Consider the following 57,671-nt stretch of genomic DNA (forward strand, 5'->3'; position numbering starts at 1 on the left):
CACTGTATGCCATCATATATTATGTATCGAACAGGTTAAACCGTAGTACACAGCGCAAACTGATGGAGAAGAGCGCAGATCTGGAAAATCAGCTGGTAGAATCAGTAAACTCAGTGAGTACCATCAAAAGATTCGGGCTGGAAAACTTTGCTAATCTCAAAACAGAGATCCGTTTTATTGAGTTGCTGAAAACCGTTTACACTTCAGGGACCAACTCATTGCTGGTGGGCAATGCCAGTAGTTTTGTATCCAGTATTTTTGCTGTCATTTTGTTGTGGGCAGGTGCCAGCTTTGTGCTGCAAAATTTGATTACTCCAGGTGAACTCCTTTCATTTTACGCCATTATTGGCTATTTTACAGGCCCTGTAATTGGCCTTATCGGCATGAATAAAGTTTTCCAGGATGCCCGGATTGCCGCCGACCGCCTCTTTGAAATCATGGATCTGGAGAGAGAGAAAACTGAGAACCGTACGGAGCTCACCTCTGATATGATTGGCGACATTGAATTCAGGAATGTAAATTTCAGATATGGTACACGCGTTACTGTATTTGAAGATTTCAGTTTAAAGGTTCCTAAAGGTAAAATCACAGCCGTTGTTGGAGAAAGTGGTTCCGGAAAAACCACGCTGCTTTCGCTACTGCAAAATATCTATCCATTGCAATCGGGTCACATCATGATCGGGGAATATGATATCAATTACCTCACTAACGTTAGCCTTAGGAAACTGGTAGCAGTAGTGCCGCAAGATGTGCACCTTTTTGCCGGAAATGTAATCGAAAACATCGCCATCGGCGATATGGAACCTGATATGAAAAAAATCATCCGCATCTGCGGACAGCTGCATATTCTCGATTTCATTGAACATCTGCCGCAGGGGTTTGAAACATATCTGGGAGAAAATGCCACAAACCTTTCTGGTGGACAACGTCAGCGCTTGGCTATTGCCAGGGCATTGTACAGGGAACCTGAAATATTAATCCTGGATGAAGCAACATCCTCTCTCGATTCGACTTCCGAAGAATACATTCATCACGCTGTGGCGCTACTTCGCGAAGCGGGCAAAACCATTATCTTAATTGCCCATCGGTTAAGTACGGTGGTGAATGCCGATAAAATTGCAGTACTTAAGCGCGGTGAACTTCTTGAGGAAGGTACTCATCAGGCACTGCTTAAAAAGAAAGGTGCATATATGGAAATGTGGAAAAAGCAATTTCCACTGCTGGAACAGGCTTAGTAATCAAGCTGTTATAGCTTGTTAATGTTTATCCCGTTCTAAAATGCGGGTAAAACCGAAAGCGGTTGCAAACCTATAAATCATTGGCTGCAACCGCTTTATTTTTTAAGGTCTGCGCTAATCCGCCGTATAGGCCGAAACCCCTCCACCATTGCAGTGGAATGTTCCCCAGCCATCCTCATTGATAACCACTTCCTGTTCTATATTACCTAGCCTGTCACGAAATACCCGCCCTGCGAATTCTTTTCCCATTTCCATATCTTTAAATCCGGCATCACCGTTGGAGATGATCACCGCAATACCTGAACCCGGTCTGTCAGCATCACCATCTACAGTCCAGCCAATACAATTAGGATGGTCAAAATAATCACGTTGTGTGCCATAAACATTGTTTTTTCTAAGCCCCAGCAGCGTTTGAATTTGTGGAATCGCTTCCAGCGTTACTTCATGTTTTTCACCATCATTCCCCTCATCACTGTATTTTGCCCCATAAAGATCAGGATAAAAAATGCATGGATATCCTGTAGCCCTCAATAGGATCATGGCGTAGGCCAGAGGACGAAACCATAGGTCGACCGTCTGCTCCAGGGATTGTAAAGGTTGTGTGTCGTGATTTTCTACGAGTGTAACCGCAAGTTCAGGTCTGGCCTCAACCAGCGTCCCTGAAAAGATTGTTGCAAGATCAAATTCATTTCCCTGCTTGGAAGCATTCGAGAAGTTCGCCTGAAGGCAGGCATCAAACAAAGACATCCGGCCTTCTGTGGCGTCAATATAACGCAACATATCATCAAGTTTTCCCGGCGACCAATATTCACCAACGGTAAAAAGTTCCTTTCCGGTTACTGATCTCATATGATCAAGCCATTCATTATAAAATGTTGCCGGCATATGTTTAATGGCATCAAGCCTGAAGCCATCGAAACCCACTGTTTCATGAAACCACTCTCCCCAACGTTTAAGCTCTTCCACTACACTGGGGTTCCTGAAGTCTATATCCGATAGCATCAGGTAATCGTAATTTCCGTTTTCCGTATCCAGAACATCCTGCCAGCCTTCACCATACTGATTCTGTATGCTGTATATTGCTGATTCTCCAGTTTTTTCGTCGTAATCAACACCGGTAAAGCACTGAAAATCCCACTGAAAAGGTGAATATTTTCCCTCGCGGCCAGGGAAAGTAAATTTCGTGTAAGCTTCTATCTCAAAGGGTTCGGAGGTAAATTCGTTACGGTTTTCCGGGTTCACCTTTCTTACCGTGATGGTTTCGGTTTCATCACCACCGCCGAGGTGGTTCAGTACAATATCCATATAAACCTGCAAGCCTGCAGCTTGTCCGGCTTTTACTGCGCGCAGCAATTCTTCCCTAGTGCCGTATTTCGTCGCTACACTCCCTTTCTGGTCAAACTCACCAAGGTCGTAATGATCATACACATCATAACCGGTTGATACGCCGCCATCCATACCTTTGTGTGCTGGAGGTAACCAAAGTGTATCGATTCCAAAAGTCTTAAGTTCTTCAGCCTCCCGTTCCATTTTCTTCCAAAGGCTCCCGTCTGCGGGGTAATACCATTGAAAATATTGAAGCATAGTAAAGTTTTCCATTATTGTGTTTTAAGCCATGTTTAACAGACCATACAACCACAACAGCCAGAAATAGTTTTCGCGTTTCAAAGATGAACAACGATAGTGGTACTTTTTTGCGGTAAAAATTGTTAAAAACGTAAAGGTGTCAGATTTTCTGAACAAATCAGCGTTTAGTGCTGTTGAAATCATACGGGGTAATTTAACCCTGATGTACGGATTGATCACCACGGCCAGGTGATCAGTAGCCGACCTTTGTGGCCATAATTTTATACCTATGATTGAACAACAGCGAAAAACATTAGAAAATCCAAACAAGAAGTATCCCGTTCCCCCTTTTCCACGTCAGCCTCAGAATGTGCCCGGACTGGCTTCTAAAATGGAACCAATCCCCGACCATGGGGAGCAGAGTTATATCGGTTCAGGCCGTTTACTCGGTAGAAAAGCATTAATAACCGGAGGGGACTCCGGAATAGGAAGAGCTGCAGCAATAGCTTATGCAAGGGAAGGTGCAGACGTGGTAATCAACTATCTGCCCCAGGAACAATCAGACGCCGACGAAGTGCTGGCCTTAATTGAGGCTGCAGGAAGAAAAGGATATGGCATTCCCGGCGACATTACCATCGAATCATTTTGTACATTGCTGGTAGAACAGGCGGCCGAAAAACTTGGCGGTATTGACATTCTGGTCAACAATGCCGGCCATCAGCAGGCGGTTGAATCCCTGCTGGATATCACTACTGAAGATTTTGATACGACATTAAAAACCAATGTCTATGCACCGTTCTGGATTACCAAAGCTGCCTTGCCTTTACTACCTGAAGGTGCGGTAATCATTGCAACCAGCTCAGTACAGGCTTATGATCCGTCTGAAAATTTATTTGATTACGCCCAAACCAAGGCGGCAAATGTGGCTTTCGTGAAGTCGCTGGCTAAACAGCTCGGACCTAAAGGTATCAGAGTGAATGGGGTAGCCCCAGGGCCAGTGTGGACGCCTCTGCAAACCAGTGGCGGACAACCTCAGGATGCCATAGAGAAGTTTGGTGCACAAACGCCGCTTGGTCGCCCGGGGCAGCCCGCAGAGCTCGCGTCTATATATGTGCAGCTGGCCGACAGCAATGCCAGTTATGCCACCGGACAGATTTATGGTTCGGCCGGAGGTAGCGGACATCCATAATCGCCAGCTATAAAAACGCCCCTTCATTTGAAGGGGCGTTTTTTATTTACGGGTAAACGGATGGGTAGTCTGAAATCATTTATACCATACTTTTAAAGCCGCTTAATGCTTGTTTATAGCCATTTGACGCGCAAATGAAAGACGAATGCACAAAGGTCTGCGGAAAATTGCCCAGTAGTTGTGTAGTGTTCAAATCAGCTTCTTCCGCAAAGAAGCCCAGGTCATTGCTGAAACTAAGTACGGCATCTAAAATATGCTTTGACTTTTCCAGATTTCCTGCCAGAGCATAATGGTGTGCCATCCAGCAACTGCCCGCCAGAAAGGCACCTTCCTTTGATGAATCGAATTCCAGAAGGTGGCGGCGATAAAGGTTGCGCTCACAGTAATCACGTTCTATGCGTGTGATAGTGGCCGCCATAGCGACACTTTGTGCCTCATAGATTCCAAAAGGCGCAAATAAGGCGGCTGTAACGTCAACATCTTCTGACCCGGCATGTACGGCATATGCCCCGTCTGCTGTTTTGCAGTGTTCTTCTATAAAGGTGCGGATCAAAGCTGCATTATGGAGCCATTCGGCAGCTTTAACCGGATCGGTTTGGTAGGGTGCAATCAGTTCAAGTCCGCGTGCGGCAAAGGCCTTACTTGAGGTATAATGTTGTACCTGTTCCTCTTCCCATATACCATTATCTTTCCGTTGCCAGTTTTTGCAGATGAAGTCAGCAATTTTGCTTACAGTGTCCCAGTGCGTCACCTGGTTAAATTTTTTGTAAATCAGTCCACAGGCAATCAGCACGTTTGCCTCGGCATCTAACTGGTATTGTGTGGCTGCACTATTGCCAATCTGTACCGGACGGCTGTCGAAGTAGCCTTTTAGCGGAAGTTTTATGATTTCAGCAGATAGTTTATTCTGGTCAATGCTGTAAAAACAGGAAATATGATCTTCCTCATTTTTTTCCATCGCTCCCGATATGAAACTGATGAATTTCTCTTCCAGCTCGCCCGTAGTGATAATCTGCGTAAGCGATGAGGTAATTAATGCCGCATCCCGCATCCATACGTAACGGTAATCATAATTCCGGGCGCCACCAATTACCTCTGGAAGAGCAGTTGTTGCTGCGGCAACTATTCCGCCGCTGGGTTCGTAAACCATTTGTTGTAAAGCCCGGAGTGAATAACGCACCTCATTTTCATAAGGTCCGTGGTAGTTGACCAATGCCTCAACCTTTTCCCAGTTTTTTAATGTTTCATCAAGGTAAACTGACATATCCTCACCAGTAAAAAATTCGGCAGCACCAAGGTAAGCCCAGCCAGACTCCCCTTTGCAGATCACGAACGAAATTCTGTCATCGACGATGCTTAGCGGATGACTGCAATGTAAATAGAGCCCACTATCGGGAATATGCACTACGTTTTGTCCTGCCGCTTTATATGTAGTTGTTTTGGTTCCGTAATGGGGCGCTATCATGAGTGTGCTTTCGATATCAAAAGGTGCTATTGAAAAACTGCGGCATATTCCGCTGGTTTTCGTATTCAATGGCATGAAATCGGTAAGGGTAAAGCCTTTTCCGTTTATGGAATAGTGGTTTTTTAATACACTGCTCCGGTCCTGATACTGCCGGTCGAGAAAGTTCTTACCTTCGGCACTCACTGTCCAGTAACCTCCTTTTTCAATATCCAGGAGAGTTGACATTACCGCAGCGGCATCGAAGCGATCGGGACAATACCAGCAAATTGTACCGTCCTTATCCAGCAAGGCACAACTATGCCGGTCGCTGATTACCGCCAGATCTTTGATTACGTGTTGTTTTAACATGGACGGTAATCTCCTTTCTTCACATCGGATAGGAAAGTATGGATATGGTTTGTGTGAACGATGTTTTTATATTCACATCTCGGATGTTCAGTTGTAATTTTTATCGGTTTTAATTTCATAGGGAATTTCTGGCGTTTCAAGGTTAACGGCTACTTTTATCTGAACAAGCCTGAAGTCAGTTTGTTCTCATGGGAGTGACAGACATTAAACCTAATTCCTCTAAAGGGTTTGTTTAAAGCTCCATATAAAAATCTCAGGCACTTCCGGAGGGATGGATTCCGGAGAAAATAGATGTAAAAAAACAAAACTTATCCGCACAACAGACGGTTGTACAATTGATAATCTACAAAACATAAAATGGCAAAAAAAACTGCTCAGAAAAATACAGGCCCTGCACAGCAGGAAAATGATAAAACTACAAAACTAAAAAGTTTCGTAGCCGACTCCAGTGGTCAGTCCATGACCACCAACCATGGTGTAAAGATAAACGACGACCAGAATTCACTCAAAGCAGGGGAGCGTGGTGCAACATTACTCGAAGATTTTATCCTGCGGGAGAAAATCACACATTTCGATCATGAACGCATTCCTGAGCGTATTGTACACGCCCGTGGTTCTGCTGCACATGGTATTTTTAAAGTCTATGAGGATTTATCAAAATTAACCCGGGCTGCTTTTCTTTGCGATCCGGGAGCAGAAACACCTGTATTTGTACGTTTCTCAACGGTTGCCGGATCCAGAGGCTCTACCGACCTTGCCCGTGATGTAAGGGGTTTTGCCGTGAAGTTTTATACCCAGGAGGGTAATTTTGATCTGGTAGGAAATAATATGCCTGTGTTTTTTATACAGGATGCAATAAAATTCCCTGATCTGATTCATGCCGTTAAACCCGAGCCCGATAATGAAATGCCGCAGGCAGCCTCGGCTCACGATACCTTTTGGGATTTTATCTCTCAGTTGCCCGAATCGGCACATATGATTATGTGGGCCATGAGCGACCGCGCCCTACCCAGAAGTTACCGCATGATGGAAGGGTTTGGAGTACATACCTTTCGTTTCGTAAATGCTGAGGGCGTATCAAACTTTGTCAAATTTCACTGGAAGCCGCTTTTGGGTGTGCATGCAGTGGCATGGGATGAGGCACAAAATATTTCAGGGAAAGATCCTGATTTTCACCGTCGCGACTTATGGGATGCGATTGAGGCCGGTGCATTTCCCGAGTGGGAGCTTGGTGTTCAGATTATCCCTGAAGCGGATGAGTACAAATATGATTTCGATATCCTTGATCCAACCAAACTGATTCCTGAAGAGCTTGTGCCTGTACAGCGTATAGGCAAAATGACCCTTAACCGCAATCCGGATAACTTTTTTGCCGAAACGGAGCAGGTAGCTTTTCATGTGGGACATGTGGTACCGGGAATTGATTTTACCAACGACCCACTTTTACAGGGAAGGTTATTTTCTTATACCGATACACAGCTGATCCGTTTGGGAGGGCCTAATTTTCATGAAATTCCGATCAACCGCCCGGTAGTTCCGGTTCATAATAACCAGCGCGACGGGTACATGCGCCAAACCATCAACAGAGGCAAAACAAGCTACGGTCCAAATGCAATTGCTGCGAACGATCCTCAGCAGGTAAGCGCTGCAGACGGTGGATTTGTGAGTTATAATGAACGCATCGATGCCCGTAAAATCAGGGCACGGAGCAGAAGTTTTTTCGACCATTTTTCTCAGGCACGCTTGTTTTTCAATTCACAGAGCGATCCGGAAAAAAATCACATCATCGATGCGCTGAGTTTCGAACTTGGTAAAGTAAAAACCGTTGCTATCCGGGAGCGTATGTTAGCGGTATTGGTACAGATAGACAAAGGCCTTGCAGGTGAAGTTGCTGTAGCCCTTGGACTGCATATCCCCAAGATCGCTCTTGAAGATCTGAATAACAGCATTCCGGCAGATGGGGATCGGACGGACTATGCTTCGGCTAATCCTCAGGGTAGTTTAGCAAAATCGGAGGCATTAAGTATGACTGGAACAGTTAAAGACACGATTGCCACGCGAAAAATTGCAATCCTTGCCGCTGATGGTGTTGACGAGGTTTCTCTTTCAAAGGTTAAAGATTCTCTGGTTAAAGAAGGTGCTATAGTGCATGTCATTGCACCGAAACTTGGACAGATCATATCAAAAGGAGATCAGGTGATCGTTCCTGATGAAAGCTTCTTAACAGCAGCATCCGTATTATATGATGCGGTTTATGTACCCGGTGGAACGAATTCGGTAGCTACTCTGGAAGCAGAAGCCAATGCAGTACATTTTCTGAATGAGGCATTTAAACATTGTAAGGCCATTGCTGCTGATGAAGATGCCATTCAGGTACTGGAAGCTACTTATTTTCATAAAAAACTCCCTGCTGAATATTCGCAGGAAACTGTTATGAGTGAAGGTATTATCGTTTCGGGCGATACTGCTAAGATGGCCCGTACTTTCAAAGATATGATTGCAAATCACCGTTTTTGGGATCGGGAGAACCCAAGAAAAATCCCTGCATAATACCTATGGAAAAGGGGGACAAATCGTCCCCCTTTTTTTATATTTTATTTAAAAAACTGATAGGTTTTTTAAATAATCGATTGCCTGCCTGCCGCTTCAAGTCGCGCTAAACCGGCCTCGTTACCTTGCATGGCGGCATAATCTAACGCAGTTTGCCCGCGCTGATCCTGCAGGTTGATCTCGGCACCTTTCGCCAATAACAATTCAAGCACCTCATTACGCCCGAACATCGCTGCGAACATCAATGCAGTACCACCATTACCATGTTTTAAATTCAGGTTCGCACCACTTTCAATCAGTAAAGCAGCAATATCTGTATACCCTTTAAAGGCTACACCCATCAATGCAGTATTTCCGCCATAGTCGGCCGCATCGATATCGGCACCTGCCTTAATGAGAAGCCTTGCAGCTTCAATATGATTATTGTAGCAGGCAATGATGAGTGGCGTGTAACCTTTCTCATCTCTAAAATTCAAGTCTGCATTTCTGCGGATAAGTTCTTGTAATACCGCTGTCTCCCCTTTACGGGCCGCAGGAATGATGAGTAAGTTGATGTTTTCCATGCCTATTTAAACCGTCCTTTTCTTTAAAAGTTTTAATAATTCTTTCGCGCTTGCTCTAACTTGAAGGGATATAGTTTATGCCGGCTTGGTCACCAGCCTGTTCACTACAGCATTGAGGCTTAAACCCTGCACCACAATAGAAAATACCACAATACAGAAACAACCGGTCAAAATCAAATCTCTGTACGGAGAGGCGGGGAGGGATAAAGCCATCGCCACAGAGATACCGCCCCTTAAGCCACCCCAGGTGAGTATGGTAATGCTGTTATAATCAAGTTTTAGTGAGCGTCGTACAGTAATTACCGGGAAAACGATGCTCAATGCCCTGGCAAGCATAAGAATAACAATGGCAGCAAGACCTATCCACAGGAAAATCAGGTCGAACTTCATGATGACCATTTGAAGGCCGATCATCACAAACAAAATCGTATTCAGCAATTCATCCATTAGGCTCCATATTTTCTCAAGATAAACGTTATAATCCGTGGTGCCATGCTTTTCGAGCGAACTGCTACTGAGAAATAACCCGGCAGCAACCACCGCCAGTGGAATAGATACGTGTAAGATACCCGCCACTACTGATATTACCATCACCAGGGTGATGGTAATCAGCAATACGGTTTGAAAGTCGGCTATGCGGCGCATCATTTGAAATGCCAACCAACCCAACACCAAACCCAACGCAAGGCCGCCGAATACTTCCTGAGCAAATAGCACTGCGGCCTCCGAAAATTCGAAATTTTTATCGGGAGTTGATCCAACCTCCAGGAAACTCACAAAAAGCACCAGTCCGATGCCGTCATTAAACAGCGATTCTCCTGAAATAATGGTTTCCAGCCTTGGCGGCATTTTTGACTTTTTAAGCAGAGCTGCCACGGCTACAGCATCGGTAGGGGCAATCAAGGCTCCAAAAACCAGGCAATAAATAAAAGGTATTTCTATCTTGAAAAGTTCAAGTAAATAAAAGAGTCCCCCGGCAAAGAGGAGGGTAGATATGATTACGCCCACAGTACTGATGACGAGTATACCCCTGATGTTTTCCCGCAATTTTTTGATGTCAAAATGCAATGCACTGGCAAACAACAGAAAGCCAAGCATGATATCAAGCAGTGTTTTAGAAAAATCCATGGAATGCGTAAGGTCTTTTACAAACACCGTGATGCCCGGAAAAAGCCGTCCGGTAAAAATGGTAATCAATGCGGCTGCAATTGCCATGATCATTACGCCAATTACTCCGGGAAGTTTGATGAAACGTGCATTAACAAAACTGAAAATAGCAGATATGGTAAAAAGGGAAGTAATGATAACAAATAAGTCCATGCTCCAATTAGTTTAATGCCAGCTCATCAAGCTTATTGAGCTCTTCAACCAGCTTACGTTTCCCTACCTGCTGACGCCACATCGCATAATACAACCCTTTTTGATCGAGCAACATCTCATGGGAACCGCTTTCTACAATTTGTCCGTTTTCCATTACGTAAATTCTGTCGGCATGCATAATCGTTGATAAGCGATGTGCGATAATGAGCGTGATGTGATCTTTTAACTGTGCCAGTTTGGTTACGGTTTTGCTGATTTCCTCTTCTGTCAATGAATCCAATGCAGATGTGGCTTCATCAAAAAGCAAAATATTAGGGTTTCTAAGCAGCGCCCTGGCTATCGATAAACGTTGTTTCTCTCCACCGGAAACTTTAACTCCACTTTCTCCAATGAGTGTATCAAGTCCGTCTTCAGCCCGGGCAAGCAAGGTTTGGCAAGCCGCTTTGTTGAGTGCTTCCATACATTCTTCATCCGTGGCATGCGGTCTAACAAACCTCAGATTGTCGCGTATATTCCCTGAAAACAGTTGCGTATCCTGGGTTACAAATCCTATTTTCCTGCGCAATTCATCAAGCTCAATCTCATCAGTATGGGTTCGGTTGTAAAATACATCCCCCTCAAAAGGCTTATATAAACCCACAAGCAATTTAATCAGCGTAGTTTTTCCGGACCCTGACGGACCAACAAATGCAACAGTTTCTCCTTCTTCAGCATGAAAAGAGATACCATCAAGGGCATTGTTGCTACTGTTTTTATACTTAAAAAATACATTTTTAAATTCAATATGATTAATGCGTTCCACCGGGGTTGGAACCTCCGGCGAAGCTTCCACAGGCATGTCCATAATGCGTTTAAAATTTCCGAATGAAATTTGTGCCTCGCGCCAGGTCAGTGCCATGTGTCCGAATTCCTGCAGCGGCCCGAAAAGAAAATAAGAATAAAGCAGAAAGCTGAAATACTGCCCGGCAGAAAGCTCCCTGTCGAAAATTAACATCAGCATCACAACGATCATTAAACTTCGTACAAAATTTACCGTTGTGCCCTGAACGAAGCTCAGCATCCTGAGGATTTTTGTTTTTACGATCTCTAAATTCAGAATTTTATAAGTAGCGGTGTTCAGTCTTTCAATCTCCTGCTCTCCTAATCCATGGCTTTTAACCAGTTCAATATTCCGGAGCGACTCTGTGGAACGTCCGGCCAATACTGAGGTTTTCGAAATGATTGCCCGGTGTACTACCTTTACCCGTTCGGATAGCTTCCAGCTCAGAAATGTTATTATTGGAACTGATGCGATGAAAACAAGTGTTACCTTATAGCTAATCATGATCGAGTATACTGAGACAAAAATAATCCCGAAAAAAGCCATAAAACTCACATTGATGGACGATTTGATAAAGTTCTCAGAATCACTTCTTACTCGTCCGAGCATATCCAGTTTGGCGCCGCTTCTTTGGTCTTCAAATACGTAAAAAGGCATAGCGAGTGAACGTTTCATACCGTCTGCATACATTTCGGCGCCAGTGCGCTGTGCAACGTTGATGGTAAAGAAATCCTGAAAGTTATTGGCGATGCGGGAGATAAGAGCCGCCCCAACACCGATACCGGCCAGGGTGAGTATTCCGGAAAAGTATTCTGATCTCGAAAGAAGTTCACGTTTGTTAATGAAATCGTCGACAAGCTTACCCGCTATCAGTGGTTCTACCAAAGAAAAACCCTGATTGATGGCTGTCATCAGCAAAGCCAGCATCACCATATAGCGGTGTTTCTTTAAATAACTTAAGAGTATTTTCATGGATTTCCGTTAAAAAATAAATAGCGGCTCAAAAACGATCAAAATACCTGGTTACTTTGTAAACAAATGGGTTGTGGAGCTAAAAATTTAAGTCCACAACCAATTTAACAACATAAAAGTAATTTCTTTGTTTTATGAAATTGAAAATGAAAATTCTGCTGAATGAAATCCGCTATTCTCCTTTAAGTGTCGACATATCGATTACGTACCGGAATCTCACTTCTTCATCCTTCACTTTTTCAAACGCATCGTTAATTTCAGCAATATCAATGAGTTGCACATCAGGTGAAATACCGTGAGCAGCACAGAAATCAAGTACTTCCTGTGTTTCAACTGTACCACCAATAAGCGATCCGCCAACGGTGGTGGAAAGTTTAGCAACTTCCATATTATTAGTAGGTGCTTTATATGGACCTAATAAACCAACAGTTACAATCGCACCTCTTCTTCTTAGCAAAGGGATATAGTCATTAACATCGAAAGGGTAGGGAATGGTTGCCAGCAGAAAATCGAATGTCGCAGCAGCAGTTTCCATTTCATCTTTATTTTCTGATATGATTACCTGATCCGCGCCGAGCTCGAGCGCAGCGTTTCTTTTTTCTTCTTTAGTGGTAATCGCGGTTACGGATGCACCCATGGCTTTGGCAATTTTGATTGCCATATGGCCTAGTCCGCCGATTCCAATCACACCTACCTGATGTCCTGCTTTCACTCCGAAATGTTTTAGAGGTGAATATGTAGTCACGCCTGCGCACAGGATAGGAGCTGCGGATTTAATATCCAGGCTTTCGGGGATGCGCATCACGAACTTTTCCTGCGCCACTATATTATTCGAATAACCACCAAAGGTATTAAATTCTGGATCTGGCTTCCAATAGCCATTATAGGTCATCGTTTGACCGTGGGGTCCCTCGCAAAACTGTTCTTCACCGTCGTTGCAAGCAGCACAGGTTTTGCATGAATCGATCATACAGCCAACGCCTACAATGTCGCCAACTTTAAAATTAGATACTGCAGCACCCGTGCTACTGATTTTACCAATAATTTCATGGCCGGGTACACAGGGATATATCGTGTTTTTCCAGTCATTATTCACCTGATGAAGATCAGAATGACACACGCCACAGTAAAGCACTTCAATCAGTACTTCGTCTGGCTTAGGCTCATTCCTTTCAAACTGCATTAACTCCAATGTTTTTCCTCCAATCAGGGAACCGCTGGCACCATAGCCTTTCGATAGTATTTTTTCCATAGTAGATTTTTGTTGTTAAATAAGCAACATGGCTGGTCGATAATAGTTTTATGGATTGACACTACTTTATGGAATGAGGATTGGTTGTTACGCATACAAGATTTAATAGCCGTTATTTACGCGTGTTTTTCCGGAATAGCCTGAATTTACAAACTTATCGCGGGTTTTCGATGTATTAATAGTAACCTATAAGCAAATTTCACCTATGAAAACACAGGAATTTAGTGCACTCATTTACAATAATACTGATGCCCTGCATCGCCATGCCATGCGTTTTACGGCAGATAGTGACGATGCAAACGACCTCATTCAGGATACCCTGATTAAAGCATTACGCTTTTCCCATCAGTTCGAAAAGGGTTCTGACCTAAAGGCATGGCTTTTTGTGATCATGAAAAATACCTTTATTAATGATTACCGCAAAAAAACCAAAAGGGCAAGTATCATTACGAGTGAAGATAACATTAGTTCAAGCCACCTGATGCAAAGTGCAACCAGAAATGCGGGTGAACACCAGTTTTTGATGCGCGATATTCAACTGGCTTTATCGAAACTTCCGGAAGCTTACCGAATACCTTTTATCCGGTATTTTGAAGGTTTTAAATATGAAGAAATCGCTACAGAATTAAATATACCACTGGGAACTGTAAAAACACATATTCACCAGGCCAGACATTTATTAAAAAAGCAATTAAAGAATTACAAGGATGATGCTTTTCGCAGCAAGTAAAAACCTGCCTCCTGCATCCACAGCTATATAGTGATGCGTAAAACCTTAAAAAACTACTATTCAGGAACCAGTGGCTTAATGCTGCCGGTTCCCAACAAAAGTCACTTCCCGCAGACGTATCAGGACAAATCCCGGCTTACATATTACGCCTCGTTAAGCAACAGCATAGAAATCAACAGCAGCTTCTATAAGATCCCGAGAGCCGTTACCCTACAAAAATGGGCATCGGAAGTTCCTGATGATTTTGCATTTACATTTAAGTTGTTCAAAGGCATCACCCACAACGCTAATCTATCTTTTAGCCACAATGAGTTAGAATTGTTTCTTGAAAATATCAATGCAGTAGGGGCTAAAAAGGCTTGTTTGCTGATCCAGCTACCGCCCAGTATTACTATCAATAGACTCCATGCTATTGCGCATTTACTGTCAACCATCAAATCCAGCGAACAATCTTTGGGGTGGGAGCTGGCTTTAGAGTGCCGGCATGCTTCACTTTATGATGATGAACTTAAAGAATTACTGGAGGATTTAAAGGTAACCATGGTTGTACACGACCGCACAGGCCTGAACAGTCCGTTGGATTGGGATACCAGAACAGCGGCTTACCTTCGTTTTCACGGGCCTCAGGGCAACTATCGTGATAGTTACACTGAGGATTTTTTAGCCGAATATGCCAGCTATATCAACGAATGGCTCGGTGAGGGAAAAAAAGTATATGTTTATTTCAATAACACCATGGGCAATGCCCATGGCAATATGACGACATTAATGAGGATGGTTGAAGAAGCTGCTGTTACTGGCCTTTAAGTTTCAATGAATCTTTAGCTCTTTTTTTGAAGAAACCACGGAGTAAAAAGTTGCTTTGCAAAGCTTCCAGATCCTCATCCAGTTTCTTGCTGCTTTTATCGAGGTTGAGCATAATGGAACGAACCTGTTTAGCCGTGGCCTCATCATTCAGTAGTAAACCAGCCGCATTGTCGCTGGTTTTGAGTTTTGCAGATGCAGCTTCCAGGTTTGCGGCCATAGCGCTAGCTGATTGTGTAGTCTGCTGTAAACTGCCAACCGAACGCTCTAGTCGTGCAAACACAGCCGTATCGGTAAGCAACTTATCCATCAGTCCGTTTTTGGTATTAACCGTTTTACTAAAGGTCCCTAACTGCACAGCAGCCTGTGAGGTAATGGCTGAAGTTTTATTCAGGTTGGCTACCATAGATTTAAAATTCTGGGCCAGTTGCTCATCACTCAACAAAGCTCCTGCAGCGCCTTTACCATCGATCAGGTTGCGTGAAAGAACTTTGAAGTCGGAAGTCACATCCACCAGGTTTTTATTATTAACCTGCAATGTTTTCATGATATCATCGGTGGAAAGTGATGTATTAACTTTCAGCATATCGCCGTCTTCAACGAAGGGAAATTTAGGAGTTCCCCCTGTAAGTACAACAATTTTGTTTCCAATCAAACCGTCGGCACCGATACTCGCTCCGGCATCTTTGTGGATGTATTTATGTACATCTTCCTCAATGCTCAGTAATACTTTTACCTGCGAAGTGCCATAAAAATCGATTTTTTTGATCGTTCCGATCTTCACGCCTGAAAACCAAACATTATTTCCCTTTTTCAGACCCTGTATATCATTGAAAACCACACTGAGGTTGAAACTTTTGACAAAGGTTTTTTTCTGGCCACCCAGGGTAAATATGGCTACCAGGAAGATGAGTATACCTATGGCAATAAATATGCCTACTGTAATTTTTTTTCTGTTATCGTTCATGGTTATCGTATAAAATTGTAATCATAAAATGGTTGAGCCTGCTGATCACCGGCGTTAAAAATATCATCGAAACTACCTTGCCTGTCGAAACGCCTTTCTACCAGCATGGCTACGCGGTTTCCAACTTCCTTGGCGCAGGTTAAATCATGGGTAATGATGATGGCACTGGTATGATAGCGTTCCTGTACATCGTTAATGAGTTTATTAATTTCTTTAGAGGTAATCGGATCGAGACCAGCAGTAGGCTCGTCGTAAAGCATAATTTCGGGCTTCAGGATTAATGTACGGGCAATACCAATTCTTTTACGCTGTCCACCGGAAAGCTCTGAAGGCATCTGGTTAATGGTTTGCGATAACCCAACGGCGTCGAGCATTTCCTCTACCAGGTCGTTTACTGCAGCCCTGGTCATGTTGCGCTGGTTTCGCACTAAAGGAAATTCCAGATTTTCCCTCACAGTCATACTGTCGTAAAGCGCACTATTCTGAAAAGAAAAACCGATGCGCAACCTGAGATCAAGCAATTCCTGGTAAGAGATTTCATCAATATGGTGGCCAAGTACGCTTACAGTACCGCTATCAGGTAGCAGCAATCCGACAATAATTTTGATGAGTACTGATTTACCGGTACCGCTTTTGCCCAGTACGACAAGGTTTTCACCTTTGTACAAATCAAGAGAAGCATTTTCCAGTACCTTATAATCTCCAAACGCTTTGCACAGGTTATTGATCTCAATCACTTTTTCAGTTTGCAGATCAGTTAATGGTTTTGATATCATGCTGATTAAGTGTTAAATAAACTGAAAAACTGAACGCAAACAACTTCTTCTACAAAAATAAGGAACATGGCCGTAACCACGGCCGAATTAGCCGCTTTACCTACTCCTTCAGTTCCTTTCGAAGAATGGTAGCCCTGATAACAGCCCACAATGGCAATTGTAAAGCCAAATATAATGGCCTTGATGGTTGATGCGATAATATCAAGAAAGGTGATGTTTTCCAGTGCGCTTTGAAAAAAGGTGGTTGCACTTGTTCCTTCATTCACTGAAACATTTAACAAGGCGCCAAGCATACCAATCATGGCGGTATAAAAGGTAAGTATAGGCATGGTTATGGTTGCCGCCAATACACGCGTAACCACCAGAAATTTAAAAGGGTTGGTTGCACTCACCTCCATGGCGTCAATCTGTTCACTTACCTTCATTGATCCCAGTTCAGCACCAATACTGGAGCCTACCTTACCAGCGGCGATAAGACCAGTTAATAAAGGAGCAAGGGTACGAAGCAAAGCAATGCCCACCAAAGAGGGCAGCCAGGATGTAGCACCGAATTCAGATAGGGATGGACGTGACTGTTTGGTAAAAACCAAACCTGTAATGAAACCAGTGGTGGATATGAGTAAGGCGGAACGATATCCAATTTCATAGCACTGACGCATGAGCTCCTTGAACTCATACGGTGGAATAAAAACCTCTTTAAAAAACCGGCCAATAAAACCAAATACCTCATATAATGTGATAAACGAGCGGCCAAATGCCCCTATGGGTTTAGGTTCATTGTTATTGTTCTCTTTTTCTATGGCCATATTACCGCATTTTTTTTCTCATGTTAACTATACACAAGAATCAGGAAATTGTTTGCGGCCAGGTCAGTTATTGGATGAACTGTTTAGCTGTAGATATGGCGAAGCGTTAGGACTTAGTAAAGTTGGCCTTTTTCCAGAATGGAAATGGTATTGGAAAGGTTCTGGATGGTCTTTTCTTTTAAATCAAGTGCTTTGTTCTTTTCGGCAAGTAATACTTTGAGACGCCTGATTTCTTCGGAAGATTTTCTTTTTTCTTCATGGGACAGGTCGCGGAATACCTTTCCCGTTTCATAATATGCTAAAAAGTTGTGTTTTAATGCCTCACTGATACTCACCAGCAATTCGATATCTAAACTTTTGCTATTGATAATGTCTTGTATTTTTGATTTACTGATGGCAAGTTGCTCTGACAGGGTGACGATGGTCATTCCTTTCTGTTTCATTTCTTTCCAAATCATCAGTCCGATATGTACGCTCATGCCTGCTTTTTCATTAAATTTTTTGAATTTACTGAAATGTTTTGCGCTTTGCGGAATCTAGTTGTTAATGATAAACAGTCTAATTACAGTATAGAACAGATAAAAAATCAGAACTGCCTGATTGGCAGGTTAACAGGGAGTTACCAGGGGGTTAACAGGGGGTTAATAGGGAGTTAGTAGGGAGAATTCCCTGCCAACCTACTGCCAAACTACTGTTAAGCCCCTGTCGATTAGTAACTGGTGTGTTGGTGAAGACCCTCAAAAAAAAACACCACTTCTCATCCGAAAAGTGGTGTGCTATTGTCCCCGTGTTAATGAAGACTGCTAAAATAATTTAAACCAGGTCATCTGTATATAGCCCTTTATCACCATGTCTTTTCAGTCTGGTTTCAGGCAGCAACTCATATTTTATCAGGGATCTGGATAATCCATCCGACTGCTTACTTTAACGGTAGTAAGGTGGCTTTGTTCAAGATCAAAGTTTTCGCTGGTGCACCCATGGCTTTAAGCATCCGGAAATGGGATTGCAGGGCTGACATAAAGGTTGGATTTTCATTGTAGGCTATATCAAAATCCTTTGCAGTCTGACGAACAATCTGCGCAATATGCCGGTAATGTATATGACAAATTTTAGGAAATAAATGGTGTTCGATCTGCATGTTGAGCCCCCCGAGGAAAAACGATGCCAGTGAGCTGTTGGTAGAGAAATTGGCTGTTGTACGCATCTGGTGTTCCGCCCATGCCTCTTCCATATTTCCATTCGCATCTGGTAGTGGAAATGCCGTAAGTTCCACCACATGTGCAAGCTGAAAGACAAGTCCCATCGTAATACCCTGACCAAGGTGAAGTAATATAAACCCGATTACGACCTGCCACCAGGCAACATTCATCAGCATCAGAGGGAGCGCAATCAGTAGAAAATAATATAGGGCCTTGAAGAAAAACAAATTAAAATATTCGATTCCGGGGTGGACGTTCTCGCGGGCTCCAATTCTTTTCTGAAAGAACTTTTTATAATCTTTTCTAAAAACCCATGATAGTGAGGCAAGACCATACAGCGGAAAAGCATACCATTGCTGAAAACGCTGGTGAGCGTGGAGCGGTTCTTCGTTACAAATCCGTATAAGGCCGGGGGCAATATCAATGTCTTCATCATGACCTGAGATATTGGTGTAGGTATGGTGTACGATATTGTGTGTGATATTCCATACATATGGATTAGCTCCAACCAGATGAAAGATCATACTTAAAGCAGTATTTACTTTTTTGCTGGAAGAAAAAGAACCATGGATGGCATCGTGGCAGATGTTGAAGCCAATGAATGCGCATACAATCCCTAAAAAAATGGCCAGTAAAGCCAAAGTCAGCAGGTTTAAGTTTCCAAAGATGATGATGAAATAGATTGCAAAGAAGAGAGACAGAAATAGTGTGGCCTTGAACCACATTTTCGGATTAGCATTGATGCTCATTCCTCGGTCGGAAAAATCCTGGTTTACGCGCTTTCGTAGTTCCGCATAGAAATTCCCCGCCTGTGGCGAAGGAAATTTTGTTTTTATTTTCATGTTCCCGTTTCTCCTTCTGTACAAGGGCGATACTCCGAGTTCATCAAGCTTTTACGCTGTTAATTATTGTGTTACAAATATATATACTTAACGTATAGGGTTTTGTTAAATTGTAAAAAATTAAATGAAAAACATTTAATGCCAGTCGAGTGACTTTTGCAGCTAATTCCCTGAAATGCAAACAGACGAGGTTTTCTCGTCTGTTTGCATCATTCGTATGATTAAATGTACTAGTTGAATTTCTGTTTGTAAACCTGTAACTGTTTTTTCAACAGTTCTCTAGCCTGGTGGATTCTGGTTTTCACAGTTCCAAGCGGAATACTTAATTCAGCTGCAATTTCCTCATATTTATAACCTTCGACATATCTGATGAAAGGTACTGAATACGCTGTAGGCAATTTGTCTAAAGCTTTTTTAATATCAGCCATTGCAAAAGCACCTTCTGCCTGGTTACGTGTAGAACTGCTCATTAACTGGCTGGAAGAAATTTCTTCCTCCTGTGAAACCACAGCCTGAACCTTTACGGTTTTGCGATAGTTATTGATGAAAGTGTTCTTCATGATTACAAATAACCAACCCTTAAAATTAGTGCCTTGTTCGAATTTATCGTAATAACGAATGGCCTTCATCATTGTATCCTGTACCAAATCGTCAGCATCATCTAGATTGTTTGTGAATTTGTATGCGTAGCTTTTCAAGGCTGATGCATGTGCGTAAACTTGTAGGTTGAACTGATCTGTAGTCATAGGTTTCTAAATTTAAATAGACACCATGGACAAAGCAATTTAAGTACCAAAGTTTACCAAACAGGGTAAGTAAGGTGTTTTTACGGGAATAAAACGCAAAATCAATAGTATATGTGTGCTAAATGCATCGGTTTGGGTTTTTTGATTACATGAAGAAGGGTTTTCTAATCCACTTTCCTATACATTGGCCTTGCACATGTAAATTAAAACACCTAAAACTGTTGCGCTTTCTTTGTGTTGTCAACAAAGATAAGTTGAAATGGACATTAATATACAGGAAAGACAAATCGGCCTGGTTTTTAAAACCGGGCACGCGGAGATCAGAGTTTGGGCTCCGTATGCGTTGCAGGTTTCGGTGATATTACCTGCTTCGGAAATCAAGATGCAGAAAGAGGATATGGGATATTGGTTTGTAAGGACCACCAGGATCAGCGTTGGTGATGATTACCGTTTTAGGATAGAGGCAGACCCGCAACAGAAAGATACCGCGTTACTGGAACGGCCAGACCCTGCATCACTTTTTCAGCCTGATGGCGTTAGTGCCGCATCGCGGGCTGTCGATTTGCAATACCCCTGGAGTGACCATCATTGGCGTTGTCCGGCTCTGGATCATTTTATCATTTATGAATTGCATACCGGAACCTTCACCAACATGGGTAATTTCGAGGGTATAGCAGACAAGCTTGATCACCTGATCTCACTTGGCATCACTGCGATTGAACTGATGCCTGTAGGCCAGTTTTCGGGGAGTCGAAACTGGGGCTACGACGGCGTGCACCCCTTCGCTGTTCAACATAGCTATGGCGGGCCAAAGGCTTTGCAAAAGCTGGTTGACCTGTGCCATTCCAAAGGAATTGCGGTAATATTAGATGTGGTATACAATCACTTTGGCCCTGAAGGCAACCACTTTGATGATTTTGGTCCCTATTTTACAGATAAGTACCAAACGCCATGGGGAAAAGCAATTAATTTTGATGATGCTGATAGCGATGCGGTGAGGGCATTTTTTATTGAAAACTGCCTGATGTGGTTTCGTGATTTTCACATCGACGCATTGCGTCTGGATGCTGTGCATGCCATCAAAGACTTCGGAGCTGTCCACCTTTTGTCGGAACTGAGACATTATACAGATCAGCTTTCCAATAGTTTAAATAAACCTTTTTTCCTGATTGCCGAGCTCGACCTTAATGATCCACGCTACATCAGCGATGCCGGGAGTTTTGGGTATGGCATGCATGCACAGTGGATCGATGAGTTTCATCATGCACTCCGGGTTTCAGCCGGAGGCGAAAAGGAAGGTTATTATTCGGATTTCAACGGCGTTGAGCATCTGGCCAAATCATTCCGGGATGCTTACGTGTATGACGGACAATATTCACCGCACCGGCAGAAAACCTTCGGACGGCCGGCATACGGGCATGCGGGGTCTCAGTTTACCGTATTCTCCCAGAACCATGATCAGGTAGGTAACCGAATGCTAGGCGAGCGAAGCAGCCAGTTATTTAGTTTTGAGATGATTAAACTGATGGCAGGTGCTGTATTTTGCAGCCCTTTTATTCCTTTGATATTTATGGGAGAGGAGTGGGCGGAAAGCAACCCTTTTCAGTTTTTTACAAGCCACAGTGATCCCGATCTGATCGAAGCAGTTAGAAAAGGCAGGAAGGCAGAGTTTGCTTCCTTTCATGCCGAAGGTGAGGCTCCTGATCCTCAGGATCTCAATACCTTCAATAGCTCAAAACCCGACTGGCGCAAAGTTGGCGAAGGGCATCATCAGATTATGCTCGGCTTTTATAAAGCCCTCATATCCATCAGGAAGAATAATGCCGTTTTAGCTAACCTCGACCGCAGGCACGTATCGGCAGAGGCATTTCCGGAACAAAACTGTGTGTTGTTAAGCAGATGGAATTATGCCGAAAGGGTAGTCTGCTTACTCAATTTTTCAAACTTAACACAGGAATTGCAAGTTCCGGACTGGGCCGTAAATTGGTATACCCTCCTTGATTCAGCAATGGATAAATGGGGTGGGCCAAATACAGCCGTCAGGAATATATCAGCAAATCATACTATACAAATCTCAGCAGAATCTATTATTATTTTAACCAGCAGCGATGTTTAAGCCTAAATCAACCTACCGTATCCAGTTTCATAAAGATTTTAATTTTGAGGCACTTAAAGAGATAATACCTTACCTGACAGACCTGGGCATTGATACGCTTTATGCTTCACCCATTTTTGAAGCGGTACCAGGAAGTACCCATGGTTACGATACGGTGAATCCTTTAAGGATCAATCCGGAAATCGGAACCGAAGCGGAGCTAATCGCCATATCAAAGCAACTGAAAGCTGCAGGCATTAGCTGGCTGCAGGATATCGTGCCTAACCACATGGCATTCCATCCGCAAAACAGCTGGCTGATGGACGTTTTAAAGAAGGGTGCAGATTCTGATTTCGCCGGATTTTTCGACATTGATCTTGAACAAGGGGACGGGAGACTCATGGTACCTTTTCTTGGTGAAGACCTTGATGCAGCGATTGAGAACGGGGCGGTGGTGATCAAAAGAAAGGATTCAGCCTATTATCTAAGCGCCGGAGACGCCGACTGGCCTTTAAATGAGGACACCGGGCGAAAGTTGGAACAACTGGATGATGAAGCAGGGCTCTCAGATAAAACACTCATTACCACTGTGGCCGGCGAACAGTTTTACCGGCTTTGCAACTGGCAGGAGACCAATAGCCACATCAACTACCGCCGTTTTTTCACTGTAAACAGTTTAATTTGCCTGAATATACAGAAACAACAGGCTTTTGATTTATACCATAGCTATATTCTGGAACTGGTTGAAAAGGGCGTTTTCCAGGGATTACGGATAGATCATGTAGATGGTTTATATGACCCGAAGCAATACTTTGAACGGTTGCGCAAAGCCGCCGGCGAGGAAGTTTATATTGTAGTGGAAAAGATTCTGGAACAGGGAGAGGAGATGCCTGCTGATTGGCCGGTCCAGGGGAATACGGGATATGATTTTCTGGCAGTGGCGAATAATCTGCTTACCAATAAAAAGGCTAAAAAGCCCTTCAACAAATTGTATGAGGAGGTTACCGGAAAAACGCCGGACCACGAAGCTTTGTTGTATGAAAAAAAACAGGCCATTTTAACAGAGCACATGGCAGGAGAACTGGAAAATCTGTGTGACCTCTTTGATCAGTATGGGCTGGGTGTTGAATACAGCACCACACGGAAAAGACTCAGGGAAGCCATTGGCCTTCTACTCCTGGAAATGCCTGTTTATCGGTACTATGAATATACATTTCCCCTAAACAAGCAGTATCATAAAAAAGTGGAAGCACTGATTTTATCTGCTGAAAAACGGAATAAGAAAAGTACGGACCCTGCTTTACTGCGGCAATTGTTTCTCGACATTCCACAAAGGGCAGACCTACATTATAATGAATGTTTGGGGCAATTTTTTCAGCGTTGCATGCAATTTACCGGTCCGCTGATGGCAAAAGGTGTTGAGGATACTTTAATGTTTACCTACAATCGCTTTATTGGCCATAATGAGGTGGGTGATGCGGCCGATGCTTTTGGTATAGGGGTCAACGCCTTCCATAAATGGATGGTGAAGCAGCAACAAATGTGGCCATACAGCATGAATGCAAGTTCTACCCATGATACCAAAAGAGGCGAAGACGTGAGGGCCAGGCTGAATGTGCTTACGGATATTCCCAAAGAATGGAAAAAACTTCTTGCTGAGCTGGGTGAATCGATAGCGGTTTTAAAAGGCAGATTTTCAGATTTGCAGGGCATGCACCGGAACGACCGGTATATGCTGATACAAACACTTATTGGCGTAATGCCATTTGCGAAAGATCATGATGAGCAACTCAGCGAAAGACTGGAGCAGTTTGTGCAGAAAGCACTCCGGGAAGCGAAGAAGAGATCAGACTGGGCGGCGCCTAATGAAGAATATGAGGCCGAGTTGTCGGGCTTTGCGACGGCTCTTACAGATAACAAAAACAAAAGTAGTAAACAGCTTCAGGATTTTATAGCGCGAATTGCCGATTTCGCTATTGTAAATAGTTTGGTACAGCTGATTTTAAAGTTTACCTGTCCGGGTATTCCGGATGTATACCAGGGTACTGAATTATGGGATTTAAGCATGGTAGATCCTGATAACCGGAGGGCAGTTGATTACCCTGAGCGGAGCAAACGCTTAGAATCATCTTCCACCCAAACCCTCCATGAGCTTTGGCAGAGCCGTTTAACAGGAACAATCAAACTGAAACTGGTGCAACAACTAATGGGTTTGCGAAAATCCGCGTCGGATATTCTGGAGGAAGGTGACTACATTCCACTTAAAGTAAAAGGGAGACATTCCAAACACATCCTTTCTTATGCCAGAAAATACCGTAATGAGTGGATTGTTGTGGCTTTACCAGTTGGCTTAGCCAGGGCATGTGACGGAGCTGATATCGATGCATGTGCAGGGCTATGGAAAGATACTGAAATCATATTGCCAAAGGGTGCACCTTTAGGTTGGTCAGATTTGCTTTCGAAAAGGGAAGGACACAAAGATGTGCTGAAAAAGGGTTTGGATGTAGCTGAACTTTTTGATCAGTTGCCTTTTGCAGTGATTAAGCTTGTGAGCAGACCGGCGGAGAGAAGTGCGGGAATACTGATGCATATCAGTTCGTTGCCATCCGCTTTTGCAATCGGTGATATCGGTCCTGAAGCCTATAGGTTTGTGGATTTTCTTCAGAAAGCAGGCCAAAAATACTGGCAAATCCTTCCTATTACGCCGGTTAGTAAAGGCAATGGCTATTCGCCATATTCCAGCAATTCTTCCAGCGCTGGCAATGTGTTGTTTATCAGTCCGGAGCTGCTTTTTGAAAAGGGCTTATTAGATCAAAGTGATTTAACCGCTTTTGAGAACCCCGCGAGAGATCAGGTTAGATTTGAAGTTGCGGGTGAGCAAAAAAGCTTATTGCTCGAAAAAGCTTATCAGTACTTTATGAGTGGTCAGTTTGATGATATTCGCCAGGATTTTAACAATTTTCTGAAGCATAATGAAAGTTGGCTAGGGGAGTATGCCTTATATACAGTACTCCAGCAGCAACTGCAATCTGAGGAATGGTACCATTGGCCTGAACCATATAAATGCAGGGACGAAAAGACGCTTAGGGATTTTGAGGAACAATATCAACAGGAGATTGAAGCGATAAAGTGGCAACAGTTCATTTTTTTTGAGCAGTGGGGCGAGTTGAAACAATATGCAAACTTACGGGGGATATCCTTTATCGGAGATCTGCCTTTCTATATCGATTACGCAGCGCATGAGGTTTGGGCAAATCCGTCACTGTTTATGCTGGATGAGGATTTGAAACCCACGGCGCTGGCTGGCGTTCCACCCGATTATTTTAATGAAGAGGGGCAGCTTTGGGGGATGCCCATATTTAACTGGGCCACAATGAAAGAAAATGGTTATCAGTGGTGGATGAAGCGGATCAAAAACAATCTGGAACATTTCGACCTGCTCCGACTGGATCATTTCAGGGCGTTCTCTGCATACTGGTCGATACCAGCCGGGGAGAATACAGCCATTTCAGGGAAATGGGTAGATGGTCCTGCTGATGATTTTTTCAATTCCATCGAACCGGAATTAATTAAGCGCCTTATTGCAGAAGATCTTGGTGAAGCGAGTGAAGGCGTTGAAGAGCTTCTAAGTAAATTCAGGCTGCCGGGAATGCGGGTGGTTCAGTTCGCCTTAGGTGCAGATGTATCTGCTTCCTCCCACATTCCTCACAATTATGAATCGCCCAATATCATTGCTTATTCTGGCACCCACGATAATAATACAATTAAGGGTTGGTTTAATACCGAAGCAGATGCTGCAACCAGAAAGCGCCTTGAGGTTTACACCGGACAGGCAGTACAAAAGAAAAATATCAATAAAATCCTGATCACGCTAATCTATTCTTCTATTGCAAGGACTGCAATACTGCCTATACAAGATATTTTAGGACTTGATGAGCGCAGCAGAATGAATACGCCCGGTACGCGAACCGGCAACTGGGGTTGGCGCCTTAAAAAAGGCTATTTAACTGAACTGCTTTCGAAAGAATGGAGCAGGCTTACAGAATTATACGGGAGACGATAGTGTATTGACTTATCGTTCATGTGTTCAGCTGTTTGTGGGACAATTGATGGTGAACACATGAACGATAAGGTTAATTAATTTTTACTTGTCATTAAGGGGATTTCAAACCAGAATTCGGAGCCAACATTAATTTCACTATCTACGCCGATTTTACCGTGATGGCGGTGGATGATTTGCGACGATATATAGAGACCTAAGCCCAGGCCTGAGAAATTGCTGGAAGATTCTTCGACTCTAAAGAAGCGGTCGAAAATAAATTCTGATTTATCTTCAGGAATACCAATACCCTGATCTTTGACTGATAATTTCAATGCTTTACCATCCGCTTTTGCCTTCACGAAAATTTCTTTTCCTTTAGGCGAATATTTAATGGCGTTGGACAGGAAATTAGAAATCACCTGCTCAATCCGGTTTTTGTCTGCATAAATGGTTACATTTTCAACCTCGCAGATTACACGCTGATCGCCGAGGTTGCCCTGAATCCCATCTATAGCTTCATTAACCACTTCCGATACCATGAATTCAGAAAAACTAAATGTCATTTTACCAGCTTGTATTTTGGTTACATCAAGCAGATCATCCACCAGTCTGGTGAGTTTACCCACCTGCCTGTCTGCTTTATCAATAAAGGCAAAAATATTGTCAAACTTTTTGTCCCTCGCCATTTTCATAGCAAACTGCATATATCCTTTAATGCTGGTAATCGGTGTTTTGAGTTCATGGCTGGCAATGCTCATGAATTCATCTTTTTTATTCATCTGATCCCTGGTGGTGCGCTGGGCAATGATGAGGTCAGTAACTTCAAAACCAAAAAATGATATGCCGTCGATTTTTCCATTGGAAGCATATACCGGATTGATGATGAGATCGAACCAGCTATCGGTTTGCTTACCGGTAACCTGATCCTTTTGCTGAAGCTGATAGGAATTGGCAACATAGGTTTGTCCGGTTTTCATTACCTGCTGTTCAATCTCCAGCAGCTGAGGTGTGCCGAACTGCGAGTTTTTAGCGAGTGTTTTACCTATATATTCTGATTGACCGTCGAAGGCGGCATAAGCCTCATTCACGAACTCGTAGGTTAGTGCTGCACCGCGGCGAATGCTGATCAGGGCAGGTGCTTTTTTGAATATGCTGTGAAACTCGTCCTGCTGTTTTTTAATCAGTTGCTGCAACTCATTTCGGCGCTTTTCATTATGCTTTTGCTTGGTAATGTCGATAACATAGGTTACAGCATCAAGCTTGTTTTCCTCATCAAGGACTGCAGAACCCACCATTACGTCGATCAGCTTGCCGTTTTTAGCTCTGTATTGCTTCTCGAAAGGAGGGCAGAAGCCCTCGGTTTTAAGCAGATCGGCCGATATTCTGCTGATGGGCATGAATTCTTCAGGGGTGAGGTCTATCCAGTTGATATTACCCTGCTCAAAATCTTCAATGCTATAGCCCAGCATATCGAGGAAGATATGATTGGCGTTATCGATTCTTCCGGTGTCGATATCGGAGAAAATCATTCCAATCACATTGGAATCAAATATTTTTCTGAATTTACGTTCAGTTAAATTGAGTTTAGTTTCGGTATCAGCCAGTGTTGAGATATCAAGGATTGAACCAACCATCCGGTAAGGGATTTGATTCGCATCAATGATGATGCTGCCCCGATCAAGAATGGTGGCATAACTGCCATTGGCTTTCTTTAAACGATATTGTGCAGACCAATGCTCATCACCATTATTGATCGCATTGTATACGCTTTCCTTTACCCGTTCACGGTCATCGGCATGGATAATATCAAAGTAGAAAGCAATATTCTGGTTGGTGATATCCTCAGGGTAACCAAACATGGTGTTGAAGTTGCTGCTTCGCCACATGGTATTATCCGCCAGATTCCAGTCCCAGATGGTATCGTTGGTAGCCTGGGAAACGAGGTTAAACCTGGTTTCACTTTCCGATAATTTTTGCGTTCGCTCGTTTACCTTGAGTTCAAGCTGTGAATTTAACTGTTTCAGGCTTTCGCGCGCCTGGAGAAGATCATTATAGTTTTTCCTGATTTTTTCGTCGGCCAGCTTCTGTTTCGAAATATCGGTTAAGGTAGCTACAAAGCCATCAGACATTTTCACGGCAACCACCTGTACCCAGCTTCGGTTATTCAATTGAAGTTCGAGCTGCAGGTTTGTGCCTTTCTCCACTACGCTGATATATTTTTGCATCAATGCACCATCACTAAGCTCCGCAAGGTTTTCAGAGAAGCCCGCATTTAGCAATTCATGCTGACTGCGTTTAAGAATTCTGGTGGCCTGATCGTTTAAGGAGATACAGGTAAAGTCGGTGATAAAGTGTTGTTTATTTCTGATGGCCTTAAATGCCAGGATACCATTCGGACTCGCATTGAACACCCCTGATATGATATTATTGAGTTCGGTTAGTTTGGAAATATCTACAAAAGTAATTACTACACCATCCGTTTTTTTATCCTTTCTGATATAAGGTAATATCCTGAGAAGACTACTTGCTCCGTTTTTAAGCAATATCTCCTTCTCCATTACTTTTCCTTTAGATAACACCTGCTGAATATCATCGGTCAGATTTTCAGCAATAATGTTGTGCGAGATCTGCTCGATAGAACGACCAATATCCGCTTCGATGAGGTTAACCATTTTAATGGCCGCCACATTGAACTTCCGGATGTACATATCTGCATCAACAAAGATCTGCCCAATATCGGTACTGCGGAAATAGTTATCGAGGTCATCATTCAGGTCTATCAGCTCCTTTATCTTAAGCTGGTGTTCGGTGTTGAGGGTGTGTAATTCTTCGTTCAGTGATTGCAGTTCCTCGTTGCTGGACTGAAGCTCTTCATTGGCCGAGAGGAGCTCTTCGTTGGTTGACTGGAGTTCCTCATTTGTGGTCTCCATCTCTTCAACGGCCAGCTGCAAGTGGCTCCTGGTTTCATTCAGCTCGGCTTCAAGTTCAAATATATATTCATTCTGGTTGCCATCCTGAAAGTCGAACATCCCTGCACTATCTTTTTCAGGAATATTTTCTGCAACACTTTCACCAAATACGATAAGTGTAAATCCACTACCGTGACTGGCATCTGGCGGTTGAACGGATACATTGAGGTAGGTTTCCTTATCCCCGCGTTCAAAACGCAGTCTGCGCAAGTGGATTTCCTCGTTTGCTTTCCAGGCTTTGCGTATGGCGGTGTTTAAAGTGATCGACAGTTCTTTGGAAACCATCTTCAGGATGTTCAGCTCTATCTTGCCATCGGGTAGCGAAAGGTATTTGCGGTAATCTCCTATAGCATCTTGTATGATGTATGACTTATCGATATAAATTCCGATAAAGCCCAGGCCCTTAGTGACGAAATCGTTGAAGTTGCGTTCAATCTGGCTAAGGGGAGTTTCATGGATTCCGTATTTCTTTTTTTCCTGATCGGTTACTGACCGGGAACCAGTGTTATAGGTATTGTATCCGGCATAATTGATTATACCTGTTTTTTGATACAGTTTCCACTTACCGGAGATTTCTGTTAATCCGTTTTTTAAAGATGCTGCAGTTTCACTGGACCCTAAAAAAAGGTAACCGCCATGGTTGAGTGAGAAGTGAAAGATGGACAGTATTTTTTCCTGCAGGATGCTGTTGACATAAATCAGCATATTCCGGCAGGTAACCACATCATTTTTAATGAATGGAGGAGATTTAGTTACGTCGTGTTTAGCAAAAACTACTTGTTTACGTAAGGTGGAGGTTACGCTGTAATATTTGCCATCCTGAACCACATATTTTTTAAACAGGCGGGCTGGAATTTCTTTTTTAATGTTGAGCGGGTACTGATTCCGACCGGCAATTTCGATGCTTTTGTCGTCTATATCTGTAGCAAAAATCTTGATATCGATTTTTTTCTTTGATTTTTCCACGCATTCGTTTGCAATCATGGCTACTGTATAAGCCTCCTGGCCGGTGCTACAGGCACAGACCCATATTTTTAGGGAGTCAACAGCTTTTTTTCTGCTGATGAGTTCGGTAAGTTGTTTCGAAAATGCTTCGAAGGCGCCACTGTCTCTGAAGAATTTGGTTACGCCAATTAAAAAATCTTGCCCCAATACACCAACTTCTGTATTGTTTTTGCGCAGTAGGGACACATATTCATCAAGTGTGCGCTTGCCGTTCTCGTTCATGCGCCTTCCAATTCTACGGATGATGGTTGGCGTTTTGTACAAATTAAAATCGTTCCCGCTCTGCTCATATACCAGTGAGAAAATTTCATCGAGCAATTTCTCGTCGATTTTTCCATTTTCGAGCACCTTAACAGGCTCTTCATTCACGTAGTTAAACAGCTCGCGACTAATATCTGCGGGGAGGAGTACGAAGTCGGCATTTCCGGATGCAATTGCACTATTGGGCATTCCATCGAACTTAGCCGATGTGGGCTCCTGAACAATCACCATGCCGCCACAGTCTTTTATGGCCTGTATTCCTTTGGTGCCGTCGGTTCCTGTTCCTGAAAGAATCACGGCAATGGCCTTTTCCTTTTTATCCTCGGCAAGGGTATAGAGGAAGTGATCAATTGCCGTATTGGGGGCTTTGACCAGGGATTTATCGGCTAGTTTTAAACGACCGTTACTCACGGTCATCAGTTTGTTATTGGGTATAATGTAAACGCAGTCCTGCTGTATGGCCATATCGTGTGCCGCCTCAAATACCTTCATGTGGGTATGTTTGGCCACCAGTTCAACCAGTAAACTTTTATAATCGGAGGAGAGGTGCTGTATAACAATAAAGGAAAAGCTGGCATTTGCCGGCATATTATCAAAAAATTCGTGAATGGCCTCCAGTCCACCGGCAGATGCCCCGATTGCCACGATGTACTTATCAAATCTTCTTGTGCTTTCTACAGCCATTTTAATGCTCACTCGTTTTTATTTAAATGGTTTTTTCATTTCTGAATCCCAGAAGAAAATTTCTGAATGATTCTGCTGCCTCAATTTCGGTAGCTGTCCATTTCGCCGACTGTCCCCTTACAGTTTGTTGCCAAAGCTTAAAAGAGTTTCTGGGGTGATAGTTTATGCCATCTCTATCGAAACTAATCGCTTCATTCGGGTTGCCACCCCAGTTAATTTCCCTGATCAATTCTGGCCTGAAAAAAATCAGTATATCCTCATTATTGGTTCCGAAGGGAATGGCTAAAACTCCACTGGCTAATTCCATGTAGGGCTCGGCCTCATCGTATGCCCGGCCTAACGATTGCGTATTATATATGCCATCAGCAGCTTTGCGTGATGCCCATAAAAGCAGGTTTTCCAATTCCCCGTCCTGTGGCGTTGAGCCGCCAGTAGAGATATTACCATTTATTTTCAGCGCAAATCCAGTTGAATTAAACAGCGAAAGTACATATTTGTTTTCATCTGATGTAAGCCCTTTCTCAATACTTTCGTTGTTAAATATGGTTTCTACTACAGCAGCTTGTATCTTCAGCATTTCGGCACTGCGTCCTAATTCTTCCTGTTTGATGACAGATGAGATGCGGTAGGATATTTCCATACTTAGCCATTCGAAGATGGACCTTACTTCGAGGCCCAGGTATTTTTCTGTGATGTGGTGGCAGGATATCAGACCCCACAACTGGCCCTCTACCATAACCCTGATGGACATGGAGGCTGCGACATTCATATTGGCCATGTATTCCAGGTGTACTGCTGCAATACTTCTCAGATTGCAGTCAGACAGGTCTAAAAATCCGTGTATAATGGGATTGATAACCGGGAAAAGCCGGGAAGCTTTATAATTTCTATTTGGAATTAGGCGGTAAGGGTTTTTGATGTATAACGCCCGGGCCTGTTTCGGCACATCGGATGCCGGAAAAGTCTGGCCAAGATAGCTTTCCAACTCTCCGGTGATCTCCTCGGCGAGTACTGTACCGTTCCACTGGTGATCAAACTGATACATGCGAATGCCATCGAATCCTGCAATCCTTCGGATTTCACGAATACTGGCCTGGCAGATTTCATTTAAATTTTCCGTAGTTTCCAATACAGAGATGAACGACCTTACTTCCTGAAAAACTTCTGAGAAGCTGCGTTCAGGAATTTTATCATCTTTTTCTATCTCCAGAATCGCGAGTTCTTTTTTAACATGAAGCAATACATTAAGGATAAGCTCTTGACCCTCCATTTGATAGGTGCACCTTAAAGGCACTCTGTTTCTTTGTCCTTTAGCGATCTCATTTTGCAGGGATTCCAAATCCAGACCGGGGAAGAGTGATGATATGCTGGTATTGATCAGCTGCCGGATATCGCTGCCAGTAAGCTCTTCGATGTTTTCGCTGCCCTGAACAATATTTAATGTCTGATGATCCAATACCAATAAATAACCATAGTCCTGGATGGAGTTGGTTTGGTGTATGGCCAGGTTTCCGCAGAATTCCGCATCGTAGTTTTTTTGATCTTCCATAGTTTAATGTCGTATCTGATAATACAGCAGGAACTTTATTTTCCTGATAATTTAATGCACGTGGATTGACGTCCGAGATAAAAGTATGTATTTTTCTGTAAAATCCGTTGATTACATTGGTTCACTTGCTTGTTGGCCGCTAATTGCAATAATCTACGCTAAGGGATATTTCCTTTTGACTAAGCGGTGACCTGTGCGGAAGCAAGCTATACCTACATTTGGTTTTAAATCTTTATTTTATGAAGAACATAGGTTTTTTATCATTCGGCCATTGGTCTGATCATCCTTCGTACCTCACTCGCAGTGCGGGTGATACTTTGCTACAGTCAATTGATTTAGCGGTAGCAGCAGAGGAAATTGGTTTGGATGGGGCTTATTTCCGGGTTCACCATTTTGCGAGGCAGCTGGCGTCGCCATTTCCCTTGCTTTCGGCAATCGGGGCAAAAACAAAAACTATAGACATTGGTACAGGCGTGATCGATATGCGGTATGAAAATCCGCTATATATGGTTGAGGATGCAGGTGCTGCCGATCTGATTTCGGGTGGTCGTTTGCAACTTGGGGTAAGCCGTGGTTCGCCGGAGCAGGTTATTGAAGGCTGGAGACACTTTGGCTACGTGCCTCAGGAGGGAGAAACCGATGCAGATATGGGTAGAAGGAAAGTACTGGAATTTCTGGATAAGCTGGATGGAACCGGATTCGCACAGCCAAATCCCAATCCGATGTTTCCAAATCCTCCGGGACTACTACGCCTGGAACCGCATTCGGCAGGGTTACGGGAGCGCATCTGGTGGGGAGCTGCATCGAATGCTACGGCAATATGGGCAGCTGAAAATGCCATGAATCTGCAAAGTTCTACCTTAAAGTTTGATGAGAACGGTAAACCTTTCCATATTCAGCAGGCCGAGCAAATCAGGCTTTATAAAGATGCATGGAAAAAAGCGGGACACAGCCGTGAGCCTAAGGTTTCGGTTAGCCGGTCTATATTTGCCCTGGTGAATGAGCAGGACAGGTATTACTTTGGTAACCAGGGTAAAACTTCCGATAGTTTTGGCTACATCGAGGCTGATCAGCGTGCAGTTTTCGGTAAAAGCTATGCGGCAGAGCCTGATGTGCTCATTGAGGAATTAAGAAAAGATGAAGCGATACAGGAGGCGGATACGGTGTTACTGACCATTCCAAACACCCTCGGGGTTGATTACAACATCCATATATTGTCGTCCATACTGGAGCACGTTGCGCCAGCATTGGGTTGGAAATAAGCGGATTTTGCTTGCGGGAAAAACATCTTATCATCATCTTTAAATTGTAAGGTTCTGTAAATCAGTTGTGCCTGAAATATCTTGAAACTTTATGTGACCAGCCATGTTGCACCAATACTCATTAATATTGATGGGACATTTATTATTCACATGAAAAAAATATTTATTTCAAGCTTATTTTCCCTGGCCTTATTTACAGGAGTGGCTCAGGCGCAGATTCAAAAAGGCAATGTTATGGTTGGCGGTAACATTACAAACATCAATTTAGGTTTAGATGATCCTAAAATTTTCAGTGTAGACATCACTCCGAAGGCAGCATGGTTTATTCAGGATAACCTGGCATTGGGTGGCTATGTAAACTTCGGTTTGGAAACTGCCAAAAATTCGAACACTACAACCAGTTACGGTGTAGGTGCATTGGGCAGATACTATGCGGGTAAAGATACCGAGGTATTGCGTCATGGTCGTTTCTTCGCAGAGGCAACAGCAGGTATTGGTGGTGTTAATGTAAGCAAAGGTGGTGGTAACACCAACGGTTTAAACCTAAGTGTTGGGCCAGGTTTCGCTTATTTCGTAACACCTAACATCGGTTTGGAAACTTTATTAAAATATAACGGATTGGTTGGATTTGGTAGTGCTACTACACAAAGCAATTTGAACCTTTCGTTTGGCTTCCAGATTTACCTCCCTGGTCAGCGTACTGCAAATAAAGTAAAAGGCGACGTGAAGTAGTCAACCTTATGATACTAAAGACCGGCATTTAGCAATAGATGCCGGTTTTTCTGTTTTGTACAGGGCAGGCGTGAGTGGATGTTTGGTGGGTAAAAGGCGGATATAAGGTGGGTGAGAGGCGGGGAGGAATACAGATTAACTTAATATCTTTTCTTTAAACGAATTTATCTTGATTTCCATACCTACTTTAATGATTCCGGAACCTTTATGAAGCAGGTTTTGACCGAACATGATTTTATTATTCAGGCTGCGGTATCCTGCCAGTGTTTTAAGGGGTTCGGCACTTTTGGTGGCTGTTTGCTGGTTCACCGTAACGAGAACACACCGGGCGCAGGGTTTAACTGCCGAGAATGAAATGCTACCCATTTCAAAGGAGTCAAATGCGTCTTCTGCATGCGGTTCGCCTCCCGTAAATACAAAATTAGGACGGAAACGGTCCATCAGTACCGGTGTTTCCAGTTTTTCATTCAGCTGATCCAGTGAAGCCTGACCAATCATCAGGCAGGGGTAACCGTCTGCAAAGCTTACAATTTCCTGATGAGCTGCATATTTTGGATCGACGATTCTCCGGGCTTGTTCCGGCATACTCACCAGTCGCACCGGCATATTCATGAAACCGGAAAACCAGTCGCTCACACTTTTGTCTACCTCAATGCCTTCAGTTAAATCATCCCAGATTGTAACAGGAATAGGTTTTCCTGTAGTTTCGCCAATTGGAAATGTAATTCGCAAAGTGGGGTTTTCCTTGTGCGCGACAGTAAGGTTTTCAGCAGTAATCGATACCTCTAAAAGTGATAATTGTGGGTACTTCCTTTGCGTAATAAACGTACCGGTGTCATCAATCAAAACCCATTTCCGGTCGTACAACAGTCCTGTTTCTGCTATCGCAGATTCGGGTAAGCTAATGCCTCCCAATGATTTGATGGGGTATATATAAATTGCTGAAAGCTGAAACCTGTTCATGGGTTAAAGATAGCAATGCCATCAAAAAACCAAAAGAAGTATTTGTTAAAATGCTGTGATTTAGTGTCGGTTGCCTTGTATCACTTTAAAAACGTGTAAAACCTGAGGGAATAGGGCATCCATACTTTCCTGTGCGCCTTTTACTGATCCGGGAAAAGTTAAAACCAGCGTATCGCCGATTAATCCGGCAACACTTCTGGATAACATGGCATAGGGCATCCGTTCCTGTCCATAGCGCCTGGCTGTTTCCATAATGCCATCAATGGATTTTTCAATTAATGGTGCAACCGCCTCACTGGTCACATCCCTAGGTGACAGTCCGGTTCCGCCTGTGAAAATCAACAGGTCCACCTGAGTGGCCAGTGTTTTTACTTTATCCTGAATGAGGTTGAAATCATCTGGAATTACTTCATAAGTACCTGTTTCTATTCCGAAAGATGCGAGTTTGCTGATAATGGCTTTGCCGGATTTGTCCACACCGCTACCAGATGAGATGGTGTCAGAGCACACCATTACTGCAGCTGTTAAATCTGCATAGTCCAGTTTATTAAAGTCAGTTTTTCCGCCTGATTTTTTAAGGAGCCTGATGTTTTCAATCTCAACCCCTTTGTCGATCGGTTTGAGCATATCGTACATGGTTAGGGCGGTAACTGAGGCGCCATGCATGGCTTCCACTTCTACACCTGTTTTATAAATGGTATGCACTTCTACGGCGATGATGATGGTTAAATCTTTTATTTCGTAGGTGATCGAAGTAAATTCGACCGGCAGGGGGTGACAGTCAGGAATCACATCACTGGTTTTTTTTACCCCTAATAAACCTGCTGCCCGGGCGAATTCAAATACATCCCCTTTAGGTACTTTTCTTTGTTCAACGGCTTCAATAGTTTCTTTTCGCGAAACTTTAAGGGTTGCAGTGGCAATCGCAATGCGAAGGGTATTTGATTTATGCGTAATGTTAACCATACTATTTATTTTCTTTCCACTGATGTGTACCGTCTTCAAAAACTTCTTTCCCCCAGATGGGCAGTTCCGCTTTCAGGCGTTCGACTACTTCTTCACAGGCATCAATGGCCGGTTTTCGGTGTGCGGACGAGGTAAAAACAAAAAGGCAGATTTCGCCTGCTTTAACTAAACCCAGCGATTGGTAAACATGCATGCAGGTGAGGGGGTATTTTGCGAAAACTGCTTCCCTTATTTCATCCATCTGTTTTAGAGCCACATCTTCGAAAGCGGTATAATCAATGGCCGATACCAGTTTACCGTCAATCTCATCTGCTCTGACTTGTCCCAGAAATATGCTGTGCCCCCCAATATTGGTTTTGGTGCTATGCTTGCTGATGCTTGTGGAAATAAAGTCGGGGGCAATCGGGCCTTCCACGAATATATTTTTGATTTTCTTTTCGCTCATGCTAAGTTGTTAAAAAGTGTTTCCTCCACTTTGCTATGCCTCCTTTTAAGCTGTATATTGTTTTTGTATGGCCATATTTCTGATGCAGAGCTTCAGCTGCGGCTACACTTCTGACGCCGTGCTGGCACAGAAGCACAATATTGTTTTGTGTTATTTCAGATGATAAGAAATTATCAAATGCCGACATGGGTACCTGTTTGTAAGTTTCAGTATCCAATCTCGGAAACTCATGTTTTTCACGCACATCGATGATGATGGTGGATTCCTCTTCGCTGAGGTTTAGCATACTTTCCACATCAATTTCAATATAGCTGTGGTTTAAAGGCATTGTATCTGGATCACTGGCTTCCATGACCAGCGGTGTATCATCCTTCGAGGGACTTATATTCATTTCGTATTGCTGCTGGCTGAGCAGATTATAATGTAATAATTTGTTGATCAGTGGTTTCCCGATTCCGGTAATCAGTTTAATGATTTCCCCGGCGGCCATTGTGCCCATAATACCGGGTAAAACGCCTAATATACCATTTTCTGCGCAATTTGGAATTTCCCCATGAGCAGGTGGAACTGGAAATATGTCCCTGTAATTGGTTTTCCGGCCATCTGCATCCGGCACATTAAAAATGGCAAGTTGCCCTTCGAAACCCGAAACGGCTGCGAAAACCAGAGATTTATGGAGCTGTACACAGGTGTCATTGATGAGGTATCTGCTGTCGAAATTATCTGTTCCGTCGAAGATAATATCGTAATCCCTGAAAACTTCTGCAATGTTTTGAGTACTGATGCGAAGCAGGTGGATTCTATATTGGGGATCGGGATTCATCTCCTGAAGCCTGTTTGCTGCCACGCTGGCCTTTTTAGACCCAATGTCGGTGGTTCCGAACAATACCTGCCTGTGCAGGTTAGATAATTCTATTGTGTCATTGTCGGCAATACCGATATAGCCAACACCTGCTGCTGCGAGGTATTGCAGTGCAGGGCATCCCAAACCGCCTGCACCAATCACCAACACCCTTGCCTGTAAAAGCAGTTGCTGTGCTTCGTGGCCGAAGCCACTCAAAATCAGTTGCCTTTGATAACGTTCGGTATCCATACTATCCTCCTGAAAAAGGGGGCATAATGGCAATGCTATCCCCGTTTCTGATTTGACTTTCCTGTTGAACCAGGTTTTTGTTTAAAGCAAGTTTATATTTCATTCCGGCAAGCCGAGGAAAGGTTTTCTCCAGATAGTTTTGCAAACCGCTGGTGGTTTCAATGCCATTAATTTGTATTTTCTGGTTTGGAATAAATTCCGAAATCCTGCCAAAACTGATCACTTCTATTTCCATTCTTTTAAATCTTGACGATCACGCGTGAGGTATCAACAATACGCTTACGCTTTCTCCTGCTTTAAATTGTTCGCGCTCTTCATCCAGCTGAATCAGGCAGTTTGCCTGTGCAAAAGAACTCAAACGATACGACTCCTGCGCACCAAGTAGCGTGGCTTTCCCGTTTTTGAAGTTTCCCTTCAGAAAATGAGTCAGTCCTTTTGGTTTCCGATAATCGTGGGTCAGCACCCCCTCAAACGCATGTACACTGTTTTCCTTATTGGATAATCTTTTTATTGCCGGTAGCACATAATTATAGTAACAATTCAGCACTGATGAGGGATTTCCCGGAAGACCAAAAATAACTTTATCTCCCTTTTTTCCAAAATATAAAGGTTTTCCGGGTTTCTGTTTCACTTTATGGAAAACCTGCTGAACACCACAGGCGGCTGATGCCTGAACAACGAAGTCGTAGTCGCCAACACTCACTCCTCCGGTGAGTAATACCACATCATTGTTTTCCAAAGCTGTTTTTAACACCGTTGTCAGCGCTTCGAGTGTATCCGCTGCTGTCAATAATGCTACAGTTGAAATGCCTTCCTGGTGTAGTGCAGCAGCGAGCGAATAAGAATTGGATTCATAAACCTGTCCGAATTTTAAAGGCAAACCAGGTTGCTGCAATTCATCACCCGTGAGGATGATGCCGATTTTAGGCATGGGGTAAACCTCCACTTCACTGATTCCTATTCCGGCTAAAAAGGCCAGTGCCGGGGGACTCAGCAGATTGCCTTTTTGCATGGCCAGTTTTCCGGCAGTGATTTCTGATCCAATTTGACGGACATTAGCGCCCGGCAGGAGTTTTTCATCATCAAAGCTAATTTGATTCCCGATTCTGGTCACTTTCTCCTGCATTATCACCGTATCGGCCCCTTTAGGGAGTGGCGCACCAGTAAAAATTCTGCTGGTTTCACCGGTTTTTATTGTAAGTTCATGGCTTGTACCTGCTGCCATTTCGCCAACGAGCAGCAATTCCTTTCCCTTATCTTCAAATATAATGGCATAACCATCCATAGACGACTGGCGAAAGGCCGGAATATTGAAGGCTCCTAAAATATCTTTTGCTAAAATGTGGCCTGCGGCGTGCAAAAGCGGTTTAATCTCCGGTTGCAGGGCAGCTGTATGCTCGGTGACCAGCTGTTTTGCTTCACTTACACTGATCATGTCTTATCCTCCAATGGTTATCATGCTCCGGTTCTTGATGGCGTCTGCATCAATGTTTTCAAAATTAGTGATGAGCTGTCCGCCGAGTTCCTTTTTCTTGCTCCAAATGGAAGCTTTGATCAGGGGCAGGACATCTTCATTCCTTCTCAATGCATTCAGCAGATCAGTTTCCCCGTCGGAAAACAAACAGTTTTTAAGTTTCCCGTCGGCGGTGAGTCGCATCCGGTTGCAGGTGCTGCAGAATGGAGCAGTCATGGTGCTGATCACCGCAAAAGATCCTTCATGTCCGGGGATCATGAATGCCTTTGCTGTATCGTGCGGGGCTGATTTCACAGGTAAGGTGATAAAATCTTGTTCAATGAGGTTCAGGATTTCCTGGTAGGAAAACATCTTATTGCTGGTCCACTTATTACCGGTAAAGGGCATAAATTCTATAAACCTGATCTGGATGGGGTTGTGTTTTGTCCAGTCGATGAAATCTTTGATTTCTCCATCATTCAGACCTTTCATCACCACCATATTGATTTTAACCGTAATTTTATGTTGCAGCAATAGTTCTATATTACTTCGTACTTGGTGGAATACATCCCGTCGGGTAATCATGAAAAACTTTTCAGGTTGCAGGGTGTCGAGGCTGATGTTTACGGTTTTGATACCTGCTTCGATTAAAACCGGCAGCATTTCGGCAATCCTTGTACCGTTTGTGGTGATTACCAGCTCTACGGGAAGTTTGCCGAGGCCGCGGATAATTTCAGCAGCATCTTTACGTACGAGAGGTTCTCCACCTGTAAGGCGGATTTTTTTTACGCCCTGTTCTACAAAAGTCTTTGCAAGGGCCAGCACTTCATGAGGTTGCATCAGGCGTGAGGCCGGAGTAAAATCGTAATCCTCTTCCGGCATACAATAAAAGCATCTGAAGTTGCAATTATCAGTTAACGATATCCGCAAATAATCATGCACCCTCCCAAACGAATCTTCTATCATTTACTGTTTATTAAATTATTATAGTCTTTTTCGGTATCTATATCAATTTCTCCCATTTCAAACGGAATACTTGCCACATCCTCAATATACTGTTTTATTAAACCTTTTGCACCATTTGTGCCGTTTAAAGTTAACAATTCTCCGAAGTATTTTTTGTTGAACAGTGCAGGGGTGCCAGTTGTTTTCGCATATGTGCAGGTGATGATATTTTGTTGAACAGTATTGGACTTATTTACCAGGTCATTGAGTATGGAATCTGAAATATAAACCTGGTCGGCAACCATAATGATGATGTTTTCCAATTGTGCATTTTTTGCGAGTGCTGTCTGAAGTCCGAAGGCAATACTGGATGACATCCCTTGTTCCCAATCCGGATTTATGGCATAAACCGCTCCGGCATGTCTGGAATGTCCTAGAATCTCTTCTGCATACGCACCAAGTACCACAACTATCGGGCGGAATGCGGTATTCAAGGCAGCTGTGACCGCAATATCCAATAACATCTGTCCGTTGTAACGCAGCAATTGCTTTGGTTTTCCCATTCTGCTTGAATTACCTGCTGCCAGGATAATGATACCAGTATCCATTAATTAGTTTTTGAATCGTATACGTGTATGGGTTGTTTTTTCTCTTTAAGCATGCCTGCTGATGCACCTGCAAATAATGCTTTTATTTCTGCGATCACAGAGACTGCAATTTCTTCTGCAGTTTCGGCACCAATATCGAGTCCGATGGGCCCGTTTATTCTGGCTTCCTGTGCAGATTTTCCGAGTTCTTCCAGCATTCTGACCAATTTCTTCTTTGGCCCTAAGGTGCCTATATAGGGGGCTTTAGTTTCCAGAAGCAGATTCAACAGGGCAGTATCGTAATTGTAGTTATGCGTCATCAGTACAAAAGCAGTTTGCCCGTCTATTTCTAACAGAGGAATAAGCTGCTCCGGTTTTGCCACCAGAACCTGCTTAGCTGTGGGGAATCTTTGTGTAGTGGCATGCGTTTGCCGGCCATCGGCTACGATGATTTCCCAACCTAAAATGTTTGCCATCCCGGCAAGGGGCTGTGCATCGTTTCCGGCGCCTGCAATGATGAGTTGAACAGGCGGAGGAATGAACTCCAGGAAAGCATCGAACTCATCTGCTCCGATGGCATAAGATTCGAATCTCGATAATCTGAGTTTCAATACATCAAATGCATCATTTTTTAATGTACCTGAAATTTCCTCCGAAACTTTATCCAGTATGTGGTTTTCCCTGAACAACATGGCTGAGCCAGGTTGCGTTTTGCTATTTAACGAAAACAGGGTCGCAATTACGCAGTTTTCTCTTAATCTATTTGCTTCCTTTAAGATTTCAATGGGGTTGAGTTGATCTTCAGCAAAGATGGGTTCGAAAAGGATGTGCACAATGCCGTTGCAACCCAGCTGGACTCCGAATTTAGCATCGTCCTCATCTGTGGTATCGTAGGTAACGAGTTTATTTTCACCCTGATGAATGGCTGAAAGTGCTTTCCTCAATGCATCGCCTTCCAGGCAACCGCCACTGATGGCACCCGTAAGCATGCCGTCGTCGGTAACCAGCATTCTGGCGCCAGGCCTTCTGTAGGAAGAACCCTCTACTTTAACCACGGTTGCCAATGCCGACTTTTTACTTTCGGCTATGGCTTTCTGGTAAGCGCCGAGGATATCAACAATCTCTTTCATATAGGGAATATAACAGCTAAACTACGAAACCGGTGTGAAATAAAATCAAATACTTATGGAAACGGTAATTTTGGTAGATATATCCGTGATTTATATAAGCACTGCCCCGGAAAATCGTGGGATTTTTGTAAATTTGTTGCTTTAAACACTAATTTTAGCTAAGTGAAAACCATTTTTCACTCACAGATTCTACCTTTATTGCCAGTCCAGAATTTTCAAATCCCGTTATCAAAAACTAGATGAACAAGTATTTTTCCAGCATAATTCTTCCATTATTAACACACATTTGAAGATGATAAAAAGATCTAAAGGTTTTGGTTTTATAATGCTCATTGTATTTGCCGTACAGGTGAGTTCGCATGCACAAAAGCTGCGTATTGCTGTGGCGGCGAATGCGCAGGGAGTCATTAAAAAGTTGCAGCTTGATTTTAAAAAGCGCACGGGTATTGAAACAGAAGCGATTATTGGTGCCTCCGGAAAACTCACTACCCAGATTATGAACGGAGCACCCTATGAAGTTTTTCTTTCGGCGGATACTGATTTTCCAGATAAACTTTATGCCGGGGGTTACGGACTTCAAAAACCTAAGCTGTATGCCCTGGGAAGCTTAATCATTTGCGGATCTGTTTCGGGTGATATCAAAAACTGGCAATCTTTACTGGTGAACGAACGTGTTAAGAAAATAGCCGTTGCCAATCCTAAAACGGCACCTTATGGCAGGGCCGCCGAGGAAAGTCTGAGTTTCTTTAAACTGAACGAACAGATTGGTTCGAAGCTCGTGTTTGGGGAAAGCATTTCCCAGGTGAATACCTACCTGCAAACAGGTGTGGTGGATATGGGCTTTACTACAGAAGCTTTTTTATATGAAAATGTTGATCAGTCAAAATTGAAATGGGCGAGGGTGGACCCCAAAAGCTACTCCCGACTTGAACAAGGTGTGATTTTGCTTAAATATTCGAAACAAAGGGGCGGAAAGAATGCTTTAAAGTTTTATGAATATTTGTCATCAGCCGCTGCAAAGAAGATTATTTCCGGCAACGGCTATCATTTACCCGAATAAAAAATAAATGGATCTGGAACCAATATGGCTAAGTATGAAGCTGGCGATGATTACAACAGCTATCCTGTTATTTATTGGGATACCTGTAGCATACTGGCTTTCGCGTAAACAAACTATTTTAAAGCTTATTGCAGAAGCCATTATTACCATGCCACTGGTGCTGCCTCCGTCGGTACTGGGCTTTTACCTGTTGCTTGCATTTAGTCCGAACAATGGTTTTGGAAAATGGTTGCACCAGTACTTCAGCCTGCAGCTGGTTTTCTCCTTTCCGGGATTGGTAGTGGCATCTATTCTCTACAGCCTGCCCTTTATGATCAGTCCGGTGAAGGCGGCTTTTTCTCACTTGCCCGGATCGATGGCTGAAGCTTCCTTCATGATGGGTAAATCGAAAACAGAAACTTTTTACAAGGTATTGTTGCCGAATATCAAAGCTTCTGTTTTTACAGCTGCCGTACTCACTTTTGCACACACATTAGGCGAATTTGGCGTGGTACTAATGATTGGTGGAAACATACCGGGAGAAACGAAGGTGGCATCGATAGCCATTTATGACGCGGTAGAAATGATGGACTACAGTTCTGCAAATAGCTATGCGCTCATTTTATTTGCGATCACATTTTTAATCGTCATTAGTGTTTTTGTAATTAACAGAAACGCTGTCAAAAGCCCTTTCGAATGATCAGGATAGCTATTGAAAAAAGAACAGGTCCGCCTGGGAGCTTCGAACTTAAGGTTGATACCAGTTTTCGTTTAAACGCGGTTACGCGAATATCCGGACCTTCGGGTGTGGGCAAAACCACATTGCTGAAGATGATTGCCGGTTTTATTCATCCTGACCGGGGAACGATCAGATCTGGTGATGAAGTTTGGTTCGACGGTGATAAGAAGTATTTTAAAAGAGTTCAGGAACGCCATGTTGGTTTTGTTTTTCAGAACTATGCGCTGTTCCCCAATATGACTGTTGAGCAGCACTTGCGCTATGGTACAGATGACCAGCGCTATGTGGATGAATTGCTGCAGCTCGGCGAAATCGAGGCATTGCGCAACAGGTATCCAAAAGCCCTTTCCGGCGGACAGCAGCAACGCCTAGCCATCCTCCGGGCGCTGGCAACGAAACCCAGATTGCTCCTGATGGATGAGCCATTTACTGCATTGGATTCTGCGCTTAAAACACGTCTGATTCACCGGTTAAGCGCTTTGTTTTCATCACAGCAAACTACCGTGATTCTGGTGAGCCACCAGGATACGGAGCTTGATGATAAAAGCGATGTATTTCACCTTAATGGCGTTGAGGAAACCGGCTAGTTTAACCGATCAGTTCATCAAAATGGATGGGCAGTTTATAAATGCGTTTTCCCGTTGCATGGAAAATAGCATTGGAAATGGCGGCCGGCATGCCTACCAATCCAATTTCTCCAACACCTTTAGTACCAATTTCATTGATCAACTCATCCTGCTCTTCAGCAAAAATCACATCAAGTTCGCCAATGTCTGCATGAACAGGGATGTGGTACTCCCCGAGATTGGTATTGATGTATTTACCAAGGTTGGTATCCATAATGGTTTCTTCGTGCAATGCTTTGCTGATTCCCCAAACCATTGAGCCTAAGATCTGGCTTTTTGCTGTTTTGGGGTTGATGATTTTTCCTGCGGCAACAGCAGTAACTGCACGGGTTACGGTTACTACGCCTAAATCCTTGTCTACTTCTACTTCCACAAACGAAGCGCTGTGGGTTGCGAGACTGTATTTTCTAAGTTTAAGCATGTGCGGTTTACCCATGTTGGTGGTTTTAATCGGGCGACCGTTGTTGAAAGCGATGATATCTTTTAAAGTGATAAAGATTCCGGGGTCGCTTTTCAGGCATAGCTGTCCAGCGGCAAAAAATACCTCTTCCTCTGCAATTTTATGAAAAGGGGAATGGGGAATTTCACCAGCTTTCTTCAAAAGTTTTTTACGCAGTGCTTTAGCTGCAATGACAATGGCTACTCCTGTGGATGAAGTAATTGCTGAACCACCCTGAAACATGGAAAAAGGCTTTTTGCTGTCGCCATATTGAAAATCTACTTCTTCGATAGATAGCCCCAGTTCATCTGCTGCAATCTGCGTCATTACCGTGAGCGTTCCTGTTCCGATATCTGTCGTCGCGTTGTTCAGCACAAGTTTACCATCATTCGTGATCATGGCCTCCACGCGGGCTGGAAACTGAAAGGCATCCCATATTCCGGTAGCCATTCCATATCCTACCAGTTTGTTACCACGGGTCATGTTTGCGGGTTCAGGACTGCGTTTGTCCCACCCAAATCTTTCGGCTGCCTCCAGGTAACAAGCCCTTAAAGCCTTGCTGGTATATGGTTTTTTACTGGAGGGGTCCATATCCGAATAGTTAATCAGCCGAAGCTCCAGCGGATCAATTTTAAGTTTGTAGGATAGCTCATCCATGGTGCACTCTATGGCGTGCAGCGCAGTGCTGCCACCAGGGGCGCGCATATCCATCGGCGTATAAACATCCAGCGGCACTACTTTCTGTTCAAACAGTGTATTTGGCGCCGGATATAGCCTGTGGCTCCAGGAAGCTGTAGGTTCTGTATAATCTTCAAAATTTGAGGTTTCAGCAAGTACCCGGTGACCAAGGGCAGTCAAGCGGCCATTAATATCGCTGGCAAAGCGGAGGGTTTGTATAGCAGGTGGGCGGTGACTAAAAGAAAACATCTGCTTTCTATCCAACACCACGCGCACATTACGTTCCAGATGCAATGCAGCCATTACGCAAAGAAATAACTGATACTGCGGGCGAAGCCCTGAGCCAAAAGCGCCCCCAACGAATGGAGCCAAAACCCTGACGTTTTTGTAGCGAAGTCCGAATATGTTGGCTATGTAAAGCTGATTGTTAATGGTGCCCTGTGTTTTATCATATATGGTGAGTTTCCCCGGACCTTCATACACCGTTGTTGTAGCGAAAAGTTCGATGGGGTTATGGTGTTCTGTGCCATGGTGAAATTCAGCCTCTACCTTAACAGCAGCATTAGCGAAAGCCTCATCGAAATCACCGGTTGGCGGCGGTGGGGGTGGTTTTAATGCAGTTGCGAAACCTTTTTTTGCAGCCCTGGCCTCGCCAATGTTCTGGTCGAGGCTGGTTTGAAAGTTTTTCTCTTCAAATTCAAACCGGATCTGGGTTGATGCATACCTTGCGGTTTCGAAATCTTCAGCTACAACCAGCGCAATCGGCTGACCGTTGTACAGGATGTTTTCATCATGTAATGGCTTGAACACCGTGCCTGGAGGGGCATCCATGTCGGTATATTGTAAATCGAACCAGGCCAGCTTTGGACGGTTTTCATGTGAAAGTACCTGAATGACCCCCGGAATGGCCATGGCTCCTGAGATGTCGATGTTAATAATTTTTCCTTTGGTAACGGGGCTGTTAACCACGTAACCATGAAGTAAATTGTCGGCCTGATACTCTGCCGCATATTTTGCTGCACCTGTTACTTTTAACTTTCCTTCTAAGCGGCTTATTGGTTTACCAACAGTTTTATTCAAGTCCATTCCAGTGTTATATTTTGTTCAATTATGCAGCGGGTTGTGCACCCGGAAGTTGTGTTTCAGGACGAAGCGCCATCAGGCAGTTTCGTATGACCGCTTTTTTAGCGAGTTTAATTTTGAAGTCGTTATCGCCAAAACCTTTTGCTCCCTTTAAAATCAGATCGGCCGCAAGGGCGAAGTTTTCTTCAGAAGCGGTTTTGCCTTCCAGAAACTGTTCAGCTTCAAATGATCTCCAGGGCTGATGCGCTACCCCGCCCAGTGCAATTCTGGCATCGCTGATGATTGACCCATCAAGGGTAAAAGCTGTAGCAACCGAAACCAGTGCAAATGCATAAGAGTGGCGGTCACGAAGTTTCAGATAGGAGTAATTTCCTTCAAAGCCCTTTTCAGGCAGATCGATTGAGGTGATGAGCTCATTTTTTTTCAGGTTATTATCCAGATCGGGTCTGTCTCCCGGCAGGCGGTGAAATTCCTTAAACGGTATTGAGCGGGCACCTTCTGGCCCGCTAACATTTACCACTGCATCGAGTGCAGCCAGTGCTACACACATATCGGAAGGAAAAACGGCGATGCATTGCTCACTGGTTCCGAGAATGGCGTGCATGCGGTTATAGCCGTCTTTTGCCGGACATCCGGAACCCGGATTGCGTTTGTTGCATGGCACTTCGGGATCATAAAAATAGTAACAACGCGTGCGCTGCAACAGGTTTCCACCGTTGGTAGCCATGTTTCTGATTTGCGCAGATGCTCCCGCAAGAATCGCTTTTGAAAGCAGCGGATATTTCTGCTCCACGATCGGGTGATAGGCAGTATCGGCATTTTTTACGCCAGCACCAAGCCTCAATCTGCCGTTCTCCAGCTGCTCAATATTTGAAAGTTCGTTGAGGTGATTGATGTCTATGAGTTCCGCAGGGTTGGTAATGTTGTATTTCCATAAGTCGATCAGGTTCGTTCCCCCTGCAATAAATGAGGTCTTTTCACTGGCGGTTACCAGGGTCACCGCATCGTCAATGTTTGAAGCTTGTTTATACCCGAAATTATTCATAGCTGCCTCCGTCTTTAACCTGCATAATGGCGTCAATGATTCCCACGTTTGCGCCGCAACGGCAAAGGTTTCCGCTCATCAGTTCTTTCACTTCTGCTCTTGAATTTGCTTTGCCTTCCTTAAGCAGGCCAATTGCGCTGCAGATTTGTCCGGGAGTACAATAGCCACACTGAAATGCATCGTGATCGATGAAGGCCTGTTGAATGGGATGGAGTTCCTCTCCGTTAGCAATGCCTTCCACGCTGGTAATATCAGCACCATTTTTCATTACAGCGAGCGTAAGGCAGCTCAATACTCTCTTTCCGTCGCACAACACTGTGCATGCGCCACACTGTCCATGGTCACATCCTTTTTTAGTACCGGTTAAATTGAGGTGATCGCGGAGACAATCCAGAAGGCTTACCCAGGGCTCAATGGATAGTGTGGTATGTTTCCCGTTTATAGTTAAGTCAATCGTATGGCTGCCGGATGACGTTTGCTTTAGGTCCTGCGTTTCTGTTAGCATAAAATGGCTTGTTAGTTGTGCCTTGTTATGTTGCTAACATTTAAAATCAGGTATAAGTTTTATCAGGGGGGAAATATATGGCCTGCCGGTTTATTTGACTATGCGGAAAAACAAAACAGGCCCGGAGCGGTGCCGGGCCTGTTTAGCTTAATACTGAATCATTATGATTTAATGAATTCGAGAATATCTTTATTAATCGTTTCTGCTTCAGTTGTTGGCATACCATGTGGGAAGCCAGGGTATGAGATCAGCTTACCGTTTGGCAGGAGTTTAGCTGCGCGTGGTGCCTGGTTAAACGGAACAATCTGGTCGTCTTCCCCGTGCATTACCAGAACCGGAATGTTTACACTTTTTAAATCTTCAGTAAAATCAGATTCTGAAAAGGCTTTAATTCCGGCATAATGTGCCAACACAGACCCCATCATTCCCTGGCGCCACCAGTTGTGTTTAATGCCTTCCTGCACTTTCTTGCCCTCACGGTTCCATCCATAAAAGGCAACAGGGAAATCATAAAAATATTGTGCTCTTGTAAAACCGGTTCCCTGGCGAATCTCATCGAAAATTGACATGGGAACGCCTTCCGGATTGCTTTCATTTTGAACCATAATCGGCGTTACGGCGCTGATTAAGATTGCCTTTGCCACGCGTCCTTCACCATGCTTTGCAACGTAACGGATCACTTCACCGCCACCAGTGGAGTGGCCGATGTGAATGGCATCTTTCAAATCAAGTGCCGCAGTCAATTCTGCAATATCGGCTACATAGGTATCCATGTCATTGCCATTAGCGCTTTGTCCTGAACGTCCGTGTCCACGTCTGTCGTGCGCAATTACGCGGTACCCCTGTTGAAGGAAAAACATCATTTGTGTATCCCAGTCGTCTCCCGACAATGGCCATCCATGATGAAACACAATTGGTTGTCCTGTTCCCCAGTCTTTGTAATAGATTTCGGTTCCGTCTTTTACTTTAATAGTACTCATAGCTTTTGTTATTAGATTAAAAAATTAAATGTTTATAACAGCCTTCAAATCATTTGTTGTTGTAGGAGAGGTCGCCTGATCTGAGCTTCGTATATTTTAACAGTTTGTTTAATTCAATTTGTGAGCCATTTATGTAAGTATCTGATAATGAGTTTATGGTGTGTTTATTTGTGTTTAATTTGTGGCTGTATATCGTTAATTTACGTTTTGAAAATGTCTAACTTACTTCACGAATTCAAATTTGATCCCCAGCTTTTTAATTTTGGAGTTTAAGGTAGTTGAAGGAATGTTCAGGATTTCGGCAGCGCCGCCAGGACCAAAGATTTTACCTTTGCACATTTTCAGGATCGTTAATATATGCGCGCGTTCCATTTCTTCCATTGTCCTGATTTTAGATTGATCTTCTCCGGAGAACCTTGTGGCGGAGGCCGTGACAGGAAGCTCAATATTATTGATGGTTTCTCCCTCAGTTAAAAGCATAGTCCTTTCGATCAGGTGCTCCAGTTCGCGGATATTTCCCGGCCAGTCGTAACCCTGTAATTCCTTTAAAACATCTACTGAAATTCCACTCACCGCGGACGATCCTGACTTACGGTACTTGTCGATAAAATATGCCGCCAAGGCAGGGATATCTTCCTTTCGTTCTCTCAAAGCCGGAAGTTCTATAGGAAAAACGTTAAGGCGGTAATACAGGTCGAGACGGAATCTGCCTTCAGCGACTTCCTTTTCGAGATTCCGGTTGGTTGCGGTGATGATTCTGACATTTATTTTTTTGGTGTAGTTGCCCCCTAAACGCTCGATTTCCTTCTCCTGAAGCACTCTTAATAATTTTACCTGGGCTTCCAGTGGCAGTTCGCCAATCTCATCCAGAAATATTGATCCGCCATCGGCTTGCTCGAATTTACCGATGCGTTTTTCATTTGCGCCTGTAAACGAGCCCTTTTCATGTCCGAAAAGTTCGGATTCTATCAACGTGAGCGGTAATGCGGCACAGTTTACGGTGACCAGAGGTTTATTTTTTCGTGGGGATAACTGGTGGATGGTGTGCGCGATCTTTTCTTTTCCGGTACCACTTTCACCTAAAATTAACACAGAGGTATCATCGGGCGATACCAATTCCATTTTTTTAAAAGCGGAGTGTAATAGCGCGCTGTTGCCGATGATGCCATGAAAATCGTTTGGGGTTTCGCTTAGCGCTCTTCTAACCACAGGCTTTTCCAGGCTGATCAATTCCGGCGGAGCTGATGGGGTTAAAACCTCTTTACTATATATAATATCGTCTAGTACCAGTTCAAGGCTTTTATTAAACTGATTTAAAATTCCTGTATGAACTTTGGTATAGAGGTCGGTGAGGTGGTTAAAAAAAATGAACTGGAATATTTCTCCCGACCTTTCCACTTCAGTAATCAGTGCAGACTCCAATTTAAAATGATCGGAGAGGGTTTGTGTCCACGGACTTTCCATTCTCAGTTTACGGAAATCGTATCCATTATAAATTGCCTTCCCATTATGGCTCACTGCCGATGCATTCCAAAGCTTAAAGTCGCGCATAGAAACGCCGGTTTCTTTCAATAGGGCCTCATGGTTGAGTACATTGAATTTTCCATCCGCCATCCGTGCGATATTTACATCTTTGGCGGATGTTTTCGGGATAGATTTTGTGATCCAAAGGAAATCGAAGGGTACTACAGGGTATATAGCAGCGCTTACCTGCTTCAGGCGTTCAGCAATTGATTCCTGCTTTTCTGCGATATGCTCGATTTGTTTGTGAATTGACGGCTCCGCATGTTGGTTATATTTTAGGTTTTGTTCGTGGCGGTATTGTGCGATGTCGAGCATCACCATCAGGTCTTTTTCACGAAAAGGCTTTACCAGAAAGCCGTATGGCAAGGTCGCTTTTGCGGCTTCCAGTATCCCCTGATTGGTATTTGCCGAAATGTAAATAAAGGGAATACCCATTTCAGTGAGCTGCCCGGCCAGGTCGATTCCAGTTTTGTCGCCCTGCAGAAAAATATCGAGCAAAATCCAGTCGGGTTCTTTGGTGCCGATCAGTTCCAGTGCTTTGACCACTGAAGGGGCGATTCCGCAAACTTTATAACCTGCCTTTTCGAGCATAATCCGAAGATCATTTGCTACAATAAATTCGTCCTCTACGATTAAGATTTTCTGTTTCATTTTTCTTTTTGGCGAGCGTAATTTAAACCAGTAATAATCGCAAACTGATTGAGCGCTTTGATGTGGTTCGGTAATCACAATAAAAATACCAATAGTTAAGTTGTTGTTGGCTAGTATTTTATTGATTTAATGCGTTTTTTAAAATGATGATATATCGTCAATTTACTAAATGTCAGGATCGTTTGATCTCCAGTTTTTTAATTTTAGAGTTCAGTGTAGTGGCCGGTATGCCCAAAAGCTCAGCCGCTCCTCCGCTTCCTGCAACTTTCCCTTTACATAGTTCCAATACCCTGATAATATGGTCTTTTTCGTTGTCGCTGATCGATTTTATTGCAGTAGATGCTGGTGGTAAATCATTAATCAAACCTATTTCTAATTGGTTTGAATCCAGTTTTCCGCTAGTGGAAAGGAGCACATTTCGCAGAATCAGGTGTTCCAGCTCTCTGATATTTCCGGGCCAGTTGTATTGCATTAAACGATCAATAAATTCAGCAGGGATTTCAGTGATGCTTTTGTTTAAGGCTTTTTCATGCTTCTGAACAAAATACCTTGCAAGCAAGGGGATGTCTGATTTACGCTCATTAAGCGATGGAACATGAATCGGGAAAACATTGAGGCGGTAAAAAAGATCTAGTCTGAATTTTCCTTTTGCAATTTCTTTCTCGAGATGGAGATTAGTGGCTGCAATTATTCTGAGGTCGACAGCAATAGGGCATTTGCCGCCAATGCGCTCTATTTCTTTCTCCTGCAGCACACGGAGTAATTTTGCCTGAAGATCGAAGGGCATTTCACCAATTTCATCCAGAAATATGGTCCCTCCGTTAGCTTCTTCAAACTTTCCAATCCGGGTGGTGATGGCTCCGGTGAATGCACCTTTTTCATGTCCGAACAAAATAGATTCAATCAGGTCGTGCGGTAGAGCAGCACAATTCACAGCAACCATAGGCCTGGCTTTTCTGGGCGACAAACGGTGAAGGCTTCTGGCCACTTCTTCTTTTCCTGTACCACTTTCCCCGGTAATCAATACCGATGTATCCGTTGGTGCTACAATCTTTATTTTATCTAATACATTCAGCAATGCCGTGCTTGTACCAATAATATTTTCGAAGTCATTGTTGGCAACAACAGGATTGTCATTTTGTTTATGGCTATTGGAAGGTTGAAGTCTGCTGGTGCTCCGCTTCATTTGATTACTGTGTTCTTTCCGGTACCTTGCAATGTCTATGCTTAATAAAACATCGCGCTCGCGATACGGCTTTACTATAAAACCATAAGGGCTGGTTAATTTTGCTGCATCCATCACTTTTTCGTTGGAGTTTGCAGAGATGTAGATAAAGGGAATTTCCCTTTCCATCAGGTGATGGGCCAGATCAATTCCTGTTAATCTGCCTTTCAGATAAATGTCTAAAAGTACCAGATCAACCTCCTGTTTGTCAAGTATCTCACGGGCATTCTTTACAGAACTGGCTACTCCTGCCACTAGATAGCCGGCATGTTGTAAAATCATTTGCAAATCGTGAGCAACAATGAACTCATCTTCAACAATTAAAATCTTTTCAGTCATCTTTTATTAATCATTCAATGTGTTTAAATCTGCGGATGTATTTCTGAAGATTAAACTGATTAAAACACCATCGTTGTTTTCCATTTTAAAAACACCGTCAATCTGTGTAGCCAGGCCCATCATTAAAGTTAGCCCGAGGGTGTGGCTTTGCCCGGGATCGAAATCAGGAGGCAGGCCAATGCCATTGTCTTTTATAACCAGGTGATACTGGTCTGGGTTGATCTCTTTCAGTGTGATTTCTATTTTGCCAGATTGCACTAAAGGAAAGGCATATTTAAATATATTGGTAATGGCCTCATTAATTATCAAACCAAGTGGCACGGCTTTAGAGATATCCAGTTCGAGGTTGATCATCTCTATTTCGAAGTTAATTTTTTTACTTCCGGTGAGGCTTTCTTTTAAATATTCCACTAATTCAATCACATAGGGGCGGATATTGATTGTCGCTACCGTATCCGTCTGATAAAGTTTCTGATGGATTAACGCGATGCTTTTTAAGCGGTGCTGACTTTCCTTAATGGCTTCGATTGCTGCCAGATCTTCCAGGTAATAGCTCTGGCTATTTAGCAGGCTCATGGTGAGTTGCAGGTTGTTTTTTACCCGGTGATGCACTTCTTTTAGCAGGCCTTCTTTATCCTCAATCAGTTTGTTTTTTTGTTGCACAAGTACTTCCAGTTGCCCGTATGCGAGGTCTATCTCGTCTTTTTTCTTTACGAGCGTATCATGAAGTTTCTTTTTCAACCTGAACCGGCCATATATCAAAATCAGCACAAGGGTTAAAAAAGCAAGCCCGGCGATAGTTACATTCTTAATCAGCTGAATGCGGTTTAGTTCCTGGCTTTGTAGTTGTGATTTTTTTCTCAGGATTTCATTTTCATTCTCCTTTTGCGAAGCCTGGAATTCAATTTGTAACCTTTCGATTGTGCTCAGGTTATCCTGACTTAGCATAGAATCCCTGAGTTTATGGAAAGTTTGCAGTCGGATGATTGCCTCTGCCGGATTGTGCATAGACAGGTTAATTTTGTAAAGGACCTCATTCAGGCGGATCTGGCGCGGGAGGGTCATACTGATCTGATTTTCTTTTGCCATTCTGGCGAACTTTAATGCCAGCTGATACTTATTTTGAGCGAAATAAAATTCGCTTAAGGAAAAAAACAATGAGGTTTGGAACGTATTATAATAGTCGTTTAATTCGTGTCTTGCAAGCAGTTTATTAAAGTATTGTTTGGCTAAGTCATATTTTTTTAATGCAGTATAACATTCTCCAAACCCGAGATACATAAAATACTCATGACCAGTTGTAGCATTATCGACTTCACGCCAGATTTTTTTTAGCAATGTGAGTGCATGGTCTGGCTGGTTCAGTTTGATCAGCTGGTTGGAAATCGCCCAGGCAGTGATGAAACGGTATGGATCTTTTTTATCTGATCCATAAAGCGTTTTGCTATACCAAAAAATGCTTTCTTTGGCTTTGCCCATGGATTCGTACGCGGAACCCACCCTGTTTAAATAGGTATCGAGCACCTCCTCGCCATTCGCTTGAGCTGTCTTTACGCTCAACAGGGCATAATTTAGAGCGTTGCTCAGTTCTCCTTTTCTTTCATACACAGCCGATAGTAAATCGTATGCCATTGGCAGGTCTGGCAGTTTGTGTTTCTTATCAAGGTAAATAACTTCAAAAAGTTCTGTTATCGCGAGGTCGAATTTTTCTTCCTCCAGATGGAAATCGGCCATTGAACGCAGTAGTGTTGCTTCCAGGTATTTTTCCTTAAATCCGGACCCAACTTCCTTGTATAACTGGTAGGCCATAGCTGCCCGGTTGTAAAAAGTTTTGTTCCTGTAATCGGACACCGTATCAGGAATGTTTACATAATAGGCGTACCAGCCATTCGCTTCGTAGTGTTTGTTGCCTATTGTTTTCGCCAGTTTTATCGCGCGTTCATAAACAACGGTTTGTTTATTTCTTAAATGTTGGGCATCATAAAACCTACCATACATCATGAGGGTGTGGTATTCACTTTCAGCCGATTTAATTTTCCTGCTTAGGACTAATGCCTGATGCAGGGATACTGAGGCCTTCGCTAAACTTGCAGGCTTATCAACGTCCTGTTTAATAAAATAGGAGGCAAGATTAAGCAGGCATTTTACACGGTTGGTGTCGGGGTTTGATGCCGATAAGCGTGCATTTAACTGTCGGAGGGTATCTCTCTGGCTAAAGCTGATAGGTGTTGTGGCCGAGGTGACATTGTTACTCAGTATCATCAAACCAGCAAGCGCCAGACAGGTTCGTATTTTGTTGAAGCGTTGCATTAAGTGGGCATTTACTGAAAACAGGTTAAATATCATCATTAGCGATTTACTTGTTCAGGATATGCTCCCTTGTAATTTTAAATTTTTTAATTTTCGAATTGAGGGTTGTTGCGGGTATGTTTAAAATTTCGGCAGCACCGCCCATTCCCGAGATTTTGCCGTTACAGCGTTTTAGGATCGATAGAATATGGTCGCGCTCGTTTTCGTGAATGGTTTTGATTTTTTGTTCTTCCCCTTTACCTGTAGTTTCTTTGCGGTCGATTTTCGGGAGATGGATTTCTTTCAAAACAGGTCCTGATGATAACAATATGCTTCGCTCAATCAGGTGTTCCAGCTCACGGATGTTTCCCGGCCACGGATAGATCAATAGTTTATTTAAAGCACTCTTTGAAATCGCTTTCACCTGCCGTCCGGTTTTTCTGGCAATGCGCTCAATAAAATGAGTTGCTAAGTAGGGTACATCTTCCAGTCGATCCCTTAGCGGCGGGAGCGAAACTGGAAAAACATTCAGCCTGTAGTATAAATCTGCCCTGAAGTTCCCTTTTTCCACCTCTTTCAATAAATTTCTATTGGTTGCTGCTACAATCCGAACATTGATTTTAATTACGCCTTTACCACCAATCCGTTCGATTTCCTTTTCCTGTAATGCCCTAAGTAGTTTAACCTGAAGTTCTAAAGGCAACTCGCCGATTTCATCCAGAAAGAGCGTTCCTTTATGTGCCAGTTCAAATTTGCCAATCCGGCGCTCAGTTGCGCCGGTAAAACTTCCTTTTTCATGACCAAAGAGTTCGCTTTCAGCCAAACTGAGCGGGAGTGCTGCGCAATTGATCTTTACCATCAGCTGATCACGTCTTGGAGAGGACTCGTGAATGGCTCGGGCAATAAGTTCCTTTCCTGTACCGGTTTCACCTGAAATGAGTACGGTACTGTCTGAAGGGGCTACATGATCAATCAGGTTAAACACTCCCTTAAGCGACTGGCTTTGTCCGATAATTTCATCGTAGTTATATTTATGCTGAATTTCTTCCTGAAGGTAACTTTTTTCATCTTCCAGTTTCTGTTTGTATTCATTGATTTCATTAAGCTGCCGTTCTATCTTTTCATTGGCGATGATGTTTGATATGGCGATTGATATCTGCAGTGAAATGCCATAAAGCAAATCGAAATAGATATTGGAGATGGAGCTTATGTTTTTGGAATATAAATAAAAGAAACCGATGCAACCTTTTGCATCAATCATTTTAAGGCCGATCATTTCCCTGATGCCCTTATTGTGCCAGAAAGTCAGCCAGGCAGGGGCATCGTTCCAGGTTAAAACTTCTTCAACATTGAAAACAACAGGTTGTTCTGCTGCAATCATGGCCCTGCACATCCCATCATCAAGCGTGTATTTTTTTGATGACTGGGGTGGAATGCCGGCCGTTTTGAGGAAATCTTCCTTTTGATTGTAAATAAAGGCGCTATGTGTCTCCTGGTCATCATTGATGAGGCAGATGACAAAGTCGTCGAAGTCAAACAACTTTTTGAGTTTTTGGTCGATGACTTCAAAAAGATCAAGCTTATTCCTAATGGAAGCAATTGAGTTACTCAGTGAAAGGAGTACTGCATTTTCCTTTTCTTTTTGCGCCAGTTTTTTGTTGAGAAGTGCATTTTCTTTATTAGAATCCTTGTGATGTTGCAGGTCAGCATTCTCCAGGTTTTGAACTTCAAACAAGTTGCTACTTCTTTCCATCCGGCTAAAATAAGCTTTATGAATTTAAAAGTGGCTTAATTCATCTAAAAAAGGTAACGAAATTTCGCTAATATTTAGTGCAAGCTATTGTTTATCAACTTTATATATTGTGTTACTCTTGTTCAAGAGGCTTTAATAATCTCGTTAATATTTTATTGATTTAGTTGAAATCATTGGCCTGGAAAAAAGATTGGTTTTCGTAAATCAACGATATATGGTTAATCAAAATTCGTAAAACTGATGTAAAATGTTGTCTTTCAGTGTTTTATGTGGTGGTATGTTTCTTGGAACTGAGAGGGAAACGAAAAAATAATTTAATTATGAAACCATCACCAGACTTATTATCTCCGGAAAATCACGCATTAGTACTAATCGATTTTGAAGGTCAAATGGCTTTTGCTACAAAAAGTATTTCCATTACC

At 43.4% G+C, this 57,671-nt stretch carries 44 protein-coding genes (2 of these 44 running past the window's edge); 13 read left to right on the forward strand and 31 right to left on the reverse strand.

Translation table 11 applies throughout. The features are described from left to right. On the forward strand, positions 1 to 1,235 hold the 3' portion of the coding sequence (locus tag AC570I_RS15925; RefSeq protein WP_497406244.1) for a peptidase domain-containing ABC transporter. It extends 985 nt beyond the left edge of the window; 1,235 of the gene's 2,220 nt are visible here — the last part of the coding sequence; its start codon lies beyond the left edge, outside the window; its stop codon occupies positions 1,233 to 1,235. A gap of 117 nt (positions 1,236 to 1,352) precedes the next feature. Here AC570I_RS15925 and AC570I_RS15930 read toward each other — a convergent pair whose 3' ends face one another. Continuing rightward, positions 1,353 to 2,837, reverse strand: a complete 1,485-nt coding sequence (locus AC570I_RS15930) for an alpha-amylase (protein ID WP_497406245.1) — start codon at positions 2,835 to 2,837, stop codon at positions 1,353 to 1,355. 256 nt (positions 2,838 to 3,093) lie between these two features. Between AC570I_RS15930 and AC570I_RS15935 the strand changes: the two genes are divergently transcribed. Further along, a complete protein-coding gene (locus tag AC570I_RS15935; protein ID WP_497406246.1) occupies positions 3,094 to 3,993 on the forward strand; it encodes an SDR family oxidoreductase in 900 nt (299 codons plus the stop codon). Positions 3,994 to 4,072: 79 nt separating this feature from the next. Here the strand turns inward: AC570I_RS15935 and AC570I_RS15940 are convergent, their stop codons facing one another. Further along, a complete protein-coding gene (locus AC570I_RS15940; protein WP_497406247.1) occupies positions 4,073 to 5,806 on the reverse strand; it encodes a glycoside hydrolase family 15 protein in 1,734 nt (577 codons plus the stop codon). A gap of 357 nt (positions 5,807 to 6,163) precedes the next feature. On the opposite strand from AC570I_RS15940, the gene AC570I_RS15945 reads away from it, so the two are divergent. Continuing rightward, on the forward strand, positions 6,164 to 8,356 hold the full coding sequence (locus AC570I_RS15945; RefSeq protein ID WP_497406248.1) for a catalase: 2,193 nt from the start codon (positions 6,164 to 6,166) through the stop codon (positions 8,354 to 8,356). Between the two features lie 68 nt (positions 8,357 to 8,424). Here AC570I_RS15945 and AC570I_RS15950 read toward each other — a convergent pair whose 3' ends face one another. The 4 genes from AC570I_RS15950 to AC570I_RS15965 all read right to left on the reverse strand — a co-directional run bounded on the left by AC570I_RS15950 (position 8,425) and on the right by AC570I_RS15965 (position 13,283). Beyond that, positions 8,425 to 8,919, reverse strand: coding sequence for an ankyrin repeat domain-containing protein (locus tag AC570I_RS15950; protein ID WP_497406249.1), 495 nt, complete (start codon positions 8,917 to 8,919; stop codon positions 8,425 to 8,427). A 75-nt stretch (positions 8,920 to 8,994) separates the two neighbouring features. After that, positions 8,995 to 10,239, reverse strand: coding sequence for a cation:proton antiporter (locus AC570I_RS15955; protein WP_497406250.1), 1,245 nt, complete (start codon positions 10,237 to 10,239; stop codon positions 8,995 to 8,997). 7 nt (positions 10,240 to 10,246) lie between these two features. Then, a complete protein-coding gene (locus tag AC570I_RS15960; RefSeq protein WP_497406251.1) occupies positions 10,247 to 12,031 on the reverse strand; it encodes an ABC transporter ATP-binding protein in 1,785 nt (594 codons plus the stop codon). Positions 12,032 to 12,203: 172 nt separating this feature from the next. After that, positions 12,204 to 13,283, reverse strand: a complete 1,080-nt coding sequence (locus AC570I_RS15965) for an NAD(P)-dependent alcohol dehydrogenase (protein WP_497406252.1) — start codon at positions 13,281 to 13,283, stop codon at positions 12,204 to 12,206. A 205-nt stretch (positions 13,284 to 13,488) separates the two neighbouring features. On the opposite strand from AC570I_RS15965, the gene AC570I_RS15970 reads away from it, so the two are divergent. Continuing rightward, positions 13,489 to 14,013, forward strand: coding sequence for a sigma-70 family RNA polymerase sigma factor (locus AC570I_RS15970; RefSeq protein ID WP_047800633.1), 525 nt, complete (start codon positions 13,489 to 13,491; stop codon positions 14,011 to 14,013). Between the two features lie 33 nt (positions 14,014 to 14,046). Next, a complete protein-coding gene (locus AC570I_RS15975) occupies positions 14,047 to 14,820 on the forward strand; it encodes a DUF72 domain-containing protein (protein ID WP_497406253.1) in 774 nt (257 codons plus the stop codon). Here AC570I_RS15975 and AC570I_RS15980 read toward each other — a convergent pair. The 6 genes from AC570I_RS15980 to AC570I_RS16005 all read right to left on the reverse strand — a co-directional run bounded on the left by AC570I_RS15980 (position 14,807) and on the right by AC570I_RS16005 (position 20,153). Continuing rightward, entirely contained in the window at positions 14,807 to 15,784 is a 978-nt protein-coding gene (locus AC570I_RS15980) for an MlaD family protein (RefSeq protein ID WP_497406254.1), read from the reverse strand. The genes AC570I_RS15975 and AC570I_RS15980 overlap by 14 nt on opposite strands. 2 nt (positions 15,785 to 15,786) lie before the next feature. Then, entirely contained in the window at positions 15,787 to 16,560 is a 774-nt protein-coding gene (locus AC570I_RS15985) for an ABC transporter ATP-binding protein (protein WP_497406255.1), read from the reverse strand. A gap of 5 nt (positions 16,561 to 16,565) precedes the next feature. Continuing rightward, entirely contained in the window at positions 16,566 to 17,366 is an 801-nt protein-coding gene (locus AC570I_RS15990) for an MlaE family ABC transporter permease (protein WP_497406256.1), read from the reverse strand. Between the two features lie 113 nt (positions 17,367 to 17,479). After that, positions 17,480 to 17,845 carry a helix-turn-helix domain-containing protein gene (locus AC570I_RS15995; RefSeq protein ID WP_047800628.1) on the reverse strand — a complete coding sequence of 122 codons (366 nt, stop codon included), beginning with the start codon at positions 17,843 to 17,845 and terminating at the stop codon, positions 17,480 to 17,482. A gap of 440 nt (positions 17,846 to 18,285) precedes the next feature. Next, entirely contained in the window at positions 18,286 to 19,407 is a 1,122-nt protein-coding gene (locus AC570I_RS16000) for a fatty acid desaturase family protein (protein WP_497406257.1), read from the reverse strand. Positions 19,408 to 19,637: 230 nt separating this feature from the next. Continuing rightward, entirely contained in the window at positions 19,638 to 20,153 is a 516-nt protein-coding gene (locus AC570I_RS16005) for an RNA polymerase sigma factor (RefSeq protein WP_047800626.1), read from the reverse strand. Positions 20,154 to 20,412: 259 nt separating this feature from the next. Here AC570I_RS16005 and treZ point away from each other — a divergent pair, with 259 nt between their 5' ends. Together treZ and treY are read left to right on the forward strand one after the other, a co-directional pair. Then, a complete protein-coding gene (gene treZ / locus AC570I_RS16010; protein ID WP_497406258.1) occupies positions 20,413 to 22,269 on the forward strand; it encodes a malto-oligosyltrehalose trehalohydrolase in 1,857 nt (618 codons plus the stop codon). Continuing rightward, on the forward strand, positions 22,262 to 26,311 hold the full coding sequence (gene treY / locus AC570I_RS16015) for a malto-oligosyltrehalose synthase (protein ID WP_497406259.1): 4,050 nt from the start codon (positions 22,262 to 22,264) through the stop codon (positions 26,309 to 26,311). The genes treZ and treY overlap by 8 nt, the downstream gene beginning before the upstream one ends. A gap of 74 nt (positions 26,312 to 26,385) precedes the next feature. On the opposite strand, the gene AC570I_RS16020 is transcribed toward treY, so the two are convergent. Then, the gene (locus AC570I_RS16020; RefSeq protein WP_497406260.1) at positions 26,386 to 31,221 is read right to left on the reverse strand and encodes a chemotaxis protein CheB; all 4,836 of its coding nucleotides are present in this window, start codon (positions 31,219 to 31,221) and stop codon (positions 26,386 to 26,388) included. A gap of 10 nt (positions 31,222 to 31,231) precedes the next feature. After that, entirely contained in the window at positions 31,232 to 32,758 is a 1,527-nt protein-coding gene (locus tag AC570I_RS16025) for a GAF domain-containing protein (protein WP_497406261.1), read from the reverse strand. A gap of 239 nt (positions 32,759 to 32,997) precedes the next feature. Here AC570I_RS16025 and AC570I_RS16030 point away from each other — a divergent pair, with 239 nt between their 5' ends. Next, entirely contained in the window at positions 32,998 to 34,020 is a 1,023-nt protein-coding gene (locus tag AC570I_RS16030) for an LLM class flavin-dependent oxidoreductase (RefSeq protein ID WP_497406262.1), read from the forward strand. A gap of 150 nt (positions 34,021 to 34,170) precedes the next feature. Continuing rightward, complete coding sequence (locus AC570I_RS16035; RefSeq protein WP_047800620.1) at positions 34,171 to 34,752, forward strand: hypothetical protein; 582 nt, start codon at positions 34,171 to 34,173, stop codon at positions 34,750 to 34,752. Between the two features lie 135 nt (positions 34,753 to 34,887). On the opposite strand, the gene AC570I_RS16040 is transcribed toward AC570I_RS16035, so the two are convergent. Genes AC570I_RS16040 through AC570I_RS16080 form a run of 9 tightly spaced genes read right to left on the reverse strand, consistent with a single transcriptional unit; the run spans position 34,888 to position 42,334 of the window. Beyond that, positions 34,888 to 35,715: an MOSC domain-containing protein gene (locus AC570I_RS16040; RefSeq protein ID WP_497406263.1), complete on the reverse strand. Its 828-nt coding sequence runs from the start codon at positions 35,713 to 35,715 to the stop codon at positions 34,888 to 34,890. Between the two features lie 60 nt (positions 35,716 to 35,775). Next, positions 35,776 to 36,681: a bifunctional molybdenum cofactor biosynthesis protein MoaC/MoaB gene (gene moaCB, locus AC570I_RS16045; protein ID WP_497406264.1), complete on the reverse strand. Its 906-nt coding sequence runs from the start codon at positions 36,679 to 36,681 to the stop codon at positions 35,776 to 35,778. Position 36,682: 1 nt separating this feature from the next. After that, entirely contained in the window at positions 36,683 to 37,126 is a 444-nt protein-coding gene (locus tag AC570I_RS16050) for a molybdenum cofactor biosynthesis protein MoaE (RefSeq protein WP_047800617.1), read from the reverse strand. A gap of 1 nt (position 37,127) precedes the next feature. Further along, positions 37,128 to 38,219: a ThiF family adenylyltransferase gene (locus AC570I_RS16055; protein ID WP_497406265.1), complete on the reverse strand. Its 1,092-nt coding sequence runs from the start codon at positions 38,217 to 38,219 to the stop codon at positions 37,128 to 37,130. A gap of 1 nt (position 38,220) precedes the next feature. Next, positions 38,221 to 38,454 carry a MoaD/ThiS family protein gene (locus tag AC570I_RS16060; protein WP_497406266.1) on the reverse strand — a complete coding sequence of 78 codons (234 nt, stop codon included), beginning with the start codon at positions 38,452 to 38,454 and terminating at the stop codon, positions 38,221 to 38,223. Positions 38,455 to 38,472: 18 nt separating this feature from the next. Next, positions 38,473 to 39,654, reverse strand: a complete 1,182-nt coding sequence (locus AC570I_RS16065) for a molybdopterin molybdotransferase MoeA (protein ID WP_497406267.1) — start codon at positions 39,652 to 39,654, stop codon at positions 38,473 to 38,475. Positions 39,655 to 39,657: 3 nt separating this feature from the next. Then, positions 39,658 to 40,638 (reverse strand): GTP 3',8-cyclase MoaA, encoded by a 981-nt coding sequence (gene moaA / locus AC570I_RS16070; RefSeq protein ID WP_497406268.1) that lies wholly within the window; start codon positions 40,636 to 40,638, stop codon positions 39,658 to 39,660. Then, positions 40,635 to 41,225, reverse strand: a complete 591-nt coding sequence (locus AC570I_RS16075) for a nucleotidyltransferase family protein (RefSeq protein WP_497406269.1) — start codon at positions 41,223 to 41,225, stop codon at positions 40,635 to 40,637. The genes moaA and AC570I_RS16075 overlap by 4 nt, the downstream gene beginning before the upstream one ends. Beyond that, positions 41,225 to 42,334, reverse strand: a complete 1,110-nt coding sequence (locus AC570I_RS16080) for an XdhC family protein (RefSeq protein WP_497406270.1) — start codon at positions 42,332 to 42,334, stop codon at positions 41,225 to 41,227. The genes AC570I_RS16075 and AC570I_RS16080 overlap by 1 nt, the downstream gene beginning before the upstream one ends. 292 nt (positions 42,335 to 42,626) lie before the next feature. On the opposite strand from AC570I_RS16080, the gene modA reads away from it, so the two are divergent. Genes modA through AC570I_RS16095 form a run of 3 tightly spaced genes read left to right on the forward strand, consistent with a single transcriptional unit; the run spans position 42,627 to position 44,699 of the window. Then, a complete protein-coding gene (modA, locus tag AC570I_RS16085; protein ID WP_497406271.1) occupies positions 42,627 to 43,394 on the forward strand; it encodes a molybdate ABC transporter substrate-binding protein in 768 nt (255 codons plus the stop codon). A gap of 7 nt (positions 43,395 to 43,401) precedes the next feature. Next, complete coding sequence (gene modB / locus AC570I_RS16090) at positions 43,402 to 44,073, forward strand: molybdate ABC transporter permease subunit (protein ID WP_497406272.1); 672 nt, start codon at positions 43,402 to 43,404, stop codon at positions 44,071 to 44,073. Continuing rightward, on the forward strand, positions 44,070 to 44,699 hold the full coding sequence (locus tag AC570I_RS16095) for an ATP-binding cassette domain-containing protein (RefSeq protein WP_497406273.1): 630 nt from the start codon (positions 44,070 to 44,072) through the stop codon (positions 44,697 to 44,699). The genes modB and AC570I_RS16095 overlap by 4 nt, the downstream gene beginning before the upstream one ends. 1 nt (position 44,700) lies before the next feature. Here the strand turns inward: AC570I_RS16095 and AC570I_RS16100 are convergent, their stop codons facing one another. The 8 genes from AC570I_RS16100 to AC570I_RS16135 all read right to left on the reverse strand — a co-directional run bounded on the left by AC570I_RS16100 (position 44,701) and on the right by AC570I_RS16135 (position 57,249). Beyond that, entirely contained in the window at positions 44,701 to 46,941 is a 2,241-nt protein-coding gene (locus AC570I_RS16100; RefSeq protein WP_497406274.1) for a xanthine dehydrogenase family protein molybdopterin-binding subunit, read from the reverse strand. Positions 46,942 to 46,963: 22 nt separating this feature from the next. After that, on the reverse strand, positions 46,964 to 47,983 hold the full coding sequence (locus AC570I_RS16105) for an FAD binding domain-containing protein (RefSeq protein WP_497406275.1): 1,020 nt from the start codon (positions 47,981 to 47,983) through the stop codon (positions 46,964 to 46,966). Continuing rightward, entirely contained in the window at positions 47,976 to 48,488 is a 513-nt protein-coding gene (locus AC570I_RS16110) for a (2Fe-2S)-binding protein (protein WP_497406276.1), read from the reverse strand. Before AC570I_RS16110 ends, AC570I_RS16105 begins: the two co-directional genes overlap by 8 nt. Positions 48,489 to 48,649: 161 nt before the next feature. Then, positions 48,650 to 49,468, reverse strand: a complete 819-nt coding sequence (locus AC570I_RS16115) for an alpha/beta fold hydrolase (protein ID WP_047800605.1) — start codon at positions 49,466 to 49,468, stop codon at positions 48,650 to 48,652. A 222-nt stretch (positions 49,469 to 49,690) separates the two neighbouring features. After that, on the reverse strand, positions 49,691 to 51,643 hold the full coding sequence (locus AC570I_RS16120) for a sigma 54-interacting transcriptional regulator (protein ID WP_497406277.1): 1,953 nt from the start codon (positions 51,641 to 51,643) through the stop codon (positions 49,691 to 49,693). 172 nt (positions 51,644 to 51,815) lie between these two features. Next, positions 51,816 to 53,207: a sigma-54-dependent transcriptional regulator gene (locus AC570I_RS16125; protein WP_497406278.1), complete on the reverse strand. Its 1,392-nt coding sequence runs from the start codon at positions 53,205 to 53,207 to the stop codon at positions 51,816 to 51,818. A gap of 6 nt (positions 53,208 to 53,213) precedes the next feature. Next, entirely contained in the window at positions 53,214 to 55,556 is a 2,343-nt protein-coding gene (locus AC570I_RS16130) for a tetratricopeptide repeat-containing sensor histidine kinase (protein WP_497406279.1), read from the reverse strand. Between the two features lie 7 nt (positions 55,557 to 55,563). Further along, complete coding sequence (locus AC570I_RS16135; RefSeq protein ID WP_497406280.1) at positions 55,564 to 57,249, reverse strand: sigma-54 interaction domain-containing protein; 1,686 nt, start codon at positions 57,247 to 57,249, stop codon at positions 55,564 to 55,566. A gap of 320 nt (positions 57,250 to 57,569) precedes the next feature. On the opposite strand from AC570I_RS16135, the gene AC570I_RS16140 reads away from it, so the two are divergent. Then, on the forward strand, positions 57,570 to 57,671 hold the 5' end (the start) of the coding sequence (locus AC570I_RS16140; RefSeq protein WP_497406281.1) for a hydrolase. It continues 531 nt past the right edge of the window; the window shows 102 of its 633 coding nt (coding positions 1–102); its start codon is at positions 57,570 to 57,572; its stop codon lies off the right edge, out of view.

The organism is Pedobacter sp. A2324 (assembly GCF_059693705.1).

Coding starts and splice junctions, on each gene's coding strand:
- AC570I_RS16005 (WP_047800626.1), bottom strand. CDS start 20,153: ATGACTACAGATCAGTTCAACCTACAAGTTTACGCACATGCATCAGCC.
- AC570I_RS16110 (WP_497406276.1), bottom strand. CDS start 48,488: ATGCTAACAGAAACGCAGGACCTAAAGCAAACGTCATCCGGCAGCCAT.
- treZ (WP_497406258.1), top strand. CDS start 20,413: ATGGACATTAATATACAGGAAAGACAAATCGGCCTGGTTTTTAAAACC.
- AC570I_RS16065 (WP_497406267.1), bottom strand. CDS start 39,654: ATGATCAGTGTAAGTGAAGCAAAACAGCTGGTCACCGAGCATACAGCT.
- AC570I_RS15930 (WP_497406245.1), bottom strand. CDS start 2,837: ATGGAAAACTTTACTATGCTTCAATATTTTCAATGGTATTACCCCGCA.
- AC570I_RS16080 (WP_497406270.1), bottom strand. CDS start 42,334: ATGAAAGAGATTGTTGATATCCTCGGCGCTTACCAGAAAGCCATAGCC.
- modB (WP_497406272.1), top strand. CDS start 43,402: ATGGATCTGGAACCAATATGGCTAAGTATGAAGCTGGCGATGATTACA.
- modA (WP_497406271.1), top strand. CDS start 42,627: ATGATAAAAAGATCTAAAGGTTTTGGTTTTATAATGCTCATTGTATTT.
- AC570I_RS16125 (WP_497406278.1), bottom strand. CDS start 53,207: ATGACTGAAAAGATTTTAATTGTTGAAGATGAGTTCATTGTTGCTCAC.
- AC570I_RS16135 (WP_497406280.1), bottom strand. CDS start 57,249: ATGGAAAGAAGTAGCAACTTGTTTGAAGTTCAAAACCTGGAGAATGCT.
- AC570I_RS16075 (WP_497406269.1), bottom strand. CDS start 41,225: ATGGATACTGGTATCATTATCCTGGCAGCAGGTAATTCAAGCAGAATG.
- AC570I_RS16120 (WP_497406277.1), bottom strand. CDS start 51,643: ATGAAACAGAAAATCTTAATCGTAGAGGACGAATTTATTGTAGCAAAT.
- AC570I_RS16115 (WP_047800605.1), bottom strand. CDS start 49,468: ATGAGTACTATTAAAGTAAAAGACGGAACCGAAATCTATTACAAAGAC.
- AC570I_RS15945 (WP_497406248.1), top strand. CDS start 6,164: ATGGCAAAAAAAACTGCTCAGAAAAATACAGGCCCTGCACAGCAGGAA.
- AC570I_RS16105 (WP_497406275.1), bottom strand. CDS start 47,983: ATGAATAATTTCGGGTATAAACAAGCTTCAAACATTGACGATGCGGTG.
- AC570I_RS15965 (WP_497406252.1), bottom strand. CDS start 13,283: ATGGAAAAAATACTATCGAAAGGCTATGGTGCCAGCGGTTCCCTGATT.
- AC570I_RS15970 (WP_047800633.1), top strand. CDS start 13,489: ATGAAAACACAGGAATTTAGTGCACTCATTTACAATAATACTGATGCC.
- AC570I_RS16130 (WP_497406279.1), bottom strand. CDS start 55,556: ATGATGATATTTAACCTGTTTTCAGTAAATGCCCACTTAATGCAACGC.
- AC570I_RS15935 (WP_497406246.1), top strand. CDS start 3,094: ATGATTGAACAACAGCGAAAAACATTAGAAAATCCAAACAAGAAGTAT.
- AC570I_RS15960 (WP_497406251.1), bottom strand. CDS start 12,031: ATGAAAATACTCTTAAGTTATTTAAAGAAACACCGCTATATGGTGATG.
- moaA (WP_497406268.1), bottom strand. CDS start 40,638: ATGATAGAAGATTCGTTTGGGAGGGTGCATGATTATTTGCGGATATCG.
- AC570I_RS16100 (WP_497406274.1), bottom strand. CDS start 46,941: ATGGACTTGAATAAAACTGTTGGTAAACCAATAAGCCGCTTAGAAGGA.
- AC570I_RS15995 (WP_047800628.1), bottom strand. CDS start 17,845: ATGAGCGTACATATCGGACTGATGATTTGGAAAGAAATGAAACAGAAA.
- AC570I_RS15985 (WP_497406255.1), bottom strand. CDS start 16,560: ATGATATCAAAACCATTAACTGATCTGCAAACTGAAAAAGTGATTGAG.
- AC570I_RS16030 (WP_497406262.1), top strand. CDS start 32,998: ATGAAGAACATAGGTTTTTTATCATTCGGCCATTGGTCTGATCATCCT.
- AC570I_RS15990 (WP_497406256.1), bottom strand. CDS start 17,366: ATGGCCATAGAAAAAGAGAACAATAACAATGAACCTAAACCCATAGGG.
- AC570I_RS16035 (WP_047800620.1), top strand. CDS start 34,171: ATGAAAAAAATATTTATTTCAAGCTTATTTTCCCTGGCCTTATTTACA.
- AC570I_RS16055 (WP_497406265.1), bottom strand. CDS start 38,219: ATGGATACCGAACGTTATCAAAGGCAACTGATTTTGAGTGGCTTCGGC.
- AC570I_RS16040 (WP_497406263.1), bottom strand. CDS start 35,715: ATGAACAGGTTTCAGCTTTCAGCAATTTATATATACCCCATCAAATCA.
- treY (WP_497406259.1), top strand. CDS start 22,262: ATGTTTAAGCCTAAATCAACCTACCGTATCCAGTTTCATAAAGATTTT.
- moaCB (WP_497406264.1), bottom strand. CDS start 36,681: ATGGTTAACATTACGCATAAATCAAATACCCTTCGCATTGCGATTGCC.
- AC570I_RS16050 (WP_047800617.1), bottom strand. CDS start 37,126: ATGAGCGAAAAGAAAATCAAAAATATATTCGTGGAAGGCCCGATTGCC.
- AC570I_RS16060 (WP_497406266.1), bottom strand. CDS start 38,454: ATGGAAATAGAAGTGATCAGTTTTGGCAGGATTTCGGAATTTATTCCA.
- AC570I_RS15950 (WP_497406249.1), bottom strand. CDS start 8,919: ATGGAAAACATCAACTTACTCATCATTCCTGCGGCCCGTAAAGGGGAG.
- AC570I_RS16025 (WP_497406261.1), bottom strand. CDS start 32,758: ATGGAAGATCAAAAAAACTACGATGCGGAATTCTGCGGAAACCTGGCC.
- AC570I_RS16000 (WP_497406257.1), bottom strand. CDS start 19,407: ATGAAAATAAAAACAAAATTTCCTTCGCCACAGGCGGGGAATTTCTAT.
- AC570I_RS16095 (WP_497406273.1), top strand. CDS start 44,070: ATGATCAGGATAGCTATTGAAAAAAGAACAGGTCCGCCTGGGAGCTTC.
- AC570I_RS15980 (WP_497406254.1), bottom strand. CDS start 15,784: ATGAACGATAACAGAAAAAAAATTACAGTAGGCATATTTATTGCCATA.
- AC570I_RS15940 (WP_497406247.1), bottom strand. CDS start 5,806: ATGTTAAAACAACACGTAATCAAAGATCTGGCGGTAATCAGCGACCGG.
- AC570I_RS15955 (WP_497406250.1), bottom strand. CDS start 10,239: ATGGACTTATTTGTTATCATTACTTCCCTTTTTACCATATCTGCTATT.
- AC570I_RS15975 (WP_497406253.1), top strand. CDS start 14,047: ATGCGTAAAACCTTAAAAAACTACTATTCAGGAACCAGTGGCTTAATG.